The 57671-nt window shown below is 51.5% G+C and carries 51 protein-coding genes and 1 pseudogene (1 of these 52 running past the window's edge); 7 read left to right on the top strand and 45 right to left on the bottom strand.

Annotated elements, in window-relative coordinates; translation table 11 throughout:
• Positions 1-460: 460 nt before the first annotated feature.
• Entirely contained in the window at positions 461-850 is a 390-nt protein-coding gene (locus tag JUF13_RS08590; RefSeq protein WP_125766254.1) for a CvfD/Ygs/GSP13 family RNA-binding post-transcriptional regulator, read from the bottom strand.
• A 35-nt stretch (positions 851-885) separates the two neighbouring features.
• Positions 886-1479: a peptidylprolyl isomerase gene (locus JUF13_RS08595; protein WP_203639201.1), complete on the bottom strand. Its 594-nt coding sequence runs from the start codon at positions 1477-1479 to the stop codon at positions 886-888.
• A 128-nt stretch (positions 1480-1607) separates the two neighbouring features.
• Between JUF13_RS08595 and JUF13_RS08600 the strand changes: the two genes are divergently transcribed.
• Both JUF13_RS08600 and JUF13_RS08605 read left to right on the top strand, forming a co-directional pair.
• Positions 1608-2117 carry a phosphatidylglycerophosphatase A family protein gene (locus JUF13_RS08600; RefSeq protein ID WP_203639203.1) on the top strand — a complete coding sequence of 170 codons (510 nt, stop codon included), beginning with the start codon at positions 1608-1610 and terminating at the stop codon, positions 2115-2117.
• Between the two features lie 135 nt (positions 2118-2252).
• Complete coding sequence (locus JUF13_RS08605; RefSeq protein WP_203639205.1) at positions 2253-2918, top strand: VTT domain-containing protein; 666 nt, start codon at positions 2253-2255, stop codon at positions 2916-2918.
• Between the two features lie 72 nt (positions 2919-2990).
• Here JUF13_RS08605 and JUF13_RS08610 read toward each other — a convergent pair whose 3' ends face one another.
• From JUF13_RS08610 to JUF13_RS08690, 17 genes and pseudogenes are all read right to left on the bottom strand, one after another.
• Positions 2991-3620, bottom strand: coding sequence for a TIGR01906 family membrane protein (locus JUF13_RS08610; RefSeq protein WP_203639206.1), 630 nt, complete (start codon positions 3618-3620; stop codon positions 2991-2993).
• Positions 3613-4407 carry a TIGR01457 family HAD-type hydrolase gene (locus JUF13_RS08615; RefSeq protein ID WP_125766259.1) on the bottom strand — a complete coding sequence of 265 codons (795 nt, stop codon included), beginning with the start codon at positions 4405-4407 and terminating at the stop codon, positions 3613-3615. Before JUF13_RS08615 ends, JUF13_RS08610 begins: the two co-directional genes overlap by 8 nt.
• Positions 4408-4419: 12 nt before the next feature.
• Positions 4420-5139, bottom strand: coding sequence for a YutD family protein (locus JUF13_RS08620; protein WP_203639207.1), 720 nt, complete (start codon positions 5137-5139; stop codon positions 4420-4422).
• Positions 5140-5150: 11 nt separating this feature from the next.
• Positions 5151-6530, bottom strand: coding sequence for a bifunctional metallophosphatase/5'-nucleotidase (locus JUF13_RS08625; protein WP_203639208.1), 1380 nt, complete (start codon positions 6528-6530; stop codon positions 5151-5153).
• 114 nt (positions 6531-6644) lie between these two features.
• Positions 6645-7253, bottom strand: a pseudogene (locus tag JUF13_RS08630) (metallophosphatase).
• 14 nt (positions 7254-7267) lie between these two features.
• Positions 7268-8116 (bottom strand): aldo/keto reductase, encoded by an 849-nt coding sequence (locus JUF13_RS08635; RefSeq protein WP_203639299.1) that lies wholly within the window; start codon positions 8114-8116, stop codon positions 7268-7270.
• 248 nt (positions 8117-8364) lie between these two features.
• Complete coding sequence (locus JUF13_RS08640; protein ID WP_203639209.1) at positions 8365-9789, bottom strand: amino acid permease; 1425 nt, start codon at positions 9787-9789, stop codon at positions 8365-8367.
• A gap of 280 nt (positions 9790-10069) precedes the next feature.
• Entirely contained in the window at positions 10070-11260 is a 1191-nt protein-coding gene (locus tag JUF13_RS08645) for an acetate/propionate family kinase (RefSeq protein ID WP_125765780.1), read from the bottom strand.
• 15 nt (positions 11261-11275) lie between these two features.
• Positions 11276-12298 carry a class I SAM-dependent methyltransferase gene (locus JUF13_RS08650; RefSeq protein WP_225893676.1) on the bottom strand — a complete coding sequence of 341 codons (1023 nt, stop codon included), beginning with the start codon at positions 12296-12298 and terminating at the stop codon, positions 11276-11278.
• A gap of 68 nt (positions 12299-12366) precedes the next feature.
• The gene (locus JUF13_RS08655; protein WP_203639212.1) at positions 12367-12633 is read right to left on the bottom strand and encodes a hypothetical protein; all 267 of its coding nucleotides are present in this window, start codon (positions 12631-12633) and stop codon (positions 12367-12369) included.
• On the bottom strand, positions 12588-13019 hold the full coding sequence (locus JUF13_RS08660) for a prepilin-type N-terminal cleavage/methylation domain-containing protein (protein ID WP_203639214.1): 432 nt from the start codon (positions 13017-13019) through the stop codon (positions 12588-12590). The genes JUF13_RS08655 and JUF13_RS08660 overlap by 46 nt, the downstream gene beginning before the upstream one ends.
• Positions 13016-13222, bottom strand: coding sequence for a hypothetical protein (locus tag JUF13_RS08665; RefSeq protein ID WP_203639216.1), 207 nt, complete (start codon positions 13220-13222; stop codon positions 13016-13018). The genes JUF13_RS08660 and JUF13_RS08665 overlap by 4 nt, the downstream gene beginning before the upstream one ends.
• Entirely contained in the window at positions 13173-13640 is a 468-nt protein-coding gene (locus JUF13_RS08670; RefSeq protein WP_203639218.1) for a type II secretion system protein, read from the bottom strand. Before JUF13_RS08670 ends, JUF13_RS08665 begins: the two co-directional genes overlap by 50 nt.
• Positions 13627-13947 (bottom strand): prepilin-type N-terminal cleavage/methylation domain-containing protein, encoded by a 321-nt coding sequence (locus JUF13_RS08675; protein ID WP_203639219.1) that lies wholly within the window; start codon positions 13945-13947, stop codon positions 13627-13629. Before JUF13_RS08675 ends, JUF13_RS08670 begins: the two co-directional genes overlap by 14 nt.
• Positions 13940-14995 (bottom strand): type II secretion system F family protein, encoded by a 1056-nt coding sequence (locus tag JUF13_RS08680; protein ID WP_203639220.1) that lies wholly within the window; start codon positions 14993-14995, stop codon positions 13940-13942. The genes JUF13_RS08675 and JUF13_RS08680 overlap by 8 nt, the downstream gene beginning before the upstream one ends.
• On the bottom strand, positions 14931-15896 hold the full coding sequence (gene comGA / locus JUF13_RS08685) for a competence type IV pilus ATPase ComGA (RefSeq protein WP_203639221.1): 966 nt from the start codon (positions 15894-15896) through the stop codon (positions 14931-14933). Before comGA ends, JUF13_RS08680 begins: the two co-directional genes overlap by 65 nt.
• A 122-nt stretch (positions 15897-16018) precedes the next feature.
• Positions 16019-16756, bottom strand: a complete 738-nt coding sequence (locus tag JUF13_RS08690; protein ID WP_125765772.1) for a YebC/PmpR family DNA-binding transcriptional regulator — start codon at positions 16754-16756, stop codon at positions 16019-16021.
• A gap of 277 nt (positions 16757-17033) precedes the next feature.
• Between JUF13_RS08690 and JUF13_RS08695 the strand changes: the two genes are divergently transcribed.
• Together JUF13_RS08695 and JUF13_RS08700 are read left to right on the top strand one after the other, a co-directional pair.
• Entirely contained in the window at positions 17034-18509 is a 1476-nt protein-coding gene (locus JUF13_RS08695) for an ABC transporter substrate-binding protein/permease (protein ID WP_203639222.1), read from the top strand.
• Positions 18502-19242 carry an amino acid ABC transporter ATP-binding protein gene (locus JUF13_RS08700; RefSeq protein WP_308439867.1) on the top strand — a complete coding sequence of 247 codons (741 nt, stop codon included), beginning with the start codon at positions 18502-18504 and terminating at the stop codon, positions 19240-19242. Before JUF13_RS08695 ends, JUF13_RS08700 begins: the two co-directional genes overlap by 8 nt.
• A gap of 144 nt (positions 19243-19386) precedes the next feature.
• Here the strand turns inward: JUF13_RS08700 and JUF13_RS08705 are convergent, their stop codons facing one another.
• The 4 genes from JUF13_RS08705 to ccpA all read right to left on the bottom strand — a co-directional run bounded on the left by JUF13_RS08705 (position 19387) and on the right by ccpA (position 31543).
• The gene (locus JUF13_RS08705) at positions 19387-23265 is read right to left on the bottom strand and encodes a leucine-rich repeat protein (protein WP_203639223.1); all 3879 of its coding nucleotides are present in this window, start codon (positions 23263-23265) and stop codon (positions 19387-19389) included.
• Positions 23266-24143: 878 nt separating this feature from the next.
• Positions 24144-28559, bottom strand: a complete 4416-nt coding sequence (locus JUF13_RS08710) for a leucine-rich repeat protein (RefSeq protein WP_203639224.1) — start codon at positions 28557-28559, stop codon at positions 24144-24146.
• Between the two features lie 431 nt (positions 28560-28990).
• Positions 28991-29821, bottom strand: a complete 831-nt coding sequence (locus tag JUF13_RS08715; protein WP_203639226.1) for a hypothetical protein — start codon at positions 29819-29821, stop codon at positions 28991-28993.
• A gap of 720 nt (positions 29822-30541) precedes the next feature.
• Entirely contained in the window at positions 30542-31543 is a 1002-nt protein-coding gene (gene ccpA / locus JUF13_RS08720; protein WP_125765765.1) for a catabolite control protein A, read from the bottom strand.
• A gap of 483 nt (positions 31544-32026) precedes the next feature.
• On the opposite strand from ccpA, the gene JUF13_RS08725 reads away from it, so the two are divergent.
• Positions 32027-33124 carry a M24 family metallopeptidase gene (locus tag JUF13_RS08725; protein ID WP_203639228.1) on the top strand — a complete coding sequence of 366 codons (1098 nt, stop codon included), beginning with the start codon at positions 32027-32029 and terminating at the stop codon, positions 33122-33124.
• A 124-nt stretch (positions 33125-33248) separates the two neighbouring features.
• On the opposite strand, the gene JUF13_RS08730 is transcribed toward JUF13_RS08725, so the two are convergent.
• A complete protein-coding gene (locus JUF13_RS08730) occupies positions 33249-33644 on the bottom strand; it encodes a hypothetical protein (RefSeq protein ID WP_125765763.1) in 396 nt (131 codons plus the stop codon).
• Between the two features lie 26 nt (positions 33645-33670).
• Positions 33671-34075: a DUF948 domain-containing protein gene (locus tag JUF13_RS08735; protein WP_203639230.1), complete on the bottom strand. Its 405-nt coding sequence runs from the start codon at positions 34073-34075 to the stop codon at positions 33671-33673.
• 884 nt (positions 34076-34959) lie between these two features.
• Here JUF13_RS08735 and JUF13_RS08740 point away from each other — a divergent pair.
• Complete coding sequence (locus JUF13_RS08740; protein ID WP_203639232.1) at positions 34960-35829, top strand: mechanosensitive ion channel family protein; 870 nt, start codon at positions 34960-34962, stop codon at positions 35827-35829.
• A gap of 103 nt (positions 35830-35932) precedes the next feature.
• On the opposite strand, the gene JUF13_RS08745 is transcribed toward JUF13_RS08740, so the two are convergent.
• The 5 genes from JUF13_RS08745 to murI are packed head-to-tail and all read right to left on the bottom strand — an operon-like array spanning position 35933 to position 38603.
• Complete coding sequence (locus JUF13_RS08745; protein WP_203639234.1) at positions 35933-36091, bottom strand: hypothetical protein; 159 nt, start codon at positions 36089-36091, stop codon at positions 35933-35935.
• 45 nt (positions 36092-36136) lie between these two features.
• On the bottom strand, positions 36137-36628 hold the full coding sequence (gene cbpB, locus JUF13_RS08750; protein ID WP_125765760.1) for a cyclic-di-AMP-binding protein CbpB: 492 nt from the start codon (positions 36626-36628) through the stop codon (positions 36137-36139).
• A 21-nt stretch (positions 36629-36649) separates the two neighbouring features.
• Positions 36650-37168: a YfcE family phosphodiesterase gene (locus JUF13_RS08755; protein WP_203639236.1), complete on the bottom strand. Its 519-nt coding sequence runs from the start codon at positions 37166-37168 to the stop codon at positions 36650-36652.
• Positions 37168-37776 (bottom strand): XTP/dITP diphosphatase, encoded by a 609-nt coding sequence (locus tag JUF13_RS08760; protein ID WP_203639302.1) that lies wholly within the window; start codon positions 37774-37776, stop codon positions 37168-37170. The genes JUF13_RS08755 and JUF13_RS08760 overlap by 1 nt, the downstream gene beginning before the upstream one ends.
• Positions 37773-38603, bottom strand: a complete 831-nt coding sequence (gene murI / locus JUF13_RS08765) for a glutamate racemase (RefSeq protein WP_203639238.1) — start codon at positions 38601-38603, stop codon at positions 37773-37775. The genes JUF13_RS08760 and murI overlap by 4 nt, the downstream gene beginning before the upstream one ends.
• Positions 38604-38790: 187 nt before the next feature.
• Between murI and JUF13_RS08770 the strand changes: the two genes are divergently transcribed.
• Positions 38791-39309, top strand: coding sequence for a YslB family protein (locus tag JUF13_RS08770; RefSeq protein WP_203639240.1), 519 nt, complete (start codon positions 38791-38793; stop codon positions 39307-39309).
• 101 nt (positions 39310-39410) lie between these two features.
• On the opposite strand, the gene trxA is transcribed toward JUF13_RS08770, so the two are convergent.
• The 15 genes from trxA to mutL form a co-directional block, all read right to left on the bottom strand.
• Positions 39411-39731 carry a thioredoxin gene (gene trxA / locus JUF13_RS08775; RefSeq protein ID WP_125765755.1) on the bottom strand — a complete coding sequence of 107 codons (321 nt, stop codon included), beginning with the start codon at positions 39729-39731 and terminating at the stop codon, positions 39411-39413.
• 822 nt (positions 39732-40553) lie between these two features.
• A complete protein-coding gene (locus tag JUF13_RS08780; RefSeq protein ID WP_203639242.1) occupies positions 40554-42917 on the bottom strand; it encodes an endonuclease MutS2 in 2364 nt (787 codons plus the stop codon).
• Positions 42918-42944: 27 nt separating this feature from the next.
• A complete protein-coding gene (locus tag JUF13_RS08785; protein WP_203639244.1) occupies positions 42945-43484 on the bottom strand; it encodes a CvpA family protein in 540 nt (179 codons plus the stop codon).
• Between the two features lies 1 nt (position 43485).
• Positions 43486-43749 (bottom strand): cell division protein ZapA, encoded by a 264-nt coding sequence (locus JUF13_RS08790; protein WP_203639246.1) that lies wholly within the window; start codon positions 43747-43749, stop codon positions 43486-43488.
• Between the two features lie 299 nt (positions 43750-44048).
• Positions 44049-44360 (bottom strand): DUF1292 domain-containing protein, encoded by a 312-nt coding sequence (locus tag JUF13_RS08795; protein WP_125584156.1) that lies wholly within the window; start codon positions 44358-44360, stop codon positions 44049-44051.
• Between the two features lie 8 nt (positions 44361-44368).
• On the bottom strand, positions 44369-44806 hold the full coding sequence (gene ruvX, locus JUF13_RS08800) for a Holliday junction resolvase RuvX (protein WP_203639248.1): 438 nt from the start codon (positions 44804-44806) through the stop codon (positions 44369-44371).
• Complete coding sequence (locus tag JUF13_RS08805) at positions 44803-45075, bottom strand: IreB family regulatory phosphoprotein (protein WP_024746979.1); 273 nt, start codon at positions 45073-45075, stop codon at positions 44803-44805. Before JUF13_RS08805 ends, ruvX begins: the two co-directional genes overlap by 4 nt.
• A 282-nt stretch (positions 45076-45357) precedes the next feature.
• Positions 45358-47997: an alanine--tRNA ligase gene (gene alaS, locus JUF13_RS08810; protein WP_203639249.1), complete on the bottom strand. Its 2640-nt coding sequence runs from the start codon at positions 47995-47997 to the stop codon at positions 45358-45360.
• A 910-nt stretch (positions 47998-48907) separates the two neighbouring features.
• Entirely contained in the window at positions 48908-50266 is a 1359-nt protein-coding gene (locus JUF13_RS08815; RefSeq protein WP_203639251.1) for a DEAD/DEAH box helicase, read from the bottom strand.
• The gene (locus JUF13_RS08820; protein WP_203639253.1) at positions 50263-51228 is read right to left on the bottom strand and encodes a DHH family phosphoesterase; all 966 of its coding nucleotides are present in this window, start codon (positions 51226-51228) and stop codon (positions 50263-50265) included. Before JUF13_RS08820 ends, JUF13_RS08815 begins: the two co-directional genes overlap by 4 nt.
• A gap of 413 nt (positions 51229-51641) precedes the next feature.
• A complete protein-coding gene (dinB, locus tag JUF13_RS08825) occupies positions 51642-52703 on the bottom strand; it encodes a DNA polymerase IV (RefSeq protein ID WP_203639303.1) in 1062 nt (353 codons plus the stop codon).
• A gap of 552 nt (positions 52704-53255) precedes the next feature.
• On the bottom strand, positions 53256-53705 hold the full coding sequence (gene yajC, locus JUF13_RS08830) for a preprotein translocase subunit YajC (protein ID WP_203639255.1): 450 nt from the start codon (positions 53703-53705) through the stop codon (positions 53256-53258).
• Between the two features lie 154 nt (positions 53706-53859).
• Entirely contained in the window at positions 53860-54882 is a 1023-nt protein-coding gene (gene ruvB, locus JUF13_RS08835; RefSeq protein ID WP_203639257.1) for a Holliday junction branch migration DNA helicase RuvB, read from the bottom strand.
• Positions 54883-54903: 21 nt separating this feature from the next.
• Complete coding sequence (gene ruvA, locus JUF13_RS08840) at positions 54904-55509, bottom strand: Holliday junction branch migration protein RuvA (RefSeq protein ID WP_203639259.1); 606 nt, start codon at positions 55507-55509, stop codon at positions 54904-54906.
• Between the two features lie 1056 nt (positions 55510-56565).
• Positions 56566-57671: the 3' portion of a DNA mismatch repair endonuclease MutL gene (gene mutL / locus JUF13_RS08845; RefSeq protein WP_203639261.1), read on the bottom strand. 895 nt of this gene lie beyond the right edge of the window; 1106 of the gene's 2001 nt are visible here — the last part of the coding sequence; its start codon lies off the right edge, out of view; it ends in the stop codon at positions 56566-56568.

Consider the following 57671-nt stretch of genomic DNA (forward strand, 5'->3'; position numbering starts at 1 on the left):
CTCATCGATTGTTGTTACTTTATTTGTTATAAAAGCGAATTGACTTCGCAAATATTGTTTGGGTTTGATACCAAGTACCAAACCGCCCTACACATATTTGGTTTGTCGAAACAATGTTCAGTTTTCAAAGGTCTACCAAGTTGTCATAAGAAGCAATCGCTCCGTGACAACTTTTAAAGTATATCATGTCGTTTAAATCGTGTCAACATCTTTTTTCAACTTCCTGAATATTTATTCAACATCCAAAGAAATGAATTCGACGTGATTGGCACGTCTTGACAACATAAATCATTGTATCAGTTACGATTTAACACGTCAAGCATAAATTTCAAATTTTGATTAACTATTCAAGAACCTGTTATTTATGCATTGCTCGTCTCAAATCAGCAACAGGTAATATCTTACCAATCATCTCCAGGTAGGTCAAGCACTAATTGCAAATAAAATAAAAAGCCTCCCCCTAAGAGGAAGCTTGTTCTTGATCTAAGCGCTGTGAGGCCTCGGACTTCCAGCCTTCTAGCCGATCCGCAATTGGTTTAAACCCAATGTTAATGCGGTGATTCGTCCAGTAATGTCGGTGTTGATGTTCCAGGGGCTCCGGACTATACGCCACGTGCTCAAGGCACCGTAACGACAAGCTGATTTTTCCCGTGAACTCATCAATGTCCAGAATAACAACGTTCACTTCCTGATTGACCTTTAAATAGTCGTGAATGTCCTTCACGTACCCACAATGACATTCAGAAATATGAATGAGACCCTGACGATGACCGCCCAAACTGACAAACGCCCCGTAAGGCTGAATGCCCGTAATGTGGCCGGTCACCCGTTGACCAATTTGAAACGGCATAGTCGTGCCCTCCTCACTAATCATCTGGTTCTCGCCTATTCGGCTTCTGTAACCGTGACTTTGTCCATAGTAACAGGCGTTGCGGGTTGATCACTCGCATCCGTCTTGACCTTGGCAATGGCGTCAACAACGTCCATCCCCGCGATAACTTGACCAAAGACCGTGTGACGGAAGTCCAGCCAAGGGGTCCCACCGTCTTTATAAGCATCGACGATTTCTTCTGGGAAACCCGCGTCCTTCATCTGAGCCTGCATCTGTTCCGTCATATCCTTATCTTGCACGATAAAGAATTGGCTACCGTTAGTGTTGGGACCCGCATTGGCCATTGAAACGGCCCCACGCAAGTTGTATAACTCTTGTGAGAATTCATCTTCGAACGGTTGACCCCAGATGCTTTCGCCACCCATACCCGTACCGGTTGGATCGCCACCTTGAATCATAAAGTTAGGAATGACCCGGTGGAACGTCAAGCCATCATAGTAACCGGCCTTGGCATGGGTCACAAAGTTTTCAACTGTCTTTGGTGCTTGTTCGGGGAAGAGTTGCAGCTGAATGGTCCCCATGGACGTTTCAATCGTTACTTGTGGACCCCTGGCGTTAGCCAAATCAATTTGTGGAAACTTTGTCATAATTATCCTCCATATCTTTTCAAAACACTATCTGCTTATCTATTATCACCGCCAACCGTCAAAAATGCAACTGACAGCCACGGTGTTATACTAAGAGAACACAATTTAATTCGAAGGAGTCTGATTAAATGACAAAACCAACCACGGCCTTAAAGCAACGGACGATTGACTTACTTAACGAACGAGGCGTCGAGCTTGCGGCTATCGCCGACCTGGTCATCTTCCTCCAAAAAGATTACATCGTCGGTCTCACTGCCGAGGAAGCACTCGCCAGCGTGCAAACCGTTCTTAGCAAACGAGAAGTGCAAAATGCCATCATCACCGGCATTCAACTCGACATTGCTGCGGAACACCACACCCTGATGGAACCTTTACAGACCATTGTCGAACGAGACGAGGGGCTTTACGGTGTGGACGAAACCATGGCGCTCTCTATAGTAGATATTTACGGCTCGATTGGCTTCACCAACTACGGGTACATCGACCGGATCAAGCCTGGAATCCTATCTAAGCTCAACGCCCACGAACCCGGCATCATCCACACCTTCCTCGATGACTTAGTCGGGGCCATTGCTGCGGCAGCGGCTGCCCGGCTAGCCCATGACGATACTGGTGAACAAGATACCCCGTTTAAGTAAGCTGGCCATCGTTACCACGAGCCTAGCAACAAATATCATAATTTCGTTAAGGTTCACCGACTCTGCTGACAGTGGGGTCAAAACCTTCTACAATGTAGGCATAACAAATTTCACACTAGCATAAGGAGACCCTTAATGGGATATTTAATTGATTTCGTCTTACACATCGACGACCACTTGGTGAACATCGTCAACACCTTTGGCGGGTCCACCTACTTCATTCTTTTCGCCATCGTTTTCGTGGAGACCGGTGCGGTGATTCTGCCCTTTCTTCCCGGCGACTCGCTGTTATTTGCCGCGGCGGCCCTCGCTGCGAACCCCGCCTACAAGTTGAACATCTGGTTCTTCGTGGCACTCTTCCTACTAGCTGCCGTTGGTGGCGACTCACTCAACTTCTACTTGGGTGGCAAAGCCGGCGCCGCCCTGTCCAGTCACTCGTGGTTCGGGCGACTGATCAACAAGGACAAGCTGGCCCAGTCGGAGAAGTTCTTCCGCAAACACGGACCGTTGGCCATCTTCTTGGGACGCTTCATGCCCATCATTCGGACGTTCGTGCCTTTCACGGCTGCTGGCTCCCAATTCCCTTACCGGCGTTTTCTCAAATACAACGTTAGTGCCGCCCTTACCTGGGTTGCCATCTGCTGTGGCGGTGGATATTTCTTCGGGAACATCCCCTTCGTCAAGGCACACTTCTCTGCCGTTGTCTTAGGCATCATCGTGATTTCCCTGATTCCCGCCGTTGTTGGCTGGTTAAAGGGGCGTCACCCGTCAACCCCGAGTAGCCTCCCGGAAGACGACTAAAAAATAAATTCTTGTCACATAAATAAAGCAGGACCTGAGAGTTTTCTCAAGTCCTGCTTTTTAGTTTGCCAATTAAGCGCGTTTAATGGCGACGCGGCCCCGCCAGTATAACCAGCCGAGTCCCGCCTCGAACAGCACGAACGCCAGCACGAAACAGTGCAGGAAGAACGTGTCTGGTAGCGCATTGATGATGGGATCGAGGTCCGGATCAAAGAGCCAGTCGTTGTTGCGAAAGAGCACCTCGTGAAAGGCAATGAAGAAGCCGTTAAAGTTCACAGCTAGCATCGCCCCTAGCACCAGTGGCACAATCGCCGCAATCTGGACCGGCCGCAAGAGACGCCACTGTTCGGCCCGTTGCTTGATCTGGTGCAGATACCACCCCGCGGGCCCCACACTAAGAACGAGGACCACGTTATTGAGCAAAAAGAGGTTCTTCACATCATGGAAGTGGATCATCCCCGTAAATGACGTGGGAAAATCACTCATTTTTAAGTCAGTCACCCACGGCAGTTCCAGGTACGCCAGCATTTGCAGATAATTGTGCATGATCTTGTGGGCGGACATCTGGACCGTTTGACTGATAGCCAACCAGTGAATGTCTAAGCGATACAGCCACACGGCGTTGATCGTTAAGAAGATACTTAACGTGATCAGTGCTAAAAAGAGGGCGGTTAACCCACCCCAGCGTGCTAACCTAGTCAATCGGCCCCGCCTCCAGATCCCAGTGAGCCAGGTCCGGCACGGTATAGGTCGGCTGGATGGCCTGCTGGGCCACTTGTGCCGGTGTCGACACCCCCGTATAGGTCAACAGGGTATCTACCCCCGCGTGAATGCCGGCTAGAATATCCGTCTGGTAGTTATCCCCTACCATTAACGCCTGATCAGCCGCAATGCCCAGCTGAGCCAGGGAATTATTTAAGATAATCGGTTCCGGCTTACCCACAAAAATCGGGTCCTGTTGCGTGGCGTAGCGCACCATGTCGACCAGCGCCCCGGCACCGGGCATCAAGCCCCGGGCCTTGGGAATGTTGGAATCCGAATTGGTCCCAATAAACGTCGACCCACTGCGAATCGCCAAAATGGCCTTCGCAAATTTTTCGTAAGTCACGTCACTGTCTAGTCCGACAACCACGTACTCGGGATGGTCTTCATCGACCGTAAATCCCTTGGCAGCCAAGGCTTGTTTGAGCCCGATTTCACCCACCACGTAAACGGTTCGTTTGCCCGTCTGACCGGCGCGACGGTCCAAAAAGTCTGCCGTTGCCAGTCCGGCCGTATACACGTTGTCCGTGGTGACGTGAATATCATGGTTATCGGCCAGGTTCGCCACCACGTCGACCGGGAGCTTGGTCGTGTTATTCGTCACAAATTTAAAGGGCACGTGTGCCGCCTGAAGCCGCTCCACGAACGCCTTTGCTTTGGGATAGCGCTTGCTACCCGCGTAGATGGTCCCATCGAGGTCGATTAAATAAGCCTGATACTTTTTCACTGCCAACTCTCCCTAATCTTCTTTTTTACGAATGGTAAAGTGCCGCCGTCCCTGACCACCAGAGGCCACGGTGACCGTCTTCTTGTCGTTGCCCGTTGTGGGCTTGGCGACTGGCCGCCGTTCTTCCGTGTAGGGATGTGACGTGTTGCGGTGACGGCGGTGTGACCGTCGCCGATGCGTGTTGTGTGAACCATTGCCGTTCCCGTTGGAATGGTTTTCAGCGGTCTCCGCCTTTTTAGCTGGCGTCGCTTCTCGCTTAGACGACTGGTTATTTGGCTTTTCTGCCGCGGCCTTCGTCTGATTACTGGAGCTGGTTGGCCGTGAATTCCGCCGCCGTCTTGGCCGCCGGGGCTTGGGTGCCGATTTGACATCCAAATTGTGCAGAATAAAGTAGGCACAGCCAAAGTTACAGGATTCATAGAGATAGTCCTGCACGGCATCGATCTGATTCTGCTTGGCGCCCGCACGGTCTTCGGCGTAAAAGCCCTTTAACCGCAGCTGTTCGAAGCCCCAGTCGCCGACAATGTAGTCGAATTTGCTCAAAATGGTGCTGAAGCGTTGGGAGAATTCCGTGAAATCAAATCCGTCCCGGACGTCGGCAACCACTTCATAGGGATGGCCGTTGATGTTTAAATGTGTCTCATCGACCCGGACCACTTCGGCGGCTGGCTCCCGGGTTTCTTTTTGTTCGGCAACAAGTGCCTCTAAATCTTTGCGATCCACCGTCGTCATCCTCTCTGTTTCTAAGTTAAGGGGTAGTGCTTCGCCAGATATTTGGCAAAGACTTCCCGTAATAAGTCTTCATATAAAATTTGATTCTGACCCACGATTGAGATCGTTGGGAAAAATGGAATAAACAAGTAATGATCCAATCCCGCAATCGTGTACTGCTTAGTTGGCGATAGCGGTTCGCCCCGCCAGGTGACCTCGTGGGTCTTGGCGTCATAGGCGATACCCAAATAATTGATCTCTCCAAAGATTTTACCACGAAACCCCATGCCTTTTTGCGGAAAGTACCGTAAAAATAGGCGAGCGAGCTCAAATTCCTGAATCAACCGCCACAAGTCGTAGCCACTCAGCGTGATCTTCATCACGTGCATGTTGTGGGGCAAGAGCTGGTGGAGTTGATTTTGGTTGACCACGCCACTGGGTAAATCGTGAAGAAAGAGCCCGGCATTTAAAATAGCCGCCTGGGTACCGGCATACTCCGCCACCGCGTGCAAGCCCTCTTGGACCAGACGGGGATGGCCGGCCGGATCAGCCTCCATAGCGACCGGCAAATTAGCGACTCGTTGCTCGGACAAAATGGATTTGCCCAAGTCCTCGAGTCCACCGATTTCAGCGGCATCCCCACTCTGTTCGGGTAAGGTCGCCGTCTCCACCACACCAGCCTGGCCCCGTTTCAGCTGATGGTCCTCGAGATCGAGCGTAATGCGGCCCACGTACCGGCCCCATTTGCCAGCCGCGGCCAACAGGCTATGATTGTCCTGCTCGCCGTGCTTGAGCAAGTGGTGCGTGTGACTGCCGATGATGACCGTCACCTCGGGAAAACGCTTGGCAATCTGCCGGTCGACGTCTAACCCTAAATGTGACAGTAAGACGCACACGTCAAATTGCCCGGCGTAGGTCTGCAAGAGCCGCGTTAATGCCGGATTGACGGCAATCGGGTACCAACCGGCCAACGGATAGGTCAGATGGTATGGCGCCGTTAGCCCTAACACCAGCATGCGAGTCCCTGCCGGCGTCGTGAAAATCTGATGGTCGATGGCCCACTCCGGTTGCTCGTGCGTATCGCCGGTCAGAATGTTGCCCAGAATCACCGGGAAATTCGCGTGATCATAGAGATGGTCCAACTGCGCGCGCATGAAACCTAGGCCCTCGTTGTTGCCAATCGTGGCCGCATCGTAGCCAATCTGATTCATCAGTTCAATGTTTTTCTGACCGACCGTGGCCTCACTCACGGGATGGACGCGGTCAATGTTATCACCCAAGTCAAAGGTGTAGACGGTGTCCCCCGCTTGTTCGGCCTGCTGCCGGGTGGTCGCCAGGTAGCGACGAATCCGCGGCCAGTTCTCAAAGTGCGAGTGCAGGTCGTTGGTATGCAAAATGGTAATCCGTTCCATCAATTCTCTCTCCTCTTAACACTGATTTCAATCGTACGGCATCGGAGAGAAACGGTCAAGCATCGCCCACATCGCCTGGCCGACCTGATAGCCGTGACCGTCCTAAACGACCACTTACTGTTTTTCCTGGAACTCCTTGGCCTTACCCGCCACCATTTCTTCAATCTCACTGGTTGAGAATGGCGTTCCAAATGGGACCTGTTCGGTGAGGTAGCGGGTTTCTGGCGTATCCACGCCAACGTTGATGTTCTCTTTGACTGGGACCGCGTAATGGTGAATATGCCCGTGCAAATTGATAATCTGGTTTACGATTCCCAGCATCATTGGGTAATGGGTCATGTAATACTGCCGGTGATCATATTTAATCAAAACCCCAACATCGTGGAAGGCGAATTTCGGTTGGCCGTTTTCAATGGGGTTATGGGCCGCCAGGTATTTGAACAGGGCGCGGCTGTCATGATTTCCCTTGATTAGTTCCAAATGGCCGTTCAGTTGCGACAGGACGTTTCAGACGGCCTCATCCGACTTCACGGCGGGCTTGGTAAAGTACAAGGCAATGTCGCCCAGGTGATAGACCGTGTCGGTCGGTGCCACCCGTTTGTTCCAATTATCAATGATGGTTTGATTCATTTCGTCCACACTCGCAAAGGGCCGTGGGGCAAAATCACTGTCCCCCAACAGGTCTTCGTGAAAGAAGTGGGTATCTGACGTAAAAAATTCCATGAGTGCTCCCCCTTTTATAAGATATCTAATGGTTGTTTCGTCGTTGGTGCTGGAAAGGCCTGGTCCAACTGGGCCAATTCAGCCGGCGACAGCGTCAGGTCGGCCGCGGCCACATTCTGTGTCATATGGGCCACGGAACTGGTCTGCGGAATCGCCAGGACTTGTGGTTGGTGAATGACCCACGCTAGAAGAATCTGGTAGACCGACACGTGGCGTTGAGCTGCGAGAGTCTTGACCGTTTCGTTCGTGGTCAAATGGTGGCCCCAAGCATCCCCCTGGGCGATTGGTGAATAGGCAATCAGGGGCAGTTGGTGGTCCCGCTGCCACGGCAAGACGGCGTAGTCCAGACCCCGACTCCCCAAGTGGTACAGGTCTTCGTTGGCCACAGCCTGATCACCACCGGGTAACTGCCAGAGTTCTTTTAAGTCGTCAATATCAAAGTTAGACACGCCCCACGCCCGGATTTTACCGGTCTGTTGCAGGCGTTGAAGCTCCGCCACCGTTTCGGCTAATGGCACGTTGCCCCGCCAATGATACAGGTAGAGATCCAGATAGTCCGTCCGTAGCCGGCGTAAACTAGCATCCAAGCTGGCGGCCATGCGTTGCCGCGAGGCATTCTCTGGCAACACCTTGGAAATGAGATAGATCTGTTGGCGGTCGATGGGGGCCAACGCCTCCCCGACTAGGTCCTCGGCCCGACCGGAACCATACATCTCGGCCGTATCAATGACCCGCGCCCCCGCAGCGATTCCCGCGCGGATGGCCGCAATTTCTGTTTCTCGTTGGTCTGGGCGGTCGCCCATGTGCCAGGTTCCGATGCCAATTGCGGGCACTGTCTGTCCGGCAATCGTGACTTGTTTCATCATTAAACACCCCTATTAGCTTAGTCGCCAACTTAACTGAACGTCCAACCATTTAGGCTGCTCATAGCTTGGCAATTTGCCTAAGCCTGCGCCGCCAAATACCCGATATTCTAGCCAAAACAGCAACCGTTATATTACTCCTATCGTAGCACTTTCAGCGGATTTTCGCTGACTCTGACCCGCGGATGAGCTCAATTAAAAAGAGCCTGGAATTTTATTCCAGACTCACGTGTTTTGTTTGACATTATTTAGATTTCTTTGGTGTCGTCGGCCCCGCCATCATCCACAACGGGATGACTAGCTGTCCGCCGATCCTTCAGGTATTTGCCGACACTCAGCGCTGCGAGCCAGAAGATGGACCCAAGCAATGCAATCAGCGTGTCCACCCGGAACAGGAGAACAATCCCGACCATGGCCAGGAATGCCAAGATAAAGTAATCGCTCCAAGGGAAGAACGGCATCTTAAAGCTGGACTTGGTCGTGACACCGGCCGCCAACTGTTGCTTCTTGTATTTAATATGTGCCACAACGATTGCGCCCCAGATGAACAGGAAACACGTTGTCGCCACACTGGAAACAAACGCGAAGACGTGGCCCGGAATCAAGAAGTTCAGGAAGACCGACACGGCAATCACGACGGTTGAGAACCGCAGCGCCCGGACTGGGACCTGCGCATGAGAGAGAACACCCATGTGCTTGGCAAACTTCCCCTCACCCCGGTAGGTCAGGGAGAACAGCATCCGCCCGGTCGTAAACAACGAACTGTTGCAGGCCGAGGCCGCCGCCGTCAAGACCACGAAGTTGATCACGGCCGCAGCGGATTGAATGCCCACGTTCTTGAAGACTTGCACGAACGGACTGCTGGTTGGGGAAACGGCTTGCCATGGGTAGATGGACATCAGTGCTAACAGAGAGCCCAGGTAAAACAGGATGATTCGCAGCGGAATCTCGTTGATGGCCTTAGGCAAGACCTTCTTCGGGTTGGCCGTTTCGGAAGCGGTCATCCCCACCATTTCGATGCCGACGAAACTGAAGAGCACCATCTGGAAGGAAAGGAAGAAGCCCTTGGCCCCGTTGGCAAAGAAGCCGCCGGAAACCAAATTCGTGACGCTGGCGTGACCCGCCGGCGTTGGGTAGTGCACGGCAACCATGTACGCCCCAGCAAGAATCAAGGCGATGATAGCCACAATTTTAATGATGGCAAACCAGAATTCCGTTTCACCGAAGGCACTGACCGTGACCGAATTTAAGGTCAACAGGATGCCCAGCAGGACCAGCCCCGTGACCCACTGTGGCAGGTGTGGGAACCAGAATTGCATGTATTGCCCCGCGGCGGTGATTTCTGCCATGGCAATCGTAATCCAGCAGACCCAGTAGGTCCAGCCGGCCACGAAGCTCATGTTGTCCCCGAGGTATCGCTGAATAAAATCAATGTACGAATGTGCATTTAAATCCGAGAGTAAGAGTTCACCTAATGCCCGCATTAACAGGAAACACATGATTCCCGTTACCAGGTAGGCCAACACAATGGATGGTCCGGCAAGGTGAATCGATTGGCCGGCCCCCAGGAATAGCCCCGTCCCGATTGTGCCCCCCAGCGCAATCAGTTGGACGTGACGACTCTGAAGGCCCCGTGAAAATTCTTGGTTTTCATTCACTTGACTTTTTTTCATCTTAATCGCCCCTTTGTTGAAATTCATTATACACGTCCAAGGGGGCAATACTAGTAGCGACACTGGTTGGTTCGGTAAATTAAAAAGCGTTGCTGGCCCAGTGTAATCCACTTTGCGTCACTTTCATGGTTTTTAGATGAAATGTATTCAACTATTGTTGCAAGATGCCAATCGGTCGTGAAACCGCGAGAAAAGATGGCGCAAAAAAGCGACCCCACCAGCGCAAAATGCCAGTGAGGTCGCTGTCGTGAGTGGCCTATTGCCCCTCACTTTTTAAAGCTTATTTCCGTAACCGTTCGATGTCCCGAACGATCATTAATTCTTCATCGGTTGGAATTAAGAGCGTCTTGATCTTAGAACCGGCAACACTCAAGTCGCGTTCAACGCCACGAATGTTGTTCTTTTCTGGGTCAACGCCAATGCCGAAGTAGCTTAACTTGTCGGCAACCTCTTGACGAATCATGATGTCGTTTTCACCAACACCGGCCGTGAAGACGATGGCGTCAGCGCCACCCAATTCAGCCAGGTAAGACCCAACGTAGCGAATGATCCGGTTGATGAACATGTCACGGGCTAACTTGGCACGTGGGTTCTTGGCTTGAACCTTTTCCAGGTCACGCATATCAGCGGAAACACCAGAAACCCCGATCAAACCAGACTTCTTGTTCAAGATGTTGATCATGTCATTAGGCTTGTCGATGTTCAGCTTTTCCATCAGGTAAGCCACTAAGGAAGCATCGATATCCCCAGAACGGGTCGCCATTTCGATACCGGCCAGTGGCGTGAAGCCCATGGACGTGTCAAATGACTTGCCATCCTTGATAGCGGTGATAGAACCACCGGCACCCAGGTGCATGGTGATCAACTTCAAGTCCTTCAATGGCTTGCCTAACATGGCAGCGGCCCGGCCAGCAACGTAACGGTGGCTAGTCCCGTGGGCACCATACTTACGAGCACCATACTTTTCGTAGTATTCGTAAGGGATGGCGTACATGTAGTTTTCTTGGGGCATAGAGGTGTGGAAGGACGTATCAAAGACGGCCACACTCAAGACATTAGGCAAGATTTTCTTGAAGGCTTCGATGCCTAAAGCAGCGGCTGGGTTGTGCAGTGGGGCATATTCGGACAAGTCCTTGATTTTTTGTAAGACCTCGTCATCGATAATGGCGGAGTCCTTGAATTCTTGGCCCCCGGCAACGACCCGGTGACCAATCCCAGTGATTTCGTTGAAGTCGGTGATGATCTTCAAGTCAGTCAATTGGTTCAACATCAATTGGATAGCGGCACTGTGGTCGTCCACGTCTTCATGCGTTTCGTACTTTTGGCCGTCACCGTACTTGATTTCAACTAAAGAGTTGCCCAAACCAATTCGTTCAATGGCCCCTTCAGCGATAACTGATTCTGCAGGCATTTCGAACAGTTTGAACTTTAAAGTTGAACTGCCGGCGTTAATTGCTAATGATTTTCCCATGTGGTATTTCTCCTTTTATTTGCGATCGGTCAGTAGGTTCTGTTCTTCCCACTGCACGATCTCTGCAACAAACTTTTGGAACGCTGATTGATTCTTAAATGAAGGGAATTCCCCCAACATGACTTGTTCAACTTGCTTGGCGCCCGCACCCGGCTTCTGTAAGATCAGGATAGCCTTTTGTGCGTTGGCGTTCGCAAATAACTCACTTGGCAGATTCAACAATCCCTGCAAATAAGCGTTGTTTGGCAACCACTTCAACAGGTTCTGTGCCTGTTCACTCTGGAAGAGTTGTGAGGGCACCAGAAAGACCCCGATACCGCCGGGCGTCAACTGATTCATGGCTTGCTCCAACAACAAATGATGCACATAGGTGTGCCCCTTTTGCGCTGCTGTCTTGAAGTTGACTGCGTTGTCATCAACCGGGTAATACCCAATTGGTAAGTCAGCCACAATCAAGTCACTAGCTGGAACCAATAACCGTTCCAAGGCATCCTGGTGAACCAGTTCCACCGGAATGCGTTGCAGGTCACTGGATGTTTGGGCAATCGCTAACATGGTGTCATCGTTATCGATCCCGTACGCATCAATTTTACCAGCAACGACCGCTTTTAACTGTGAAATCACCGCAGTTAACAAGTTCCCTGTCCCTACCGTTAGGTCCAGCAATGACAGGTGGGTCTTCCCCTTCTCTAACCGGGTAACCAAATAGCCCATGATGTAGGCAATGGTATCAGGCGTTAACTGATGATTGGCTTGGACTTCATCGACACGAATGGCTTTCAGCATTGCTAACTGCACTGCTCGCCGCACCGTTTCCGAATCAAAACTTTGCCAATCGGCCTGCTGGTACAAGTCAGTTAATTGGGCGACGGTCTTTTGATCTGGCCGATCGTCTTCAACTTGAACTTGTCCGTTGAGGAGGTTATCCCCCGTCTCAACGAACGCATCTAAATAAGATGTGCTTAGTGCTGCTTGTAAGGTCGTCGTGGACTCGTCCAGTACCTTAAAGAGCGCTTCAGTCTGTTCTTGTGACAGCACGCTTCGCCTCCTTGTGAATTTTCCATGACACATTGTATCCGCTATCTATACTACCGATTTTTTACCCTTTATTCAAGCAATCTTTGCGGCGAATCCGCTTTGGCCGGCTGGTGACGTTGGGCTTGGGCCCTCTTTTTAACGAGCTGTCGGGTCTGGTGCACAATCTTTTGGGTCGACTGACTGTAGTCGCGCACCAGCTGATTGGTCGTCTCCCGGCGGGCCGCTAGCCCAACTCCCACGACGCTCAAAAGCAGGCTGACACTGGCCAAGAAAAAGAGTGCCCAGAGCGTCAGGAACCCGTGGTGCCGCGCAAATCGACGAGTGTGGTCTGCCAAGGTAATCCCTCCTGTTTGAGTCGTAGCCGCACCACCCCCTTGCCCAGATTCTGCCAATGAATGGCCGTGACCTGGCGAAGCAGGGGGTCGTACCCCCGAAACCGGGCGTTGGTCAGCTTCAAGACTTGTTTACGGTCAACTGACAGCCTCACTGGCTTATCGGCCTGCCGCTGGTCGTAAATGGTGAGCACGTCATCATTGGCCGCCGCGAACCGGTAGCGGCCCGGCTGTTCGAGGAGCTGAACCACCTGATACCAGGCAACCGGGTCGTGGCGCAGTGGCCGCAAGAACGTTTGCTCCGTACCGGTCGCCAGGACAAACATCCCCGCCGCAATCGCCAACGCCACGACCGTTTCAATTAGGGTGAATCCCGTGTGGCGCCTCACTGCTGGTCCAACCAGTCCTGTAAGGCCCGGTCATGGGACCGACGCGCCGTCTCTAATCTGACCTGTCGCTGCTGCTCTAAATGATGGGTGGTCTGTAAGAAATCCGTGGTCAGAGTCACCGCCAAGCACACCACCGTTAAGGCCAACAAGGCATCAGGTAGCACCCACCCGTGGCGGTCGACGCGTTGCCGTGGTTTCCACATAAAAAATCGCTCCTCCCAATTGAAACGTTTGATAAATCCAGTTATGGCTCGCCGTACTGTACCATTCCATTCGTAACGCTGTAGAGGCACCGGAAGGCCGAATGGTCCAAGCCGTGTCCGGATCACGCAATTGTAGGGTTGACGGAATCCTTAGCCGCCCCAGAACCTGGTGACCCTTGATGGTGCTGAGCGTTATCAGGTGTTGTGCTGTGTTCACTCGAATGCCCACCACTTCTTGGCGATGGATGGCGGTTTGCCGGCCTGCCGTCCACATCCGTTGCCAGGAGGGCCAGAAGGCGCGTTCCGCCAACAACCGTTGGTGGCGCTGCCCTTGAAACGTGACCAATACCGTGAGTCCCGAAACGATGACCAGCACAATCAGCATTTCGTATAGGGTAAAGCCCCTACTTCTGGGCAATGGCCTGGTCCCCTTTAATCTGAATACGTTCCTGCTCGGCCCGTTCAACCTGTTGGACAGTCAGGTATTTACCGCTCTGTAGCATTTGATAGGTTACACGTGGTTGCTGGGCGTCCTTGACCGGATGATCATCCAGATAGGCTGTGACCTGGCCCTGAACGACCGTGGTCATGGCATTCCCGTGAATCTGATTGGCACGCTGCCGCTGATTATTCAGGTTGGGCAGGATAATTAAGATCAATAAGGAAATAATGAAGAGCACGATAGTCATTTCCACCAGCGTAAAGCCGTGCCGCACGTTAGTCATTGTAGACCCCCTGTAAGTTTTGATACATCGGTAACAAGAGACTCAGATAGGCGCCAACAATCAGGATGGCTACGACGCCCAGTAGAATCGGTTGGACCAAAGCCAAGCCCCGTTCCGTCCGGCGCACCAGTTCCCGGTACTGAAGCGTGCTGAACGCTCGAAGTTCCCGGGCCAGTTGGGCACTGGTGCTCCCCTTTTGTAGAAAGACCAACACCTGTGCCGGGATAAATGCTTGTTCCTTTAACCAGCCAACTGGCGATTGCCCACCGGCCAGCTGGTGTTCCAGCCGGTAGGCCAGTTGATGAAGCAAGGCCCGTTCCGGCAGGTGTTGGAGCACCACTATCATCTGTTTGACACTCAGCCCACTCTGTACCAGCTGACCGAGGTTGGCCGTTAAATAGTACGCATAGTAGGTCCGACAGATGCGGCCGATAAATGGGACGCGCAGATACAGGCTTGCCAGGCGCAGGCTCGGTTGACGCATCCACCACCGTCCGGCACTGACTAGTGCCAGAACCAAGATGAGGCCACCACCCAGCCAGCCGTACTGTTGCCAGCCAAAGGGGAGCGATTTAGTCGGCGCCAGGCCCTGTTGCAGCTGGGGGAGAATCCCCACCTGTAGCGTTAGAAACAACCCAGCCATGCTGACAAATAGGCCTAGCGGGTACGCTAACAATTGCCGAAGTCGTTGCCGCTGGGTCGCCATCAACCGTAAAAGTTCGGCCGCCTCCCGTAACGCCGGTGCCAGCTCGCCATAGGTCGTGGTCACTTGTAATTGAAAGTAGACGTTGGGTTGCAGGTACGGCGCTAACAGGGGGACCAGGTCGGCCCCTGCTAGTAAGGCTTGCTCGAGAGTTGCCAAACTTGCTGGAAACTCCCCACCAACTGTCCGTAAGAAGGTCACGGCCTGCTTCAGTGAAAAGCCGCTCGCCAGTTGGTCGGCGAGCAATTGGCAGAACCGGGCCTGGGTCGCTAGCGACCACCTAGCCCGCCCGAAATTTAGCCGCCGTAGCCGGGCTAATAAGTTGGGTTGCTGCTGCGTTTTCAAGTGTTTCTCGCCACCTTTCCGTGGTTGTCGTGGTTGTTTGCCATAGAGCGGGCCCGGTCACAATATCCAATAGGACGGCCGGGGTACCATCCTGCTTGGGGATTAACCGTTGGTAACACGCCGCCGTCAACACCTGCCGAAGCTGGTTCGGGGCAATCCCCAAGTCCGCCAACCGACTAACAGTTCCGGCCGCCGTTTGCGCGTGCACCGTGCTCAGGACTAGATGCCCACTCAGTGCCGCACGAACCGCCGCCTGGGCCGTCTGTTGGTCGCGAATCTCCCCAATAATAAAGGCGTCAGGGCGGTGCCGTAAGCCCACCTTGATCAGTGCATCGTAGCTCATCCCCGCCGGTTCATTGACCTGTAGCTGAATAAACCGGGGCTCCTTGATTTCCACCGGATCCTCCACGGTCAGCACCACGGCGCGTTGATCCAAACCACTCGCCGTCGTATACATGGTCGTGGTCTTCCCCGCCCCAGTTGGCCCGGCAAACAACATTAACCCCCGCCGCTGGGCCAGGGTCACGAGTTGTCCCTGTTGCGGCGGCACTAAATAAGCCGTCCGAGTGGCCGCATAGGGGTAGATGACCCGAATCACCAAAGATTCCTGGTTGGCGTAGTCCCCCACGGTCGAAAAGCGGAGCTCAACCGGCACGGGGCCCGGCCAGGTCAGTGCCCCGACTTGGGGCCGCCGCCGTTCACTAACGGCCATGTTGGCGTGAAATTTAAAATACGTCATAATCTGCATCCCCACCGCTAGCGTCACCGTTTGCCACACGACGAGTTCCAGTGCCTGTCGCAACCGAATCTGATACCCCGTTTCGTGGGATAAGACGTAAATATCACTGGCGTGTTGGGTTACCGCTGCGGCAATGAGTTTTTGAATCAGGTCCTCTATCAAGTTGTGCCACCTCCAAGTCCTTTTAAGTTAACTCCGTAATCAATCGCCAAATGTTTTTTATTTTTGAAAAAAAGGGCAAAAAAAATAACGCCCACCGAAGTGAACGTTATTTCTAAAAAAATCTATTCAACACTTTCAGGCAATACGGCTGCTTCATAAATATCAGAAACATCGTCGTTGTCTTCGAGTTCTTCAATCAAACCTTGGTATTGCGGAGCCTTAGCTTCTGGTACTTCGGTCGTGTTTTGTGGGAACATCCGCACTTCAGCGGTGTCCAGCTTGTAGCCCTTGGCCTGTAATGCATCACGGGCACTGATTTCACTTTGTGGATCCGTGAAGATCTTGAACTCGTCGTCCGTGGTCTGCATGTCATCTGCCCCGGCGTCTAAAGCATCCATCAACATCGTGTCTTCATCCGTATCCAAGCCATCACGCAAGATAACAATGTAACCCTTACGATCAAACATGTATGAAACGGAACCGGCTGCACCCAATGCACCACCATGGTGCGTGAAGGCAGAACGAACAGCCGCAGCCGTCCGGTTCTTGTTATCCGTTAAGGCAGCAACCATGATTGCTGTCCCGGCTGGACCGTAGCCTTCGTAGGTGATTTCTTCGAACTTAGCGCCACCAACACCAGAGGCCTTATCTAAAGCCCGCTTGATGTTGTCCTTAGGCATGTTAGCTGCCCGCGCTTTGTCCATTTCCAAACGAAGTTGAGGGTTACCGTCGGGATCAGGACCACCTGCTTTTGCAGCTTGGTACAAATCACGTGAGATTTTTTGGAAGATTTTTCCACGTTTTGCATCCTGAGCATTTTTCCGGCCCTGGATGTTATGCCATTTAGAATGTCCTGACATCGTAACTCCTCTTTTCTAAAGTTTTATATATCCGTATAAAACAGACACTGTTCATATTAGCACTTACTCCGCTTTCATTCAATTGGCAAGCTCACTATTTATCTATACAACAAAAAATGTATAAACGTTAGCACCCTTTCTCTTTAAAACAGTGTTTTCATAATTCATAAAAGAATAGATTATGTATAAAACCACCTTTTTCAAAATAATTCTTGTATAAATAATCGAGTCCTGCTATACTCGTTAGCAACATCAAAAAATATTGAGGAGCCTTTATATGAAGAAGAGATTGGTATTATTCTTTGCTCTGCTGTTGGCGCTGGTCACCGGCTTCACCGCCCTAACCACGACGGCGAACGCTGCCACCGACAACTCACTGACAAAGATTGAGAAGAAGGGGACGCTGGTCATGGGGACCTCGCCCGATTATCCCCCTTATGAATTCCAGGCAACCGTTCACGGCAAGACCAAGATTGTCGGCATGGACGTTGCCGTCGGCCAAAAGATTGCTAAGGACATGGGCGTCAAGCTCGTCGTAAAGTCGATGTCGTTTGATTCCTTATTAGTCGCCCTGCAAACGGGGAAAGTCGACATGGTTATCTCCGGGATGAACCCTACGCCCGCTCGGCGGAAAAACGTGGACTTCACCCACACCTACTACCAAGGTGGGTACAGCATCGTCATCAACAAGAGTGACAAGGGAATCTATAAGAACAAGGATTCCTTCGTTGGCAAGACCATTGGGGCCCAAACCGGCTCCACCATGTACAACGAATCCAAGAAGCAAACCAGTGGCACGACCGTCAAAGGGATGACCTCCGTATCCGACCTGATCCTGGCGCTGCAAAGCCACAAAATCCAAGGGGTCGCCATGGAAAAGCCTTCTGCACAAGCCTACGTGGCCAACAACAAGGAACTCGCCGCTATCCCCAGTGACTTTAATTTAAGTGCTTCGGATACCAGTGCTTCCGTTGCCTTTGCTAAGGGCTCCACGGCTTTAGTCAACAAGGCCAACAAGTCCGTTGACCAAATTAAAAAGCAGAACCTCGTCAACAAGACTTACCTGCCCGCCGCTGGGAAATACTTAAAGACCAACACGGTTAACACCAGCATGTTCCATTACTGGAAGGCCTTCCTGACTGGGGTTGAATACACCTTGATCATCACCGTCTGCTCCGTTTTCTTCGGGTTTATCTTAGGGGTGCTCTTATCCCTGGCACGGATGGACCGGGGCGGCGTCTTCAAGACGGCCCTACGGTGGTTAGCCACGGCCTACGTTGAATTTATCCGGGGCACGCCAATGATGGTCCAAGTCATGTTCGTTTACTTCGGTTTGGGACTCATCGTTAACCTCCCCGCCTTAACTTCCGGGATCATCGCCATCTCCCTGAACTCTGGGGCTTACGTGGCCGAATACATCCGTGGGGGAATCAACTCCGTGGACAACGGTCAAACGGAAGCTGCTCGTAGCCTGGGGATGTCCAGTGGTGCCACCTTACGCTACGTCGTTTTACCACAAGCCCTAAAGAACATCTGGCCATCACTGGGGAACGAATTTATCACCCTGATCAAGGACAGTTCCATCGTCTCCATCATTGGGGTCTCCGAACTGATCTTCCAAAGCAACATTGTGCGTTCTGACACTTACCGGGGGGTTGCCCCAATCGCCGTCATCATGGTGCTCTACTTCATCCTGACATTCACGGCTTCTCGGATTCTGAACTACTTCGAAAGGAGAATGCAACATGACTAAACCAATTATTGAGGTTAAAGATCTCGCCAAGAACTTTGGCAAAAACCAAGTCTTAAAAGATATTACGGAACAAGTCACCCCTGGCCAAGTCATCGTCGTCATTGGTCCTTCAGGTAGTGGGAAATCCACCTTCCTGCGGTGCTTGAACCTGCTGGAGACGCCCACTTCTGGTGAGGTCGACTTCGCCGGTGAAAACCTGACGACCCTGGATACCAAGCGGGTCAACGAGTTACGGGAACAAATGGGGATGGTTTTCCAAAGCTTCAACCTCTTCCCCAACATGACCGTCCTTGAAAACATCAAGCTGGCTCCGATGAAGGTCAAGCACATGGACGACGCCACGGCGACCAAGCGAGCCCACGAACTCCTCAAGCAGGTCAACTTAGACGACCACGCCGACGCCTTCCCTGCCAGCCTCTCCGGTGGACAAGCACAACGGGTTGCCATCGCGCGGTCCCTGGCCATGGATCCCAAGGTTATGCTGTTTGATGAGCCAACCTCTGCCTTGGACCCCGAAATGGTCGGTGAAGTGTTGAGCGTTATGCAACAACTAGCCGAACAAGGCATGACGATGGTCGTGGTCACCCACGAAATGGGCTTTGCCAAGTCCGTGGCCGACCGCGTCTGGTTCATGGCCGATGGCTACATTCAAGAAAACAGTACCCCGGACGACTTCTTCAGTAATCCGCAAACGGAACGGGCACAAGACTTCTTATCCAAGATTCTGATGTAAATAGCGACTTAAAAATGCTCGTCGACGTGTGCCGGCGAGCATTTTTTCTGTCTAGTTTTAATTTCACAAAAGTAAGTCAAAGAGGACCGTCCACGATTTAGTCTCGCAGACGGTCCTCTTTTTCGTGATAACGACTAACTTACTTTATTCATGACGACGTTTCCGCAATCCCGCAAGGCCAAGGCCGCCTAACAAGACGCCTAAGGCTGCCCACCAGGTTGTCGGGGCCTCGTTGGTCTGTGGCAACGTTGCCTTCGTGACAGGTGCGACAACCGGCTGTGTGGCCGACTTCTTAGCGATTTTAGTGGTTGTTGGCATAATCAAAGCGCCATCCCCACCATGGTGCAGGGTCCCCGTCACTGGGTCACCGGTGATGGCTGCCCCAACGCCGCCGTTGTAGCGGCTAAGTGTCTTCTGGGCACTCTTTCTAGCCTGCACGTTGAGGGTTGCGCCGGCCCCCTTCTTATGAACACCCTGGTCACTAATGACCTTGTGCACATCGTCGGGGTCGGTCGGCTTGGCCGGATCAACGGGCTTGACGGGATCAGTTGGGTCGGTCGGATCGGTTGGGTCCGTGATATCTGGGTCACCCCCGTTACCGGGATCCGTGGTACCGCCACCGCCGCCCGTGGTTGGGGCAACGACGTGGAGCGTGACCGTCTTGGTCAAGTCACCGTAGTGCAACGTCACGGTGTAGTCACCAACCTTGGTCGTGTCCGCATCCCCCATATCCAGGGTCAGTTCACTGTCCGCGACCGGCAACGCATTGGTATCCGTTGCCGCGGCCTTAAAGTCAGCGAGCGTTGGCGCAGTGCCGTTGACCTGCATGGTGTAGTCACTCCCGGTCAACGTTGCTGCCACCGGGTTAATGGTCAATTTGCCAAGGGTGACGTTAGCTGCTGTATAGTTTGCGTCCAACTGGCTGGTATCCAGCAGGTAAGCGTAGTCACCGGCCGTTTCACCGGGTACCCGCGTCACCTGCAGGCCGGACGTCGTCATCGCATCGCCCTTGCTATCGGTCACCGTAAACACAGGCGTTGGATCGGCGGTGCCGGCTTCCTTGGTGGCACTGGCCACGTTGACCGTCAGTGGTGCCGCCACGATGGTCAGCGTCGCGTCAGTCCCATTGTCGGTCCAGTCGTAGTAATCACTGGCGGGGGCTTCCGCTTGAACCCGGGCAATGGCGTCCGGGTCGAGGCTGACCTGGTACGTCCCCACGTTTGGCAGTGAGGCCGCCGTCAGGGCTGAGGTCTTGCCGTTAAATTTAGACGTGCTGGTTTCGCCGGATGGTGTGACGATCAAGTCGCCGCTCTTCAAGGTGTACACGAACCCATCGGACAACGTCAACGTGTACTGCGACGCGTCAAAGACGGGCGCTTGACCGGTATACGTGACGGTGGCGTTGCCGGACAGACTGTAGCTGGCTTCCCGTTTGATAACGGTCACCTGGGCGGTCGCAGAGTCGACGCCTTCGTAGCTGTAGGTCACGTTGTAGACGCCGGCGTTTTGCGTCACTTGATCGGGCTGAACAGTGTTTCCCTTGGCATCGGTAATCGCGATTCCCAGTTTGTCTGCCTCAATTGGCGTACCATCGGTCATCACGGCGCTAACCACGTTGTCCGTTGGTTGCCAGCCATCGCCGTACCAAACCGTCGAGTTGGCCACTTGAATCTTCGGGTCATTCAAGACAACTTGGTAATTCCCGGTGTAGGTGGCGCCGGTACTGTCGGTCAGTGTCCAAGCAAACGTGAAATTCTCCACACTATCTGGAATGGTAAATTTGCCATTGCTGTAGGTCACGCCGTTAGACAACTTGGTCAAGGTTAAATCAGTGTTTTTGAGGTCACCCACCGCAACATCAAATAGATCATCGATTGAATTTAATTTAGCCTTACTCGTGAAAATGGTGGCCGTCTGGTTTTGTGCCAGAATCGCCATGTCACCAGCGGCGGTCAGGCTGGTCAACCGGTTGTAGTCAAACGCATTGGCACCGACCTTTGTCGACGTTGCCACCTGAACGCCCGCCAGTTGATTGCCGAAGAACGCCTGCTTGCCAATCGTGGTGAGCACCGGGTTACTGAGGTCCAGCTGGCCGCCCAAGGCGTTGTAGGTGAAGGCGCTCGTGCCAATCGTCGTGAGGTTCGCATTGACTGTCAATGATTCCAAACGGTTCCCGGCAAAGGCCAGGTCGCCGATGGTCGTTAAGGCTGGTGGCAGGGTCAAGTTCCCTGTCAGACCAGCGTATTCAAACGCGCCACTCTTAATCGTGGTGAGTGCCGTGGCTTCACTGGTGTCCACGGACGTTAATTTAGAATCGTAGGTAAAGGCATTAGCCCCAATCGTAACCAGGCTGGCAGGTAATTTGATACTTTTCAGCGAAGAATTCGCCAGGAAGGCTTGGTCACCAATGGTCTCTAAGCTGGCGGGTAAGGTGATGTTGGCCAGCACGGTGTCGTAAATGAACGCCGAGTTGCCAATCGTGGTCAACTGGCTGCAATCGGCAAAGTTGACCGTGGTCAAACCGCCGGCCGTGCTGCCCGTAGCGTCCTTGGTCGTCATGGCCCCGAATGCGTAGTCACCGATACTGGTCAGACTCGCCGGCAGGTTCAGCGTGGTGATGCCGCCATCGTACGTGAAGGCGTAGTTGCCAATCGTTTGCAGGCCGTTGCCAAAGTCGACCGAAGTCAGCGCCGTGTCGGGGTCAAAGCTGACATCGCCACTTTGGTAACTTGAAAAAGCGTTATCACCAATTTGTAAGACGCCATCACCCAAGGTCAGACTCTTAAGGCTCGTCGTGCCGGCAAAGGCCGCCGTTCCCATAGTAGTTAGTGTTGGGATGTTTAAGCTCGTTAAGGACTCATCCCCAGCAAAGGCCAAATCGCCAATACTTTCTAACTGGGTCGCCTGACTGAAGTCGACGTTGGCCAATTGGGTATTGTATTCAAAGGCGCTGGTCCCAATTGTTTTCACGGTTGCGGGTAAGACCAGGTCGGTGATACTGCTACTGAGAAAGGCCCCTTCACCAATGTTCGTTAACGTGTGATTCTCACTTAAATCAACGACCTTGATACTGTTCAGGTACCCAAATGCGTAGTTCCCAATCGACGTGATGCCGTCCCCAATCACCAAGCCCGTGATGTTCTTCGTTAGGTCTGGTTGGTTGTAGAAGGCACCATCCCCAATAGCCGTGACGTTGTAGGTCTTACCGCCATTGGTTACAGTCGTTGGAATCACAACTGTGCCCGATAGCACCTGGTTATTCAGCGTCAGCAGTGTCGCCGTCCCAGTGTCATCATCATAGCCAAACAGAAAATTGCTTTGATCCGTCGCTGGTAAGGCTACCCGCGCCATTTGGGTCGCTGAAAAACTGACCGCGGATACTGGTTGAACTGGTGTGTCGCCGGACTGGTCAGATTTTTGATTACTATTCGTGGCATCGTTGTCTGACCCAGTCCCTGAAACCGACTGGTCATTCGATTTTTCTTGATTGCTTTCGTCAGAAGTTGGTGTCTCCGTTTCAGTCCCGGTCCCAGTTGATCCCTCACCGGTATCCTTTGGGGATTGCTGACCATTTTCCGTATTAGTGGGCGTGGTTTCTTCATTTGAAGTCGACTGATCATCATCCTGGCTACCGGTTTTACCGTTTTCCTGTCCAGCACCACTTGCCGATTCGCTGCCAGTAGTGTCGCCATTGTCCACTGACGACTCCGTTTCAGTCCCGGTCCCAGCACCCGCTTCGGCGCCATTTTCGCTTGCATCATCGTTCTCCGTAACCGTACCCGCCACGGCAGCGCTTGCATTTTCAGCGTCGCTCGTTGGATTGGCAATAGGCACGACCTTATCCGTCAAACTCCCCGTACCTGAACTCTGTTGACTCACGCTGTCCCCGCTAGTCGTGTCGGTGTCCGCATGAGCTGTCTCTTGTCCAACCAGGGTTCCCAGGCCGACCGCCACGACCGTAATCGCTGCGAAGACCCAGTGCTTGCCATCCTTGTACATCTTGTAATGTTGTTTTGTTTGCATCGTTGTTTACCCCTCTCACCGTTGGAGTCCCTTGTCCCCCAAAGCCTGTCTATCAACAACTAAATGACCGGCTAGTTAATCTCTTACTTAGCATATTAGCGCCTCAATCAATGAGTGCAACTAAACCCCACTTGTGAAATCAAGTTAGGCTCTAAGCCTTACCAAGTCACTAATCATTTTCCTCAACTTTATAAATCCCTAACGACTGTTCATTTGAAACTTATTTCGACGCAATAGTCCCTAACCCCATGATTGAAAGGCCTCACTCACGGGTAAACAAGCCGCCACTTAGGCTCCTAGTTAGCGCTCTTGGCTTGCAACTAATCGTTGTGTAAATACAGCTTAATTTTAGGACATTGTGTCTACTTTTTGCTTTGTTATATGGCGTTACTATAGCATATTATTAAATGAAATAATAGTCTTGAGTCGCATTGTATCAGTATTTTTGTTGACTATTAAAATTCAATTAATCTGTTCTTTCACTAAAATATGATTTGCACATTATTCTTTCTCTGGCCAGCTGTTTCAAATTCTCTTTGCCCTTAGTTCATGCCTGAAACGGTTCTCGCCTAAACTATCGCCTATCCCTTGATAAATCAATCTTTATAATTCTGGCTATCAAAATCATCGACGGCGTCATCTCTTTACCTACTTAAATTTCCCGACATGATTGTTCAAAATGACAAATCAATGTGAACAACCAAACAAAATTAGAAAATCAGGAGGCGCCAGTGGAACCTGTCACTTTTTCAATCAAGAAGAATCGGCAACTTGCCTGACAGTGAACGCAAAAACGCCCCATCAGAGAATTCAGCGGTTAATCTGGCTGAGTTTCTCTGATGAGGCGTTGCTTTAAATTTAGCATCTTCTAACGTGGTTTAGTCATGACGCTTTCGTTGCCAACCGACCAGGCTCAATCCACCTAGTAGGGTGCCTAACAAGGCCCACCATGGGGTTTGCGCGTCGCCCGTCTGCGGCAGTTTAGTAGCTGCCAGTTGGTCAGTGGTTGACGTTGCGGTCGTGCCTTGGTTCCGCTTGGTAGTTTCTGGCGCGGTTGCCATGGTTGCCTTAGCTAACCGTTTCGCTGCAGTCTGGTGACTAGCCGTTGGCGTTTCGTCTGCCATTTGAACCATGGCAGCTGCCCCACCGGATTTCACCAAGAACTGTTGCACATCGTGTTCTCCAGACGTCCCAGCGGAGACATTTTCATGTGCCCCCGATTCGCTGACAATATACTGAGCACCACTCTGACCAGGGATCGGCTTTGCTGGCATCACAGGTGTCGTTGGCGTTACTGGTTTTGTCGGCTTTGCTGGTTTCGTCGGCTTTACCGGCGTGGTTGGTTTAACCGGCTTCGTCGGTGTGGTTGGCTCAGTCGTCGTACCGCCATTGCCTGTGTCCGGGTCAGTCTGATTGCCAGAATTGCCGGTATCGCCGCCGGTTGCGGCTGCATTAACGTGTAAAGTGACTAGGAATGTCTTTCCACCATAGCTGAGCGTAACTTCATAATCGCCGGCCTTGGTGAGGTCAGCCTTACTCAAATCCACGGCAATTTTATCAGCCGACACGGCTTGGGCATTTTCATCCGTCCCCGTGGCACCGAAGTCTGCGGCCGTTGGCATCGCATCCCCCACCGTCATGGTGTATTCCTTACCAGACACCGTGACTGGTGCCGCTACAATTTTTAACGTTGCCGGCAGGTAGGTGACGTCAAAGTTAGACGCAGATACCGCGTCAGTGCCTTGAACAGATGGCACGTATTTATATACTCCAACAGTCTCACCCAGTTCCCGAGTATAGCCAATGGTCAAGGGAAAGTTGGTCAGCGGCGTTTGCGTTTCGTCATCGTCGGCTGTCACTACAAATGTTAGTGCTGGATCAACGGTTCCGGCAACCTTAGTTAACTGCGTAGTGCCGTCAATCTGATCACCTTTAACAGCTACGGTTACCTTGGCTGGCGTGATGGTCAACGTTGCCTCTGAAGGATTTTCCGTCCAGGCAAAAAGATCTGTTGCATCTGCCTCACCCATTACCCGCTGGATAGCCTCTGCCTTTAGAATAACTTTGTACTTTCCAACATTGGGTGCAGTGCTTGCACTTGTATTTTCTGCTGAATCAGTTAGCGTTCCGTCTGGAACAATTTCTACATCATCGTCCTTGATGGCGTAGATTAGGCCATCAGGCATATCAATTTGAAAACTGCTTCCTATCAATATTGGTGTTGCCCCCGTATACTGAACGGTTTGATTGCCTTCCAACGTGAACGAGGCTGTCCGTTTGACAACGGTTAAGGTAATTGTTTGGGCATCGCTACCGCCATCACTATACGTCACCTTATACACACCAGGTGTTTGCGTCACCTTGTCGGCATCTACAGTGTCTCCCTCACTATTCGTAATGGAAACATCCAAGTCCCCAAGTGCCATATTCGTTCCATCCGGCTTCACTGCACTCATAAAGTTATCCGCTGGCGTCCAGTTATCTTTGTACCAAGCCTGACCGTCTACGACCTTAATGTCTGGGTCATTCAAAACGACTTGATAGGCGCCGGCATAAATATTGGTGCCATTTGTGCCCGGCAAGGACCAGTTGAATTTAAAACCAGCCGTCCCCTTGGGAACAGTGAACGTCCCATCCGTTTGATTATAGGTGACCCCATTTGTAATCGACGACACTACTAAATTCTTGTTCGTTAAATTACCAACATGTGTATCAAACAACGTATCGATGGTCACATCCGCAGACTTGCCAAAGTAAGCGGCATACTGATTTTGAGCAATATGCGTGCTATTCGTACTGGCTGTCAGTTTCGTAATCCGGTTGTAGTCAAACGCGCTGTCGCCAACTTTCGCCGTTAACGGCACCTTGACATCTTGTATTTGATTCCCATAGAAGGCTTTCGCCCCCACAATTGTCACTGAATTTGGCAAATTGAGGCTGCCATCCAGCTCATTGTAGCTAAATGCATTGTTGCCAATTGTCTGAAGGCCATCATTAAAGCTGACTTCCTTGATATGACTTCCGGCAAACGCATAGTTCCCAATCTTCTGTGTGTTGGTTGGCATCACAAAAATTGGATTGCCATCGGCGTCCGTTTGACCAGAGTCTGTGATCCCAGAATACTCAAAAGCCCCATCACCAATTTCTTCAAGCTGGTTTGCCTTACTAGTGTCTACCGTCTTGAGCCCATCATCATAGGTAAAAGCGTTATTGCCAATACTTTGGAGACTCGCTGGCAAGGTGAAACTCTTCAGCGCCGAATTGGCTAAGAAGGCTTGCGCACCAATCGTCGTCACGCTATCTGGCAAAGTAATATCTTCCAAAACCGTGTCATAAACAAACGCACTGTCGCCCACAGTTGTCAGTCGACTGTCATCGGCAAAGGTCACCGTTTTCAGCCCACCAATCGTGTTTCCAGTGGCATCCTTTAAATTGTCCGCAGCAAAGGCTTCCTTACCAATCTTCACCAAGTTCGCTGGCAAATTCAGGTTCACAATATGCCCGTCATAAGCAAACGCGTCATCCCCAATAATGAGGTCGTCGTTCGCTGTCTGACCGTCAAACGTGATGTCAGCCAGATTTGTGTTTGACTCAAAGGCTGCGGTCCCAATCGAAGTCAGCGTCGCTGGGAAGTGCACAGCCGTTAACCCGGTCCCATAAAAGGCGCTGGCATCAATGGTGGTTAACTGACTGTCGCTCGGAATGTTCAGCGTTGTTAAATTCTTATCGCCATTAAATGCCGACTCCCCAATTTCTGTCACGTTAGAACCCAAGGTTACCGTGGTCAAATCTTGGTTATTCTCAAAGGCCCCGGCCCCAATCGTCACACCATTAAGGTTGAGACTAGTAATCTTAGCGCCGGCAAACGCACTTTGCCCAATGCTAGCTAAATTTGGTGCCACGGAAAGGTCCACATCTGCAAGCTGACCATCATTGGCAAAAGCAGAATCCCCAATCTTGGTCAAACTTTGCGAGAGCTTTACACTTGTCAAATTACTGTTGTACTGAAAAGCTTTATCACCAATAGTCGTTACGCTGTCAGGCAAGACTAAGGAATCAATTTTGCTGCCCAAGAAGGCTTCGCTGCCAATCGTTTGTAGCTGCGTGGCTTGGCTTAAATCAAGTGCCGTCAAGTTATCATACGTAAACGCACTGTCGCCAATACTAGTCACTGTCTCCGGTAACGTTAAGGACGTCACACCAGTACCAACAAACGCCCGATCACCAATCGTTTCCAAAGAGTGATTTTCACTAAGATCAACCACCTGCAGATTTTTCAGGTAAGCAAATGCATTAGTCCCAATACTCTTGATACCATCACTAATCACAACGGTTGACACATTAGCCGTCCGTCCTGTGCTGCTGGCAAAGGCGCCACTGGCAATGGCAGTAACGGCATAAGTCTGCTTATTCTCCGCATTAACCGTGGTCCCAGGAATCGTCAGTGTGGCCGAATTAACCACACTGGCAACCCCATCCAGGGTCGCAGTTCCATCGTCATTGTAGGTGTACACAAAACTCGCATCAGTCGTTGGCACCTCGGCTGAAAGATTCATGGCCTTCAGCATCCCAAATTTACCAGCTGGTATTTGCAGTAATGAACCTGCTAGATCAGATACCTTAGCGTCTTCTAAATCGTTGACGTCCAATACGTCTTGCTTGATTTGGTCGACATCAGTTTCCTTCTTATCTGAACCGGATGCCTGGTCGTCAGTCGTCTGGTTTGATTGCGCGTTAGTCACCGTGCTTCCGTCAGACTTTTCACTAACACCATTCTGGGCTGATTCGTCCGCAACTACCTTGGTGTCAGACGTTTCCTTGGCCGCTACCAGTGAATCGGTATCGGTCGTTTGCTTATCTGCATCTGAATTTGCATCTTTACTTGTATCTGAATTTGAATCTGAATCTTTACCTGTAGCTGAATCTACCCCAGTACCAGCATCTGAGCCTGACTCATCTGCAGTTTCAGTCTCGTTTGTCGTCTCTTTAGTCCCCTGATCAGAGCTGGCCGCATCGGTGTCTTTCTCACCAGTCGTCTCAGTTCCCTGTGGCAACTCGTTCTCTACTGAACTCTCTTTAGCCGCCCCACTGGTCTTCAAAATTGTGGTCGTTCCGGTCGTCGTTTGCGTTCCGGTTGCCGTTTGACTACTGTCCGCCCCTGTCGAGGCCGTCTCGGCGTGGGCCACTGTGCCTTGACCAATCATGGTTCCTAGTCCCATGGCAGCAACGGTCACAGCTGCGACAACCCAATGTTTCCCATCCTTGTACATCTTGTAATGTTTTTTCTCTTGCACGATTCCTTACTCCTCTTGAGGCGGGGATGGCCACTCCCACTGAACATCTATCCAATTTCTTGGTCAACATGCTGCCCTGATATTTTAACGTCCAAATCAATCAATACTACTAATCTTAATTTGTGGCGCCAAATCGTTTTTTAAACGCCGTTAGATAGCCATTTGTTTGGTGGTTCTTTTTATTTATACATTAAAGTTATTCATATTCTATTCCCAAGAATTGTGCCCGTCAACTAATAATTTAAATAAAGGTCAATCTAATTAAAAGAATCACCGATTAACCAATTCAACATGGGGTACATCGTTTTCAGTAAAAATTTGGCAAATAAAAAGGCATTCAGCAACGAGTCCAGCCTACGGATCATCGCTAAACACCTTTTTGGTGCAAAACAAAAGGAGCTACGGTTTTCACCCAGCTCCTCAACCAATGATTATTCTTTTCTAAATGTTCGGTGACCCAGCATGACAACCAAGCCAATCACGATTTCCGCCACACCGGCGAAAATAATGACGCCGAGACCACTGCGGCCAATCGTGATCAGCAGGTTCGCAGCCGTTTTACTGGTACTGGTGACCACGTATGGCAAGAAGAAGTAACTGCCAACACCGACCAAGCCCGTCAGTATGCCACCCACCGTCATGCCGGAACCCAGGCTCGCAAACACGTGATGCACACTGAAGGCATAGAAGAACGTGACGATCAGTAGCAGGATGCTCCCCAGGAGGACCGCGAAATTAATCTTCTTAGCCCGTTGCACCTGAATAGCAGCCCGGGACATGGCAGACGTGCTAAACGCCGCCTGGGCCCGTTTTTTCGCCTGCTTAGCGATGGCCGTGGTCATCCCCGCCGTCGCGGTTACCCCCATGGCCTGAGCCTGCGTGCTGATGGCGGCGGACAGGTCCGTGGTGTCGACCGACGTATCGGCCGTTTCCCCGTAGAGCTTGGCAACGCCCATGGCCAAGTACGGTTGCATCAAGCTAGACGTGACCGGCGCCCCGGAGACACCCAGGTTTTGCAGATCATCATTGACGTGATTGATGACTTTTTCACCAACCGACGACCGTGACACCACACCCGCCGTATAATTGGCGTTAAACACGGTGAGTTTTAGACCCGCGCTGACCGTCAATAATAAGATTAGAAAAGCCACCCACCGGGCCAAGGCTGGGCGCCGTTGATACGTTTCAATTGTTTGTGGTGCTTGTTGTGGTTCCGGTTCTTCATCTGAGTGGTAGCGCGCCATGCGACTGTTTTCACTCATAAGAACCACCTCCCGTTACCCAATATGATTTGCTTATCATTGTAGCACATCTAAATTTCAGATTGGTTAAGAGCAGCTTAATTGGGCGAAATCTTACATAATTGTTCCCCTGCACCATCGATGGGGCTGTCCGCCTCCGGCTTCTAGGAACTCCGCCTGCTGTGGGGAACGCTTCCAGCCTGAGAAACGGTCTTCCAGCTCGCCTTTAAGCCTGGAAAACCACCAGTCTCAAAGGTCGTCCCGTGGACTAAGCTGAGAAAATTCACTCAGCTAACACCATCGACACAGCTGGCTACGTTTCTGGCCTCCTGCGGCTAATATAACCCCATCGATAAACACTCAGCAACTTGAGTCTCAACAGTAACTGGCCTCAACCACCAATAATATTGCGGTAAAACTATTCCCTGCCACAAAGCTAGTGAAACTGCGCCAATACGGTCAGTATCAGTGACCAGAGGCGGGTCAAGATGGCCAGCTGCGTCGGTGGTCTTAGCTGGGGTTCTTTCCCAGCCTAGCCTACGGGACAACCTTTGTGACCGCTTATCAGGCACAAAGTTGAGGTGGAAGCCCGCTCCTCGGCTGGAACCGACCCCATAGCAGGCCGGCTTGAGCCCGCCGCCGGGAACGGTCCTATCCGTGTTCTGGCACAGTTTTCACGAAAGACAAAATTATGTATATGAAAAGGTTCTGGAAACGGATTCCGGAACCTTTTCATGACGCTTATTTAGTCGAACTCCGCTTCATTAACCCGTAAGGCAAGATAACGGTGTTCTCTTCAACAGTTTCGTTGTTCATCAGTTTCGTCAACAGACGCATGGCAACAGCACCAATATCGTACAATGGTTGCGTGATAGAACTCATCTTAGGCCGAACCAATTCGGTCAGCTTCGTATCGTTGCTGGTGATGACTTCAAATTCACCAGGAACGTCGATGCCGGCGTCAGTTAACCCGTTCATCACACCAGCGGCCAGTTCGTCGTCGCCAACAAAGGCAGCCGTGGCACCCACTGCGCTCAAGGCTGGTTCGAGTGATTGGCCCGCCTTGTACGTGTAGTCCGTTTCAAAGACCAACTTGTCATCGTAAGCAATCCCTGCGTCCTTCAGGGCCTTCTTGTAGCCTTTCAACCGGTAGTCGTGGTTGATAGCTTGGTCCATGGAGCCGGAAACGAAGGCAATCTTTTCATTGCCGTGATCGATCAAATTCTTAACGGCTTCCGCCACAGCGGCTACATAGTCGATGTTGACACTGGGTTGCGCCTTTTCAGAATCCACGGAACCAGCTAAGACAACTGGCGCTTTAGAACGCTTGAATTCTTCGCGAAGCTCATCGGTCACCTGGTTACCCATGAAAATGATGCCATCAACTTGCTTAGCCATCAAGGTGTTCAGCACTTGAACTTCCTTGCCGCCGTTTTCATCGGAGTTGGTCAAGATAATGTTGTACTTGTACATCATGGCAATATCATCGATACCTCGTGCCAGTGATGAGAAGTAGATGTTGGTGACGTCCGGGATGATGACCCCAACCGTCGTGGTCTTCTTACTTGCTAAGCCTCGTGCAACGGCATTTGGCCGGTAGTCAAGACGGTCAATGACCTCAAGCACTTTCTTTCGTGTAGCTGGCTTGACGTTGGGATTTCCATTGACGACCCGCGAGACGGTGGCCATGGAGACCGCCGCTTCTCGTGCCACATCGTAAATTGTAACTGTTTGTTTTTCCATAGCGATAGCCCTTTCTTCCTTGTTTTGGTTTGTTTTCATTCGTTTTCAAGCAACTTGACCAGTATACAGAAAGTCAATCAGGGACGCAACATTGAAAACGCTTTCATATCAAAGAATACCTTAATTTCATCCAATTTTCAAGGCACATCTCCCCATACGGTAGAATCTTTGGCCCTGATATTGTTTACTATAGGTCACTTTAACCGCGTTGTTAAGCCGTTTACAGAAAACAAAATCAATTAGCGGGTGATAAAAAATTAATCCGACCTTATTCGCTTGAATTATGAGAAATAGTTAATTTTCATTTTCCGTTATATAATTTCAATTATACCAACATCGTCTTTCCCTGATACACCAGCATTTTGCGCGCGATACCGGTCTAATTTCTACCGAGAGTTTTACGGGACGTGGCAGTCCTTTTCACAAGTGCAACTAGTCTCTAGCTTATGCTATAATTAACACATCTTTTAAAGGGGTGATTGAATGACTAAACTCGAACAAATTCAGCAATGGACCGCAGAACAACACGCTAGTATGACCTACCTCAGCAATCCCAAAACTATCCAGTATCTCACTGGCTTTGGGAGTGACCCGATTGAACGGGTATTAGCCCTGGTCATTTTTCCAGACCAAGACCCATTCATCTTCGCACCAGCCTTAGAGGTCGAAGTGATTAAGGCAACCGACTGGCAGTTCCCCGTCGTTGGTTACTTGGACCACGAGAACCCCTGGGCAATGATTGCCGCTCAAGTCAAGCAACGCCACGTCAACCCCGATCACATCGCGTTGGAAAAGGGTCAACTTCAGGTTGCCCGGATGGAAGCCTTGGCTGCCCAATTCGACAATCCTAAATTCGACCTGGATATCACCAGCTTCATCGAACGCATGCGTTTGATCAAGTCAGCCGAAGAAATCAAGAAGTTGGAAATCGCCGGTAAGTGGGACGACTTCGCCTTTGAACACGGCTTTGCCGCAGTTAAGGCCGGCAAGACGGAACAATCCGCCGTTGCCGAACTCCAATACGCCTTGATGCAAGAAGGCATTATGGAAATGTCCTTCGGTAGCCTGGTACAAGCCGGCGCCCACGCCGCAGAACCCCATGGTGCCACCAACGACACCAAGTTCCAAAACAACGAACTGGTCCTGTTTGACCTGGGAACCGTCTACGATGGCTACATTTCCGATGCGTCCCGGACGGTTGCTTTAGGCACCCCGACGGCCAAAGAGCTGGAAATCTACGACGTTTGTTTGGAAGCCCAATTGACCGCCCAAGCCGCCGTTAAACCTGGCATGACCGCCGCTGAACTCGACAAGATTGCCCGCGACATCATCACCAAGGCCGGCTACGGCGAATACTTCATTCACCGGTTGGGCCACGGGATGGGCATGAGCGATCATGAATTCCCATCCATCATGGAAGGCAACGACCTGGTCCTCGAACCCGGCATGTGCTTCTCCATCGAACCTGGTATCTACATCCCAGGTGTCGCCGGCGTCCGGATCGAAGACTGTGTTCACGTCACCGCCGATGGCAGCTTACCATTCACCCACACCTCTAAAGAATTAACTTACGTTGGGTAATTAAATGATTAATCCTTAAGTTCTCGCCTTTCATGTTTGAAAATGGCGGGAACTTTTTCTTTTCACCGGCAAAATAAAAAGAGCCACGACCGCAGTCGCAACTCCTAACTAGTCTTTGTTTAAATTAAACGGGCTTGTCCGCCGTTGGTTCATCGCTAGCGGGTGTTTCGTCGTTGTCGGCTTCATCAGCGGCATCGGCGTCTTCGCTAGGTAAATCAGGAACCTGGTCGCTGCTTAAGACGATATCGTCGTCTTCATCTTCGGCCGTTTCATCGGCATCCGTGTTCCGCCAAGCTGGCGCATCGTTTTTACCGGCCAACCGGTCGTCTAAGGCTTCCTTGAAGTCGTCGGCGGCATCGGCTGCGTAAAATGCGTAGTCGACAGCGCGGTCCTTGAAGGCGTTGTACCGGTCACGAGCGGCATCCTTTAAGGCTTCGCGTTGTTCCAAGTCGAGGGCGTGGTAAGCCGCATAGGCTGCGCCACCCAGTACCAATCCTGCTAATAACTTGTGTTTTGCCATCTTCATGACTCCCTTTCCGTAAGCAACTATTCTTTGTTTCTGCGGTTCTTGTATAAATCAAACACGGTCTTGCCAGCGCGGGCAGCCAGTGATGTCTTAGCCGTCGTTTTGGCGGTCTCACTTACCCGGTCGGTTAAATTACGAGTGGCGGTGTTTAAATCAGAAACACTTTCACCCAAATCAGCGGCAGCTTGGAAAACGGGATCAATGGTCGCAACCTTCTTGTTCACGTCTTCCAAAAGTTCGTTGGCATTTGCCATGATGTCCTCGGCTTGGTGGCTGATTACGTCCACGTCCGAAGTCATCGTCTTCATCGAGCGATTCACCTCACCCAACGTTTTATTCATCTTTACTAAGAACATGCCAATGAAGAGAACCAAAATCAAAAACGCAATCGCCGCGATTAGGCCCGCTACTTGTCCACCGGTCATGACAACCCCTCCTTGTGCTCGTTACTTACCAATAGAATAGCATTCTCAGCGCTTACACGCAATTAAAACCCCGAATTCGATTGGTTTTATTCGTCAAGACTAGTAAAATATGGGATAGCGCTGAATCTTGGGTTAGATCTTTATCATTCGCCTCCGGGAGGTTGAAAATTGAGCCGTGACGCTGTGGCGGGTCTGTCCGTTCCCGGCGGCGGGTTCAAAACGCCCTGCTATGGGGCCGGTTCCAGCCAAAGAGCGGGCTTCCACCTCAACTTTGCGCCTGAGAAACGGTCGCAAAGGTTGTCCCGTGGGCTAGGCTGGGAAATAACCCCAGCCAAGACCACCGACACAGCTGGGCATTTTGACCCACCTCTGGTCACTAACACTGACCGGTCCGACTCATTTTTACCCACCTCGGGCGATTAACACTGTATTAACAACTAACCCTAATTGATTCACTAACTCATCAGCTATGCTTCAATTGCTGTCATTAACCAATGGCTGACCAACCAAATCGGACAACTAATCAGTTTCTTTTACATTATGTAAACTGGTGTTTACTCAATACTCCTCACTAATGAGTATCCTGTTCAACTATAACCAGTTAGCAACCAACACCACAAGAAATTTATTGACGGGCTAAATCCGTGTCAACCGCAGGGCTGGTGAAAATAGGCTCAGCCGTGGGAGTTGCCTTAGCGGTTTACCGCTTAGGCAACTGATATCTTTGAGACATGGTCTTCGGCTCAAAGTAAGCGCGGAGACCGCCCTTTGGCTCCGGGCGTTCGCCCACAGCGTCACGGCCTATTTTCACCAGCCCGGAGGCGATGTCAGGACCACGTTTAACCCGTAAAATCAAAAAATTATTGAAAAGGAGGGCTCGTCTCGTGACGGACCTAGTAACTACCACAGCCACCTCTTCCAAGTGGCTGCAACATTATTTAAATACTTTCGACTGGGAAAAGGTGCTGCACCTGATCACCAGTCGCTTTCTGAGTCTCCTCTTCCTCACCCTGTTGTTTTTCGTAATCAACGTGGTCGGCCGGTGGATTCTCAACCGAAGTTTCAAACGCTACCTGGTGCCTAAGGACGGCCCTACCAATCGCCTGCAGACCATCAGCATGCTGACGATGAACCTGTTTCACTACACCATCATCTTCTTCTGGGCCTACGCCATGCTCTCCACTTTGGGCGTGCCGGTCGGGACGTTGGTCGCCGGTGCCGGAATCTTCAGTTTGGCTTTAGGCCTGGGTGCCCAGGGCTTTGTCAGCGACTTGGTCACCGGGATTTCCATCCTGATGGAACAACAATTTGACGTGGGCGACACGGTTAAAATTGGGCTGATCACCGGGACCGTTTCCGCCATGGGCTTGCGCACCACGCAGGTCACCGAGGCGGATGGAACCGTCAACTTCATCCCCAATCGCAACATCACCATCGTGGCCAACCGCTCGCGTAACGACATGCACGCGACCATCAATATTCCCATCGCCCCAACGACACCGGTCGAAAAGTTACCCGCTATTATTCATGCTACAAACGACCGCCTGTTGCCGGAACATCCCAGCGTGGTCGGCGAACCCGTCATCACCGGTGTGGTCACGTTACCAACCGGTGAACTGGTTTATCAGGTCAATCTCGTTGCCAAGAGTGGCAGCCAATTTGGGTTACAGGCCGCCTTTCTAACCGCCTATCTCAAGGCGATTCGTGAGGCTGGCATTCTGCTACCCACGCACAATACGCTCCAGAATAAATAACCCGAAGCTTGACCCGAGTTTTCTTGGGTCAAGCTTTTTTTGCACGAAAAAACAGGTAACGGCCGCTGCCATCACCTGCTTTTCAATTGCAATTTTCAGTTGCCTAGCGGTCCAGCCGCCACCAATCAATGGTGCTGATCAGGGCCAAGACAAATAGGATCAAAAATGACCAGTAACTCCCGGCACCGGTGGCTGCCATAAAGGCTAGTCCAATCGCAAACAACCAGAGGATCCCAATCAGGATACCTAAAACAAGTTTCATTAGAAATTCCCCCTTCATTTAACGATTGTGGGCCACCCGCGATGCTCAGTGGTCGCCATTTTCAATCACTTTTTCCCGTGGGGTGACCTCGTAATGGTCATCCAAATTGTGGGCTAAGTAGTTTACGCGTTTTAAAATTTCGCGGCGGGTAATGATGCCCTGAAAAACATTATCCTGATTCAATAACGGGATAAAGGGTTCATCCACCATATAGCTTAAGATTGTTTCTAATTTAGCTGGGTCGTCTACCCAGTGCTCTACCGGTAACATGGCGTCGGCCACGGTGTAGTTGCTCAACTGTTCCACCGCCGCGCCTGGCACATGCAACAATTTATCGGTAATTGCGGCTAGCGAAATCATCCCCTGCAGGTGATCATCGGGGTCGAGGACCGGAATCCGGCTGTACCCAACCTTAGAGAGCACCATCAAAGCATGCTCCAGCGTATTGGTCGCTGTCACGTTGGCAACGACCGCGGCTGGAATCACATAACTCTTGGGGTCATTGCGCAATAGCTGCTCAACAGCAGGGTCAATCATGGGTCATGTCATCCTTTCTAGTTACAAACGGTCAAAGGTAAATTTTAAATCGGGCACGGGCTGGGCATCACGGGTGTAATACTGGACGACCCATTGCGTCGGTGTCACGGTGATCATGGCACAGGTGCCCCCTAGCTGGCGGAACTCACCGCGCGGCTGACTGATACTTCCGGGATTCACGAAAACGTGGCCCCCGACCGCTTCGGCCGCCAGCTCATGAGTGTGACCGTAAAAAACGAGGTCGGCCTGTTCCTGATCCGCGTGCAATTTCAGCTTAGTGAGGTCCCAATGCACCTCATCGTAGTGGCCGTGCGTCAACAAGACCTTGCAGCCGTCAACCGTGGGCGTCTGCACCAACGGTAACTGACTATCGAAGTCCATGTTGCCCATCACCACGTACGCATCCTTGAACCAGGGATCATCGGCGTTCATTTCGGAATCGCCACAGTGAAAAATGGTATCCGGTTGCAAAGCCTGCTTGAGACTGACCAGGATGTCCCGGTCTCCATGATTATCACTGACTACCAGCCAACGTGTCATTATTTTTCCTCCCACCATTCATCGAATTGCGGTAACATTGCCGCCGTGGCCTTAGCCCGGTGACTGTGTTGATTCTTTTGAGCCAAACCCATTTCGGCAAAGGTCGCGTGTTCGGCAGGCACATAAAATAAGGGATCATACCCGAAGCCATCTTCGCCACGAGGCGCCGTTAAAATTTCACCACGCACCTCACCCGTGGCCACGAGCTTCTTGCCATTCGGCTTGATCAACACTAACGACGTGTGAAACCCAGCGCCCCGTTGTGCGGCGGGAACGCCTTGTAGATTTGCCAACAATTTGGCATTGTTCTTGGCATCATCGTGATCGCCGGCGTACCGTGCAGAATAGATGCCCGGTTCACCATTGAGGGCGTCGACCATCAGGCCAGAATCGTCCGCTAAAACGGGCAATTGCGTCTGTTTGGCCACCGCAGTCGCCTTCAGCGTGGCGTTTTCCGTGAAGGTCGTCCCGGTCTCCGCAACCTGCGTGAGGTCCGGAAAATCTGCCAGTGTCTTCACCGTCAGACCCTTGGGCTCAAAAATAGCGCGAAATTCACGGGCCTTTCCCGCGTTGTTCGTGGCGATTACCAATGTGTTCTCCATGCTTATTCTACCTCCGCGGGGGTCGCTAACGTGCTGACATCTAAGTGGGTGACGTGCTTGGGGGCGATTTCTAACCATTCACTGGCCAATTGATTAAACTGGTCAACGTCACCGGTTGTGTAATACGTCGCCGTCACGGGCTGTCCCGTGGTATTCAGTTCATGCTTGTCTTTCAAAATAGCTGCAGTCTGTTCAGCCGCGGATACGCCGGGATCAACCAACGTCACTTCGGGCCCGATTGCCCGCTGAATGGCGTCTCTCAGCAGTGGAAAATGGGTGCAGCCCATGACTAGCGTATCAATGTCGGTTCCTTGGAAGGGTGCCAAGTTTTGCGCCACCACTTCTTGGGCGTGCGCCGAGGTCAAATCATTGTGTTCGGCCAGTGTCACCAGTTGGGGACAGGCGACACTCACGACCTGGTTCTGCGCATCGACGGCCAAAATATCCTGTTGATATTGGCCACTCTTAACGGTCCCTTCCGTCGCGATGACGCCAATCTTGTGGTTCTTGGTGACCTTAGCTGCCGTCGTGGCGCCGGGGGCAATCACCCCAACCACGGGCACGGGTAGCTCCGACTGCATCTGCGTTAAGGCCGCCGCTGTTGCCGTGTTGCAAGCGATAACAAATATTTTAATGTTGGCATGTTGCCGTAAGTAAGTGGCAATCTGTCGCGTAAAGGTCGTGACTTCTTCGACCGACCGGGGACCGTATGGCAAGCGCGCCTGGTCGCCCAAAAAGACCGTATTTTCAGCTGGTAATAATCGCTGAACTTCCTTTAAAACTGTTAAACCGCCGACTCCTGAATCCATGAGACCAATCGGATCTGTTTGCATGAATCAACGCTCCTTCTCGATGTTCTTGAATCTCCATTATCGCCTTTTTATTAACCGGTTTCAAGTTTCCTGCCAGGCAAAACGCCAATTCTCATAAATATACGTAAAATTTACCGGATAGTCATATTCCTGAAACAAATACGGTATAATGAGTTCAGAAACTATCGGAATGAAGGAGTCCACCATCGTGAAAAACTTATATCAAACCGTCATGGCTGATGCCGACGGTGCCGCAAATCTGCCACAAATGTTACTCAGAGAAGCCTTACTCCCAGAATTGTTAGGCGATGACCAGGGCGACATCAACTACTGGGCGGGCAAATCACTGGCTCGCCGGTTCCCAATCGGCAACCCCAAGGACGCCGCTACCTTCTTTGAGCAAGTTGGGTTTGGCCACTTGTCCCTGATCAAACAGACGGCCCAAATGACCCGTTGGCAACTCAGTGGCACGCCCGTTAAGCTACGGAAACAATTACAAGGCGATGGCGATTTCACGTTGGAAGCGGGTTTCCTCGCAGAAATGATGGCCCAACAGCTAGGCGTTTCCGCTGAAGCCGAGTTAACTGAAACTTCCCGCAAGCTGCAGGCCACCACCGTCACCTTCGACGTCTACACCGATCCCGAAGATGTGATTCCGGACTACGATGCCCCCACCCCACTGGCAGTGGTTCGCGACGAACCTACTGAATCGCCTGAAGAAAACTAACCAAGTTTCATGTCAGCACTGACCGCACTATCACGATGGTCAGTGCTTTTTTCGTCAAAAAAAAACGGCCGCCACCGCAGTGACGACCGTTTGCCAACGCGTTAAGCTTCCACGTATTGGTCCAAAATCTTCTTCAATTGGTCCTTGGAGTGGTAACCCACGATAGAGTCGACCACTTGGCCGTCCTTCTTCACGAGTAAGGTTGGGATACTCATGATACCAAAGGATTGTGGCGTGTTAGGGTTGGCGTCAACGTCCATCTTGTTGAACGTGACGTTATCCATTTCCTCAGATAATTGTTCAACGACTGGTGATTGCATCCGACAAGGACCACACCAAGTTGCCCAAAAGTCCGTCAGGGTTACACCCTTAGCGGTGTCCTGTTCAAAGGTCTTATCAGTTGTTTCTGCTACTGCTGCCATTCAGAATTGCCTCCTTATCAAATTTAATCACGACTTCATATCTTTCAGTCTACCAGAATTTTTTGAAATCACAACTAAGTTGCTTACAATTTATTAGCATTCGCATTTGCTGCGGGGGAACTGCTTTGTTCGCACCTCCGGGTCGGTGAAAACTGAGCCGTGACGCTGTCGGTTGTCCGTTCCCGCCGGCGGGTTCAAAATGCCCTGCTATGGGGCCGGTTCCAGCCTGAGAACCGGGCTTCCGCCTCAACTTTGCGCCTGAAACCCGGTCGCAAAGGTTGTCCCGTGGACTAGGCTGAGCAAAAACCTCAGCCAAGACCACCGACACAGCTGGGCATTTTGACCCGCCTCTGGTCACTCACACTGGCCAGCTCGGCTCATTTTCACCAGTCCTGCGGCTGACACGGCGTTCCCCGTATCAAACGGCTCATCAATCAATTGGTTGGCACTTACTTGTCTGACTCATTAGCTAATGGTTAGTTTCTACTCACGCAACTATGCAATGGTCGCCTAACCAAAAATCCCCCAGTAAGCAATTTACTGAGAGACTTTAATCACAAACAATTTAATACACACAACCCACACACGCCTCGGTGATGGCTCCACCGTTGGGCTCTCACGCCATGTAAGCCGTGAGGGCGGGGAAAATAAGTTCAGCCGTGGGAATTTCCTTAACAGCTTTTTTTGCTGTTAAGGAAATTGGCGTCTTTGAGACTCGGGTTTTGAGGCTCAAAGCGAGGTTAAAGACCGCTTCTCAGGCTTTGACCGTCCTTCCCTCGCGTTCCGACTTATTTTCCCCGCCCGGTAAGGCCCTGAAAAAGACTACTTAAACCGCACAACCGTCGACCCGTCACCACCGGCGTTGGCTGGGGAGAAGCCGAAGCTCTTGATGCGGTTATTCCGCTTCAAGTACTCGGTGACCCCTTTCCGCAAGGCCCCGGTGCCCTTTCCGTGAATGATCGTCACAGATGGGTAACCCGCTAGCAAGGCGGAATCAATGTACCGGTCAACTTCGGCCATGGCCTCTTCATAACGGTGACCGCGGAGATCCAAGGTTGGCGACATGCCGCTGGAGCCACTGCGTTTCACACTAGCCCGCGGTTGTTTGGCCGACTTGGCTGGGTCCTTGGCCTTTTCCAGGTCGTTGGTGGCAATCTTCATTTTCAAGATTCCCAGTTGGACTTCCCAGTGGCTGTCATCCAGTTGCTGCATCAGGACCCCGATTTGACCGTAGGACTTGACCAGCACGCTGTCACCCTTGTGGAAGTCGAGCTTGGCCTTTTCCCGCCGCAGGACTCGGTTCTTCTTGAGCTTGGTATCCTGTTGCAGGGCGTTCAAGGCGCCTTGAGCCGCAATCAGCTCGTCTTCCTTAACGACGCTCTGACCGGCAGCCAACTGCTTCTTCCGCAAATCAGAAATGATTTGGTTGGCCCGCTTCCGGGACTCATCGACCAGCCGGTTGGCGTCGCGCTTGGCGTCCGTCATCAACTGATCCTTCTGATGTTGATAGCTGTCAAATTGCTTTTGTAATTGATCGTGTAAGTCATCGGCTTCGGCCAATTGGGTCCGTAAACTCTCGGCATCATCGTCGACCCGCCGCTTTTGTTCGGTCAGGTCGGAAATCATGGCGTTCAAGTCTTGACTGTCTTGGTCGGTCAACCCCCGAGCCGCGTCAATCACCTGTGACGGCATCCCCAGCCGGGCCGCAATGTCTAAGGCATTACTTCGTCCAGGAATCCCAATCAACAGCTTGTACGTTGGTTGGAGCGTTTCGCCGTTGAACTCCATGCTGGCGTTAATCGTATCTGGCCGGTTGTACCCGTAAGCCTTCAGCTCAGGATAGTGGGTCGACGCCATGACATAGCTACCTAGCGTCCCGATTTCGTCCAAAATAGCGATGGCCAGTGCGGCCCCTTCTTGGGGATCGGTGCCGGCACCCAGTTCATCGACCACGATTAAGCTGTGGTCGTCGGCCTGTTTCAGGATGGCTACGATATTTTCCATGTGCCCGGAGAACGTACTCAGACTTTGCTCGATGGATTGTTCATCCCCGATGTCCGCAAAAATATCGTTGAAGATACCAATCACACTGTTTTCATTAGCGGGAATAAACAAGCCCGACTGCCCCATTAATTGGACCAGTGCCAACGTCTTCAGCGTGATGGTCTTCCCACCAGTGTTGGGCCCGGTCACGATGATGGCCTTGTAGTCCTTACCGATGGTGATGTCGTTGGCTACGACCTTCCGCTGATCAATCAGTGGGTGGCGTGCCTGCCGCAAGCTGACCTGATTATCCAGGGACAGCTTGGGTTCAGTAGCCTTCAAATGATGGGCGTACTTGGCCTTGGCATTGATGAAATCAAAGTGCCCCAGAATTTCTGAGTTCCGTAAAATTTCATCCTGGTACGGATCAAGTAAAGCCGTCAATTCGGCTAAAATGCGTTGTTCCTCGTGACGTTCATCCATTTGATTTTGTCGTAACCGGTTGTTCAAGCCCACAACTGCTTGGGGTTCAATGAACAGCGTTTGGCCACTGGCACTTTGATCATGCACGATTCCACCAAAGTGTTGCTTGTAAGCGGCCTGAACGGGAATTACGTAACGGTCATCCCGAATGGTCACGATAGTTTCACTCAGATATTTGGCATCCTTGCCCCGGGTGTATTGGTCCATGGTCCGGCGGATTTCCGCCTCGGTCTGAGTGATGTGCTGGCGAATCTGCTTCAAGGCGGGTGAGGCTTCATCCGTGATGTGGCCGTCGCCCTCTAGTGAAGTCCGCAATCGCCGTGTCACATCGGGTAACGTGACCAGTTCCTTCACAACTCGGTCGAGCCGACGTAAATCGACTTCCTTTTCAGCTAAGTCATGGAAAAATTTGACCACGGTTCCGGTCGTCCATAAGACCCGACTGATTTGAGCCAATTCCAACCCGTTCAGGGCAGCCTCCATGGCTAACCGGTGTAAATGCGGCCGGATATCATCCAGCTTGGGCAGTGGAATCCCACTCTCCAAGCGGTAGATGTCGGCACCGTCTCTGGTTTCGTCCAACCAGGTCTGCAGTTGTTTGGCATCCGCGGTTGGGGCCAGCTGACTCAGCTCATGCTGACCAGCTGCCGAGACCAAGTAAGTGCGTAAGGCTTGCTTGATTCGGTCGTACTCCATAATTTTCAATGTTTTTTGATTCATCGGCGAACTCCTCTCTCCCGAATCAATCTAATTCGATTCATGCTCCGTCAGCCACCAGGTGAACACCTGCTTTGAGAGCACGGGTGTCTGTTTGACAATCCACTGGGCGACTGGGGAGGCTTGATAACTGTTTTGAAAACCCTGAATTGGTAACAGGATTAGTAAATTTAAGGTTAAAAAAATGACTACATAACGAATGACCAGATTAATCAGACCACCCGCTAAGGAATTAACTTGATGAATCACTGGCAACCAGGTCACCTTGTTGATGCCATAAGCTAATTTGCGGACAATGAAAAAGCCCACGGTCAAAATGGCCGAAAACGCGAGACCATTTAAAAAGAAACTGCTACTCTCAGCCGCGGTCACGGCGCTGGCAGAACTGTTCAGGGAAAGATTTCCCACGAACTGGCCCACGCCGCTTGCCAGTGGTTTGGCACCCAACCGGGCGATAACCCAAACAATCAAGTAGCCAATCGTGCTAATAATCTGTAACACCAGTCCCCGCCGGTAGCCCCGACGAAAACCAAAGATGAGAACTGCGAGAATAATTAAGCTTAAAACCAAACTATTCCTCCGTTTCTGATGAGTCCTTGCTGGAATCCGTTTGGTCGTTGGCCGCTGCCATCTTTAATTGGTCCGAAACAGCGTTGAACGCCATCAAGATTGCCGCGTCTTCTTTACTAATATTGGGTGACAGCTCCTTGAGCTGGGTGAACTGTTCATTCAGCACCTCAGTCACCGCCCGCATATGTTCGTCCGTGGCTTGCCCGACAATCGTGTAACTCTTGCCGGCAATGACGGCTTTAAAGCGGTGTGTTTCTTCAGTCATTTTAAAATTCCCCCTGTTTTGCGCAACGTCTTATTTTACCATTAAACAGTGGTCGGGCGCACGTTTTGGCCTTTAAAATGGTTGTAAGATTGTCCGTTTCGCCTGCGGTAGACAGATACACTGGCTTTCACCCATTTTAACTGCACCGTCTTCTCTGCCGGTAATTTCACTGTCAGCTAAACATACTTTAGGCTGCCGCTCATACTCACTAACATGCCACCCATTTACTCGTTAATCCCACCAAATTTTCTCGTCATACAAAAAAGGACGGAAAAATTCCGTCCTTTCGTTGAAACTGACTAGTCTTTTTTACCAGCGTTAGGATCAATGGTCCCATCAGCCAGGAAAGTGTTCAGTACGGATTCAACCATATCCCATTCTTCGTCGGACTCGATCAATTGCAAGTCGCCACCGGATGGGTTAGCTGGATCATCGTCTGCAGGTAACGCGTAGGCTTGGATGTCAACTTCCTCGTCGTCGCTCTTGCCTGAAGGGTAAATCAAGATGTATGACTTACCAAAATCGTCAGATTCAAAGGTAAACAGGACATCGTAAAGTTCTTCGTTACCATTTTCGTCAACTAATGTAATTTGTTCTTGGTCTTCGTTCATGGGAAACCTCACTTTTCTTGAGTTAACTTGCCGTGACGATCCAAATAATTTTGGAGAATCAGTCCGGCAGCTAATTTATCAATTACTTTTTTTCGTTTGCGGCGCGAAGTATCCGCTTGTTCCACTAACATACGCTCCGCCTCAACGGTTGTCAACCGCTCGTCTTCAAAATCGACGGGCAAGTGGAACCGTTCAGTTAACATCTCACCGTACCGCTTAGATGCCGCGGCCCGGGGACCTAACGAATTGTTCATGTTCTTGGGGAGCCCGACCACAAAGCCTTGGACTTCGTGTGACGCCACCAGTTCTGCGACCCGATTCAACCCGAAGACTTCTTCCTCTTCTTTGATTGGAATGATCTCAATTCCTTGGGCGGTCCACCCGAGAGCATCGCTAATCGCAATACCCACGGTACGGGAACCCACGTCTAAACCCATTAACTTCATGAAGGCTTCACCGGTCCATTCTGATTCAGGTAGAAACGCACTAGCTCTTCAATAATCTCGTCGCGCTCGTGCTTCCGAATCAAGTTCCGTGCATCATTGATACGTGGAATATATGCAGGATCGCCCGATAGTAGGTAGCCGACAATCTGATTAATTGGATTATAACCCTTTTCCTCTAGTGCTTGATAGACCGTTACCAGCGTATCATGAACGTCCTTTGGTTGGTTAGCCCCAAAGTCAAAATACATCGTTTTGTCTAATGAACTCACTATAAAACACCCCCGCACTTCCTCGCTTAGCCTTAATTTTACTCGATTACCGCCCAAACTACAACGCACTTCAGCAATGTAATCTATTCGTAATACTGTTGCTGGGAAGGGAGCCACTCGAATCGAGCCGCTCCCTCCTCCTGACTAAGCTTTTAGCTAAATTTCAATAATTAGTGTCGCGCCATCACTGGCAAATTCACCCGTACTGCCGCCAGCACCAACCTTAAACATGATTAATAGTTTAACAGAATGACCACGAGATTCAAGCAAAACGCCTCAGCGTTAGTCTTGATCAGCCAACCAATCGGCCGCAGCCGTCATGGCATCTGGTAAGCCCGCTGGGTTCTTCCCACCGGCTTGGGCCAGGTTAGGCCGACCGCCGCCACCACCGTTGATCTTTGGTGAAATGGCTTTGATCAAATCGCCAGCCTTGACCTGCTTTTGCTTGTCCGCGCTAACGGCCACAATCAGGTTCGCCTTACCATTGACTTCCGCACCCAATACTAACACATCGGAAAGGGCTTGGTCACGCCAAGTGTCGGCTAAGGCCCGCAACTGGTCCATCTTGGAGACTTGAACGGTCCCGCTGATCAACTTGTAGTTACCAGCCGTGACCACGTTGTCAAAGACAGCACCGGCCTGTTGGCTAGCTAATTTGCCTTCTAAGGCCGCTTGCTTTTGTTCTAAGCTCTTGACTTGGGCTTGCAGGGCGTTAACCTTCTGAGCGACTTCAGTGACCTGAGTCACCTTCAAATCGCTCGCAACGGCATGCAAGATGTCATCGTGTTCATGCAAGTACTTGTAGGCAGCCGCAGAGGTCACCGCTTCGATCCGCCGAACACCGGCACCGACACCAGATTCCGAGGTAATCTTGAACAGGCCAATTTCATTGGTATTCTTGACGTGGTTCCCCCCACAGAATTCGGTGACGAAATCGCCAGCACTGACAACCCGAACGACCTTACCGTACTTTTCGCTGAACAAGGCAATGGCGCCCATTTGCTTAGCAGATTCGATATCGGTTTCAACCGTCGTCACGGGTAATTCGGCGAAGATCTTTTCGTTCACAATGGCTTCGGCCTTGGCCAAATCGGCAGGATCAACCTGACCGAAGTGGGTGAAGTCAAACCGCAAGTAGTCGCCTTCAACCAGTGAGCCGGCTTGTTGGGTGTGTTCGCCAAAGACCTCACGCAACGCCTTGTCTAACAAGTGGGTTGCGGTATGGTTCTTTTCGACCTTGCTATGGAAGATGGTGTCGACCTTGAGTTGGTAAGTTGCACCCTTCTTCAATGGCGCAACGACCGTCAGCGTGTGCAGGTTCTGGCCGTTAGGGGCGTGTTGGACGTCAGCAACGTGGGCAACCACGTGCCCGGCTTCGTCCAAGATGTCCCCTTTGTCAGCGACCTGGCCACCCATTTCAGCGTAGAATGGCGTGGTGTCAAACATGGCTTCAACGGTGCCAGTTGTGGCTTCGTCAGCCAGTTGGTCATCAACCACGAGTTCGGTTAACTTGCTCGTCGTTTCGAGTTGGGTGTAACCCACGTATTGGCTAGGCGTCGTCACGTTGATCAAGAGATCATGTTGCAGGCCCATGGCCGTTTGCTTGCCACGTGCGTTACGAGCGCGATCTTTTTGCTTTTGCATTTCAGCCTTGAAGCCGTCAACGTCGACCGTGATGGCCTGGTCATCGGCATATTCTTCGGTCAGTTCAACCGGGAAGCCGTACGTGTCGTACAACTTGAAAGCGTCGGGACCGGCGATTTGGCTACCGCCCTGCTTCTTTAAGTCGGCAATCAAGCTGTTCAGCAGCGTTAATCCACCGTCCAGCGTTTCGCCAAAGCGGTCTTCTTCGGAACGCACGACCTTGGCAATGTAATCGGCCTGAGCCAAAACGTCTGGGTAGTAAGACTGCATGATGGTCCCAACGACGGGAACCAATTGGTCTAAGAAGGCCCCCTTGATGCCTAACTTTTGGCCATTCACAACGGCCCGCCGGATCAAACGACGGATGACATAGCCACGGCCTTCGTTACCAGGCAACGCACCGTCACCGATGGCAAATGTGATGGCCCGCGCATGGTCCGCAATCACCTTGAAGGACACATCGTCTTCCTTGTTGGCACCATACTTCTTGCCATCGCTGAGTTCAGCGGTCTTTTCAATGATTGGCATGAACAAGTCAGTTTCAAAGTTTGTCCGGGCATTTTGGAAAATCGAAACGACTCGTTCGAGGCCCATCCCCGTATCAATGTTCTTCCGAGGCAATGGCTTGTAGCTGCCATCGGGTTCGTGGTTGAACTGGGAGAACACGATGTTCCAGACTTCCAGGTAACGTTCGTTTTCGCCACCAGGGTAGTTTTCAGGATCGTCATCGGCCAGATTGTTAAAGGCTTCACCACGGTCGTAGAAGATTTCGGAGTCAGGACCAGAAGGACCCTCACCAATATCCCAGAAGTTATCTTCAACGCCGATAATGTGGTCAGGGGCCACGCCAGCAGCCTCCCAATCAGCCTTGGCGTCGGTATCCTTCGGGTAAACGGTCATGTACAGTTTATCTGGATCCCAACCGAACCAGTCTGGGGACGTTAAGAGTTCCCATGCCCAAGTGATGGCTTCCTTCTTAAAGTAATCACCAACGGAAAAGTTCCCGAGCATTTCAAATAACGTATGGTGCCGCGCAGTCTTCCCCACGTTTTCAATATCGTTCGTCCGAATACTCTTTTGTGAACTGGTCAAACGAGGATTCTCTGGCACAACTTGGCCGGAGAAGTATTTCTTCATCGTGGCAACCCCGGAATTGATCCACAGTAATGATGGATCATCCTTGGGAACCAGTGATGCACTAGGCTCAATGGTGTGGCCCTTCGACTTGAAAAAGTCGAGGTACATTTGCCGAATCTGACTACTAGTTAGCTCTTTCATCTCTCAAATACCTCCAAAAATGTCAAAAACACCGTTGCCCGTAGAGACGCCGAAGCGCGGTACCACTCTACTTGCAACGATGTTTTAATCGTTAACCTCTTAAACTCATAACGCTGAGTCGCGATGTTCCTGAGGGAGCGCCACTGAATCCATGAGTCGTTTTTCACAGCAACCAAAACGTTTCTGAAAGTCATGGGGTCAGGGTATGTCCTCGATAGTATATTTAAATGTCCACTTGAAATTATAGGTGTGGCGCACTTTCTTGTCAACTAAACGTTCGGGAAAACTTTGGGTGATTGTCAGCAGTCTACATCGCCTACCGGACCGCCAAAATGAACCGGAACGCGGTGGGCAGGACATCCAGAGCCACAGAACGGTCTCTGAACTCGCTTTGAACCGCCAAAGGCCGCGTTTCAAAGTCGCCATTTAGAGCCCGTGCCGTGCCCTAAATCCCACGGCTGAGTTCATTTTGGCCGTCCTCTCGGCTTAGACTGGTTTGGGGCGTTCCCGTCTGAACTTACTCGCAGTGTGTTTAAACTTGTTGACGGGTTGTGCCGAATCCGGCTTCCCTTGATTGGCAGTATCTTTGCTGACGGGCTTGGCTTACTGCGTTAATCTTTCTCTCGCCAAACTATCCAGAAACTTGCGGCCTCTGAAACGTGTCACTGTCGGGCAACTGGTTCCGCTTAGAAAAATAAGACGCTCCTGTCCGGCATAGGCGTTTTACCGATTGCATTGGCTTACTGCGTTAAACCTGCTCTCGCCATTTTATCCGAAAACTTGCGGCCTCTGAAACGTGCTACACAGGGCAGGTCCCTGCGCTTAGCAAAAAGAGAGCTCCAAGCCGGCTCTGCCGACTTGAAACTCTCTTCTCGCTAATGCTCAGGACCTAACCGCCCTGTTCCGCACTCTATTGATACCGATCCGACTCGCGTTTCCGCCGCTTACGTTCATTTCTGGCGCTTTGGCGTTGGGCGATTCGGCGTTCTTGGTCTTTTCTACGGTGAATTTCTTGCTTGATTTGGTGCTTGTAACCCGGCTTGATTTTCTTCTTCTTTTTCATAACGAAACCAATCAAACCTGGATCAAGCTTTTCGGTACTCTTGTTCCGTTGCGTCCGGCGGTTCCGGTCGTAGGAATCGATGATTTCGCCGTTGCTGATTCGCTTAGGCTGGAACTTGATGCCCATGGCTTCAATCTCAGCGACCTTGGCTTCTTCATCTGGTGAGTACAACGTGATGGCCGTGCCGTGCATCCCCTGACGACCCGTCCGGCCGACCCGGTGGACGAAGAAGTCTAGGTCTTCTGGAATGTCATCGTTGATCACGTGAGAGACCCCTTCAATATCAATTCCCCGGGCAGCCAAATCGGTCGCCACAACGAATTGGAATTGGAGGTTCTTGACTTCACGCATGACCCGCTTCCGTTCACGAGGCTTGATACCCCCATGAATCATCGCGACCTTCATGCCCTGGGCCTGCAAGAAGTCGTGGATTTGTTCAACCCGCGTCTTGGTGTTGGCAAAAATCAGGACTAAGTAAGGTTCACCCATCGTAATCAATTGGTAGATCAATTGGTTCCGGTTCTGACCTTTGGTTGAAATCAACCAGTTGTCGATCGTATCAGAAATAATCGTATCGGTTGGAATCTCTTCAACGACGGGATGGTTCATGTATTTCTTTAAGAAGGGATTCAATCGTTGTGGAATGGTGGCCGAGAAAACCATCATTTGCAAGTCTTTCGGCATCCGTCCAGCAATCCGGTCGACTTGGTCCAAGAACCCAAGGTCTAAGGTCATGTCGGCTTCATCCACGACAAATTGACGTGCGGTATGCACATCCAAGGCGTCTGATTGGATCAAGTCCATGACCCGACCGGGCGTCCCGATAACCAATTGGGGTTGGAAGTGCCGCAGTTTTTCAACTTGGCGCTTCTTGTCGGTCCCACCGACGTAGTTCCCAATCCGAATTTCAAATGGGGATTCAGCAGCTAATTGTTCAGCGGCCGTGTGAATCTGGTAAGCCAGTTCCCGGCTAGGCGTGGTGATGACGGCCTGAACCTGGTTTTCTGACGTTAACTGGTTAAAAATGGGCAGTAAGAACGTATGCGTCTTCCCGCTCCCAGTCTGGGATTGGCCCACGACATCTTTGCCCGAAGCAATCACGGGAATTAATTTTTCCTGGACCTTGGTCGGGGTCGTGAAACCAATCTTTTGCAAGGCCGTCATTAAGTACGGCTGCAAGTTGAATTGTTTAAAATCTGCGGTCATTCATTTTCTCCTTTAGTGTTAGCCACTAACTCATCGAGCTCGTGAATAACTTGGTCAATTTCTGCCTGATCGTGGGCTGTGGCGCCACTGGCCAAGGCGTGACCGCCCCCACCGTGGTTCTTAGCCAATTCGTTGATGGAAGGTCCCTTTGAACGCAACCGAATGCGGAAGGTCTTGTCCTTGGCTTCAACGAAGATGGCCCAAGCCACAACGGAGGTGATCTTACCGGGCAATGGCACGACGGCGGACGTGGAGTCACTGGCAGCGAGGCCAAAGGATTCCACGATTTCGTCGGTCAGCTTCAAATAAGCCGCCCCACTAGGCAAAATTTCTAAGTTCTGGTAAACGTAAGCGGACAACCGCGCCATTTCTGGGGAAATTTCATCCTCAGCCTGGTTGACGTCCGTCATTGAGAAGTTGTAAGTCAGTAACTTACTGGCAACGGCAAACGTGTTGGCTGACGTGGCCGGGTACATGAACCGCCCGGTGTCGCCAATGATGCCGGCATAAAGTAGTCGTGCCGCATCGTCAGACATGGTGAGTGCCGTGGCATTCTTGGCGTACCAATCATAAATAATCTCGGACGTGCTGGACGCTTGGTCCAACACCCATTGAATGTCGCCAAAGGCATCATCATTGGGATGATGGTCGATCTTGATGACTGCGGCCCCCGTGGACCACCGTTCATCGTCGACTCGGGGTTGGTTAGCGGTGTCCACAACAATCACTAACGCACCCTGATAAACGCCATCTTCCACGTCTTGGTCGGCTTGACCCATCCAGTCGAAGCCGGGGTAATGCTTACCCACAGCCAGAATCTTCTTTTCTGGGAAGCTCGCTTGTAAAATGTCCCGCAAAGCCAGTTGAGCCCCGATACAATCGGGATCAGGCCGCTGGTGACGGTGAATAATAATTGTCTGATACTTTTTGATTTCTTCTAAAATGGCAGCTTCAATAGCCATAGGTTCACCCGTTTTCTATCCGATTTTTTCGACCAAGACGCGTCGATACCGCGTTTCAGTATACAAGTTTTAGCGCGCAATTTCAATAAAACTCGGTCCAAGCTGGGTTAAGCCATCGCCTCCGGGGTGGGAAAAACTGGACCGGAACGCGGTGGGCAGGACGTCCAGAGCCAAAGAGCGGTCTCTGAACTCGCTTTGAACCTCTGAGAAACGAGTTTCAAAGTCGCCATTTCTTAAGGGTTCCCCTTAAGAAATCCCACGGCTGAGTCCATTTTTCCCACCCCTGCGGCTGATATTGGTTGAACCCATGCCACCGTATTTTATTGACCTTGTTGCTAATCGCCATTAATCATTGTTCTTGTAAGTTAGATTTAATTCCTAACTACCGATAACTTGACCTCACCCAACATTTTCTAATCATCGCCACCAAACAGTGGTAACTTGACGTTTTCAAAAGTTTGCGCGGCTAGTCCAGTTAACGTGATGCCCAGCAAGCGGACCTGCTCGTCATCCCCGGCCACGCTGTGGTAGAGATCCAGAGCTAAGTCGTAATAGACGCTGGCATCGTTGGCAATGAAGTCCGTTTGGGTCACGCGCTTCGTGATGGTGTTGAACTCGCTGTCCCGTAGCTTGAGAACTAGCGTCTTGCCGTGCCGTTGCTTTTGCTTGACCGTTGCCGCGACCATTTCTGCCAGCCGTTGTAGTTGCGTTTCCACCTCGCCGACCGACGACAACGGTGGCCCGTACGTGCGCTCCTTGCCAATCGACTTGCGCTCACGCAAATACTCGACCGGCCGCTCATCAATGCCGCGTACCCGTTGATACAAAATGTAACCGAACTTGCCGAAGTCATGAATCAATTCCAACTGGGATTTTTGATACAGATCCGCCCCGGTTTGAATGCCTAGCTCATGCATCTTGGGCACGGTCTTCTTGCCCACGCCCCGGTAGCGCTCAATCGGCAACGCCATCAAGAAGTCGTGCGCGTCCTCCGGCAGAATCACGCTCACCCCAACTGGCTTACGGAAGTCCGAGGCCTCCTTGGCTAGAAACTTACTATAGGAAATGCCGGTCGAACAGGTCAAATGGGTCTTATCAAAAATTTCCACCTGAATCTCGTGGGCCACCTGAACCGCCGAACGGATATGTTTCTTATTCTCCGTGATATCCAAATAGGCTTCATCAAAAGCCACGGTCTCAATCTTATCCGTGTACTCATGAAAAATTTCGTGAATCTGATCGGAAATTTCGCGGTAATGGGGAAAGTCTGGCGTCTTAAAGGTGGCATGTGGGGCCAGCTTAAACGCCTCGTTGGCATTCATGGCGGAATGCACGCCTAGCTGCCGCGCCACGTAATTGGCCGTGGTCACGACGCCGCGGCCGCCAGTCGTTCGGGGATCTCTGGCAATGATCAACGCGTGGCCCTTGAACTCGGGGTGGTCCCGTTCCTCAATCGACGCGTAAAACGCATCCATGTCGACGTGAATGATTTTTCTTTGCGTGTATTTTTCCGGGACCACGGCCTTCCCCTCCTTTCCACGATTTTCCGGTTGTGCAGTCGTTGTCAGCGCCTCCGGGATGGTGAAAACTGCGCCGGGACGCGGTGGGCGACCGCCCGGAGCCAAAGTACGGTCTCCAGGCTTACTTTGAGCCGAAGCCCCGTCTCAAAGATATCAGTTACCTAAGCGGCCAACCCACCCGCTAAGGTAACTCCCACGGCTGAGCGCATTTTCACCATCCCTGCGGCTGACACTGACTTAACCAATAGCATTTGCGCCATTAACAACACGCTGAACAAACATGGTGTGCCAACACGTTAACTGAATTGACTGTCGATCTACCAACTTCAACGACGTTTGCCAACCACATGTTTTACCGTTTATTAGTATATAAATTATACCCAAACAAACGTTTGTCTTCAATCAAAAGCCGTTATCTTTTTCCCGTAATTCTTCGGCTTTTACTCACCGTTAACCAAAATTTAGCCGAAAAAAAACGGCCTCTAGGAGACCGAACTTTTTGATGTCTTATTTAGCTGAGTCATCGTCAGTTTTTTCAACAGTTTCGTCACTTGCAGCGGCGTCACTTGCTGGTTCTTCAGTGGCATCTTCAGCGGGTTGATCCGCGCTGGCTGCTTCACTGGTTGCGTCGTTAGCGGCTGGGGCCGTAACGGCTTGTGGTGCTTGAGACGTTACTTGGGCAATGGCACGCAGGTCAAAGACCAAGTAGATCCCGTCGCAATCCAAGGTAACCGTTTGGTCAGCTTGGTTGATTTCGTCGATCACACCGTGTAACCGGCCAATCGTGATGACGTGGTCGCCCTTTTTAAGTTCGCTCATCATGTCACGATGCTTCTTTTGTTGCTTTTGTTGTGGACGTAACATTAAGAAGTACATCAACCCCAAGAAGACAACTAAGATAATCAACGTTGAATAACCACCGGCGGCGCCAGCAGCGATATTTAAATTATCAAACACATTTGTTCACCCCTTTATATTCTATCTATTGGACAACTTTACCAGAATACGGGGAATCCGTCCAATTATTTCTAGAAATTCTTTAGACGTTCGGTATTGCCGCTTCCTTTCAGAAACGGCTTGTCACCGCGGACTGGCGCTATCAGTCAGTCGCTTAACCATTTTCCGGTTGTGGAAATTGCCGGCCGAGGTGTTCATACCCCGCTGGTGTGACGACCCGGCCCCGTGCCGTGCGCTTTAAATACCCGCGCTGCAGGAGATAGGGCTCGTACATGGCCGCGACAGTTTCCGTTTCCTCACCAACGTTGGCCGCCAGGGTATTCAACCCGACTGGCCCACCGTTGTAGTAATCGATCATGGTCTCCAACAACTTAATGTCGGTGGCGTCTAGCCCGGCCGAATCCACGCGCAATAATTTCAGCGCGTGGTTCACAATGGCCAGGTCAATCTCGGTATGATCAGGCGACACTTCCGCAAAGTCTCGAATCCGTTTCAACAAGCGGTTCGCGATTCGGGGCGTGCCCCGCGAGCGTAACGCAATCTCGTGGGCGCCCTCAGTTGCGATGCGCGTGTTAAAAATGTCGGCTGACCGCGTCACAATTTCTTGGAGATCTTGCGTTTGGTAGTAGGCCATGTGCTCCACGATACCAAACCGGTCCCGCAACGGTGCGGATAACAAGCCGGCCCGGGTCGTGGCCCCAATCAACGTGAACGGTGGCAACGGAAAGTGCACCGGATGGGCGGTTGGCCCCTGTCCGACCACGATATCGATGTAGAAATCTTCCATCGCGGAGTAGAGCATTTCCTCAACAATTTTCGGTAGCCGGTGAATTTCATCAATGAAGAGAATATCCCCCGGTTGCAGTTCGTTGAGCAAGGCTACCAGGTCGCCCGGCTTTTCAATCGCTGGACCACTAGTCGTGCGGATGTGCACACCCATTTCGTTGGCAATCACCATCGCCAAGGTCGTCTTCCCTAAACCAGGTGGCCCGTACAGCAGCACGTGGTCCAAGGATTCCTCCCGTTGCTTAGCCGCCTGAATATAGACGGACAATTCGTGTTTGATGGGATCCTGACCGATATACTGGGCCAGGGTTTGTGGTCGCAATGATTTTTCAATCGAATCTTCGTTGTCATCCGCTGGTTCCGGTGAAACGACACGTTCATCATCAGTCATGGGTCAGCCTCCTTTCAAAAACTAGGTCGTCAATAAGCGTAAACCTTCGCTCAAATAATCATTGGTTGAGTCTCCGGCAAATTTCCGCAACTGCGGCGTGATTTTCTTAACAGCAGCGGCCTTGTAACCCAGTGCCGTCAAAGCTGCAATCGCATCGTCTAATTTCGGATTCCCCTCGCCAGTCGTGACGGCTTCCGGTGTGAACAAAGCCCCATCGTCGACTGGTGCCAGGTCATCCAACTTGTTCTGCAGGTCCAAGACAATCTGCCCCGCCGTCTTCTTCCCAATCCCGGGAAACTTCGTCAGGAAGCTGATATCGTTGGTTTTAATCGCCAACATCAGCCCTTGATGGTCCGGATTGGCCAGAATCGCCAGCGCACTCTTGGGTCCAATACCGTTAACGTTGATTAATTTTAAGAATAATTGTTTTTCAGCAAAATCTGCGAAACCGTAAAGGGTCTGCGCCGTGTCACTCACCGCCTGGTAGACGTAAATCGTGACTGGCGTGGTGCCAACGACGTAACGGTAAGGGTTAGCGGTGTTGACCAGGTAGCCCACTCCGTTAACGTCAACGACCACGTGGTCCGGATAGACCGCCGCAATCGTGCCGTGAAGGTATTCATACATGCCAGTTAGTCTCCTTTGCGCTTGTTTCAAGGTTAACATTCAGCTAGTAAAAACGAAGTCGGGCCGACGCTTCCGTTCCCGGCGGCGGGCTCAAACTGCCCTGCGGTGGGGAACGGCTCCAGCCTGAGGAGCGGTCTGGGGCCTCGTCTTGAAACCTCGCTAAGGACCACGAGTTTCCAAGGCCGTCCCGTGCTCTAGGCTGAGAAAAATCACTCAGCCAAGACCACCGACACAGCTGGTCAGTTTGGCCCGCCTCTGGTCACTTATATTGGCCAAGACATTTTTACTAGCTCAAAACTGACTGATTGTTAGCCAACATCAAGCGTCTCTTTCATTCATCAATGATCTATCTTTAAGAAAACATATGTTTGCTTTTTAAATTGTACCACACTTGGCTCGACTTAGACTACAGATTCTGTTCTGAGTTTACCAATGTCAAAACAAGGCCCAACCCAGCAATTACTGAGCGGTTAGCCGGAGACTGCCAACTTACAGCATGGGCCATCTCGGCTTTAAACATATTTCATAGCAAAGCAAAAAGCAAACGCCAACCGAATAGATGGTCATTCTGGAGGCAGCTAAGGTTCACACCTGTGTCGGGGACCTTAGTCGGCGTTTTCAGCCGGCTTAGGTCCCGGGACGACTTTGAGATTGCGCTCTTGGCAAGCTCAAAGCGAGACTGAAGACCGTTCTTTGGCTTCAGTCTCGCTGCTAAATAACGTCCATCGCATCAGCAATAACTGAACGGTTAGCCGGAGGTAGCCAACTTGCGCACCCTGCGTCGATGGTGTGCTTACAGCATGGGCCATCTTAGCTTCAAGCATGTTTAACGGCAAAGCAAAAAGCAAACGCCAACCGAATAGATGGTCATTCTGGAGGCAGCTGAGGCCCATACCTGTGTCGGGGACCTTAGTCGGTGTTTTTTACCGGCTTAGGTCCCGGGACGACTTTGAGATTGCGCTTTTGGCAAGCTCAAAGCGAGACTGAAGACCGCTCTTTGGCTTCAGTCGGTACCCACAGGTGTGGGCCTTAGCTGCCGGAAGAATTTAGGACCACCTATTCGCCCCAGTCGTCGCCGGAGTGGTGGGGATCCTGAATCCGTTTAAACAGCTTTTCCAAGTCCTGATCCGTGAAGTGGACCAGCACTGGCCGGCCGTGAGGACAGTTGAACGGGTTCTCTGCCGTAGCTAATTTCACCAGCAAAGCCCGAGCTTGTTGGTCGTCCAGGTGATGGTTGGCCTTGATAGCCCGCTTACAGCTCATCATGATGGCCGTCTTTTCTCGGAAGGCCGCCACGGAAATCTTACCGTCCTTTAAGACCCAGTCAATCATTTCCTTAATGGTATCGGTCTCCTGCCCCGCCTTGAACCAGGTCGGGTGCTCGTGCACGATGAAACTATTGGGGCCAAATGACTCGAGGTTGATGCCGACACTGGCTAACGTTTCCAAGTGGTTGGTCAGCTCCAAGACGTCCGTCGTCGGGTAATCCAAAACGATGGGCACCAGCAATTTTTGCTCGTCATCGCTGACCTCGCCGATTGCTTGGCGGTAAAACTCGTAGTTCACCCGTTCCTGCGCGGCGTGTTGGTCGACTAAATACAACCCATCATCGGCCTCGGCCAACAAATACGTGCCGTGGACTTGCCCCAAGTAGCGTAACTGAGGAAAGCGTTGAGCTGGCGGTTCGGGCGCCGTCAAAGAGACTTCGGCGACCGGTTCCTCAACGGGCGGCGTTTTCCCACCCAGGGGTGCGGCGACCCGTTCCGTTTGGTATTTCTCATCAAATTCTTGCACGGCTGGCAGCTGGAAATCCTGCTTGTCATGCACGACCACGGGCTCAACCGGGACCTCTTCTGGGGTGGTCAACGGTTGGGGACCAGCGGCTGGTGTTGCGGCTGGTTGCGCCGGTGTAGGCGTCGGTGCCGCACTCTCTGCCGGTTGTGGCGCTGGCTGGGTGTGGCGCGCCGACATGTCGTATTTGGCCGAGACGTCGTTTAACGCCATGGTCAGCTGATCCGTGGTTGCGGCTTCTCGCTTTTTCGTTGGCATTTCATCGAAGACATCCGGAATCAGATTCTCACGGGAAAGCCGCTTGAACACGGTGTCCTGAATCAGCTGCGTCAGTTCCGGCTCTTCACTGATGCGGACCTCCTGCTTGGTTG

Source organism: Levilactobacillus wangkuiensis, assembly GCF_016861605.1.
In the GTDB taxonomy this organism is placed as follows: domain Bacteria; phylum Bacillota; class Bacilli; order Lactobacillales; family Lactobacillaceae; genus Levilactobacillus; species Levilactobacillus wangkuiensis.

Coding starts and splice junctions, on each gene's coding strand:
- JUF13_RS08590 (WP_125766254.1), bottom strand. CDS start 850: ATGCCGTTTCAAATTGGTCAACGGGTGACCGGCCACATTACGGGCATT.
- JUF13_RS08595 (WP_203639201.1), bottom strand. CDS start 1,479: ATGACAAAGTTTCCACAAATTGATTTGGCTAACGCCAGGGGTCCACAA.
- JUF13_RS08600 (WP_203639203.1), top strand. CDS start 1,608: ATGACAAAACCAACCACGGCCTTAAAGCAACGGACGATTGACTTACTT.
- JUF13_RS08605 (WP_203639205.1), top strand. CDS start 2,253: ATGGGATATTTAATTGATTTCGTCTTACACATCGACGACCACTTGGTG.
- JUF13_RS08620 (WP_203639207.1), bottom strand. CDS start 5,139: ATGACGACGGTGGATCGCAAAGATTTAGAGGCACTTGTTGCCGAACAA.
- JUF13_RS08625 (WP_203639208.1), bottom strand. CDS start 6,530: ATGGAACGGATTACCATTTTGCATACCAACGACCTGCACTCGCACTTT.
- JUF13_RS08635 (WP_203639299.1), bottom strand. CDS start 8,116: ATGAAACAAGTCACGATTGCCGGACAGACAGTGCCCGCAATTGGCATC.
- JUF13_RS08640 (WP_203639209.1), bottom strand. CDS start 9,789: ATGAAAAAAAGTCAAGTGAATGAAAACCAAGAATTTTCACGGGGCCTT.
- JUF13_RS08645 (WP_125765780.1), bottom strand. CDS start 11,260: ATGGGAAAATCATTAGCAATTAACGCCGGCAGTTCAACTTTAAAGTTC.
- JUF13_RS08665 (WP_203639216.1), bottom strand. CDS start 13,222: ATGTGGAAACCACGGCAACGCGTCGACCGCCACGGGTGGGTGCTACCT.
- JUF13_RS08675 (WP_203639219.1), bottom strand. CDS start 13,947: ATGACTAACGTGCGGCACGGCTTTACGCTGGTGGAAATGACTATCGTG.
- JUF13_RS08690 (WP_125765772.1), bottom strand. CDS start 16,756: ATGTCAGGACATTCTAAATGGCATAACATCCAGGGCCGGAAAAATGCT.
- JUF13_RS08695 (WP_203639222.1), top strand. CDS start 17,034: ATGAAGAAGAGATTGGTATTATTCTTTGCTCTGCTGTTGGCGCTGGTC.
- JUF13_RS08700 (WP_308439867.1), top strand. CDS start 18,502: ATGACTAAACCAATTATTGAGGTTAAAGATCTCGCCAAGAACTTTGGC.
- JUF13_RS08705 (WP_203639223.1), bottom strand. CDS start 23,265: ATGCAAACAAAACAACATTACAAGATGTACAAGGATGGCAAGCACTGG.
- JUF13_RS08715 (WP_203639226.1), bottom strand. CDS start 29,821: ATGAGTGAAAACAGTCGCATGGCGCGCTACCACTCAGATGAAGAACCG.
- ccpA (WP_125765765.1), bottom strand. CDS start 31,543: ATGGAAAAACAAACAGTTACAATTTACGATGTGGCACGAGAAGCGGCG.
- JUF13_RS08725 (WP_203639228.1), top strand. CDS start 32,027: ATGACTAAACTCGAACAAATTCAGCAATGGACCGCAGAACAACACGCT.
- JUF13_RS08730 (WP_125765763.1), bottom strand. CDS start 33,644: ATGGCAAAACACAAGTTATTAGCAGGATTGGTACTGGGTGGCGCAGCC.
- JUF13_RS08735 (WP_203639230.1), bottom strand. CDS start 34,075: ATGACCGGTGGACAAGTAGCGGGCCTAATCGCGGCGATTGCGTTTTTG.
- JUF13_RS08745 (WP_203639234.1), bottom strand. CDS start 36,091: ATGAAACTTGTTTTAGGTATCCTGATTGGGATCCTCTGGTTGTTTGCG.
- cbpB (WP_125765760.1), bottom strand. CDS start 36,628: ATGATTGACCCTGCTGTTGAGCAGCTATTGCGCAATGACCCCAAGAGT.
- JUF13_RS08755 (WP_203639236.1), bottom strand. CDS start 37,168: ATGACACGTTGGCTGGTAGTCAGTGATAATCATGGAGACCGGGACATC.
- murI (WP_203639238.1), bottom strand. CDS start 38,603: ATGCAAACAGATCCGATTGGTCTCATGGATTCAGGAGTCGGCGGTTTA.
- trxA (WP_125765755.1), bottom strand. CDS start 39,731: ATGGCAGCAGTAGCAGAAACAACTGATAAGACCTTTGAACAGGACACC.
- JUF13_RS08780 (WP_203639242.1), bottom strand. CDS start 42,917: ATGAATCAAAAAACATTGAAAATTATGGAGTACGACCGAATCAAGCAA.
- JUF13_RS08790 (WP_203639246.1), bottom strand. CDS start 43,749: ATGACTGAAGAAACACACCGCTTTAAAGCCGTCATTGCCGGCAAGAGT.
- JUF13_RS08795 (WP_125584156.1), bottom strand. CDS start 44,360: ATGAACGAAGACCAAGAACAAATTACATTAGTTGACGAAAATGGTAAC.
- ruvX (WP_203639248.1), bottom strand. CDS start 44,806: ATGAAGTTAATGGGTTTAGACGTGGGTTCCCGTACCGTGGGTATTGCG.
- alaS (WP_203639249.1), bottom strand. CDS start 47,997: ATGAAAGAGCTAACTAGTAGTCAGATTCGGCAAATGTACCTCGACTTT.
- JUF13_RS08815 (WP_203639251.1), bottom strand. CDS start 50,266: ATGACCGCAGATTTTAAACAATTCAACTTGCAGCCGTACTTAATGACG.
- JUF13_RS08820 (WP_203639253.1), bottom strand. CDS start 51,228: ATGGCTATTGAAGCTGCCATTTTAGAAGAAATCAAAAAGTATCAGACA.
- dinB (WP_203639303.1), bottom strand. CDS start 52,703: ATGGATGCGTTTTACGCGTCGATTGAGGAACGGGACCACCCCGAGTTC.
- ruvB (WP_203639257.1), bottom strand. CDS start 54,882: ATGACTGATGATGAACGTGTCGTTTCACCGGAACCAGCGGATGACAAC.
- ruvA (WP_203639259.1), bottom strand. CDS start 55,509: ATGTATGAATACCTTCACGGCACGATTGCGGCGGTCTATCCGGACCAC.